Origin of the sequence: Halomonas sp. EF61 (assembly GCF_040147045.1) — a bacterium.
GTDB classification, from domain to species: domain Bacteria; phylum Pseudomonadota; class Gammaproteobacteria; order Pseudomonadales; family Halomonadaceae; genus Halomonas; species Halomonas litopenaei.
In genome coordinates, this window is record NZ_JAMSHM010000001.1 from 1,605,696 (window position 1) to 1,662,103 (window position 56,408).

General features: G+C 64.6%; 51 protein-coding genes and 2 tRNA genes (1 of these 53 only partly in view). 36 read left to right on the forward strand and 17 right to left on the reverse strand.

Going from position 1 to position 56,408, the window contains the following annotated elements; translation table 11 throughout:
• Together NFI08_RS07015 and NFI08_RS07020 are read left to right on the forward strand one after the other, a co-directional pair.
• Positions 1-131, forward strand: partial view of a type II toxin-antitoxin system RatA family toxin gene (locus NFI08_RS07015; RefSeq protein ID WP_045992292.1) — the 3' portion only. 304 nt of this gene lie to the left of the window's left edge; only the last 131 of its 435 coding nucleotides appear in the window; its start codon lies off the left edge, out of view; the stop codon is at positions 129-131.
• A gap of 88 nt (positions 132-219) precedes the next feature.
• Positions 220-519, forward strand: coding sequence for an RnfH family protein (locus NFI08_RS07020; protein WP_045992291.1), 300 nt, complete (start codon positions 220-222; stop codon positions 517-519).
• A 164-nt stretch (positions 520-683) separates the two neighbouring features.
• Here NFI08_RS07020 and NFI08_RS07025 read toward each other — a convergent pair whose 3' ends face one another.
• Complete coding sequence (locus NFI08_RS07025; RefSeq protein WP_045992301.1) at positions 684-1,139, reverse strand: outer membrane protein assembly factor BamE; 456 nt, start codon at positions 1,137-1,139, stop codon at positions 684-686.
• Between the two features lie 72 nt (positions 1,140-1,211).
• Here NFI08_RS07025 and fur point away from each other — a divergent pair, with 72 nt between their 5' ends.
• The gene (fur, locus tag NFI08_RS07030) at positions 1,212-1,658 is read left to right on the forward strand and encodes a ferric iron uptake transcriptional regulator (RefSeq protein ID WP_045992290.1); all 447 of its coding nucleotides are present in this window, start codon (positions 1,212-1,214) and stop codon (positions 1,656-1,658) included.
• Positions 1,659-1,886: 228 nt separating this feature from the next.
• On the opposite strand, the gene recN is transcribed toward fur, so the two are convergent.
• Positions 1,887-3,560, reverse strand: coding sequence for a DNA repair protein RecN (gene recN, locus NFI08_RS07035; RefSeq protein ID WP_349588291.1), 1,674 nt, complete (start codon positions 3,558-3,560; stop codon positions 1,887-1,889).
• 397 nt (positions 3,561-3,957) lie between these two features.
• On the opposite strand from recN, the gene grpE reads away from it, so the two are divergent.
• The 5 genes from grpE to NFI08_RS07060 all read left to right on the forward strand — a co-directional run bounded on the left by grpE (position 3,958) and on the right by NFI08_RS07060 (position 9,454).
• Positions 3,958-4,602: a nucleotide exchange factor GrpE gene (gene grpE, locus NFI08_RS07040; RefSeq protein ID WP_045992288.1), complete on the forward strand. Its 645-nt coding sequence runs from the start codon at positions 3,958-3,960 to the stop codon at positions 4,600-4,602.
• 159 nt (positions 4,603-4,761) lie between these two features.
• Positions 4,762-6,687, forward strand: coding sequence for a molecular chaperone DnaK (dnaK, locus tag NFI08_RS07045; RefSeq protein WP_108131804.1), 1,926 nt, complete (start codon positions 4,762-4,764; stop codon positions 6,685-6,687).
• A 90-nt stretch (positions 6,688-6,777) separates the two neighbouring features.
• The gene (gene dnaJ, locus NFI08_RS07050) at positions 6,778-7,914 is read left to right on the forward strand and encodes a molecular chaperone DnaJ (RefSeq protein WP_045992286.1); all 1,137 of its coding nucleotides are present in this window, start codon (positions 6,778-6,780) and stop codon (positions 7,912-7,914) included.
• 246 nt (positions 7,915-8,160) lie between these two features.
• Positions 8,161-9,075, forward strand: a complete 915-nt coding sequence (locus tag NFI08_RS07055) for a DMT family transporter (protein ID WP_157033039.1) — start codon at positions 8,161-8,163, stop codon at positions 9,073-9,075.
• Positions 9,076-9,181: 106 nt separating this feature from the next.
• A complete protein-coding gene (locus tag NFI08_RS07060) occupies positions 9,182-9,454 on the forward strand; it encodes a DUF2218 domain-containing protein (RefSeq protein WP_045992284.1) in 273 nt (90 codons plus the stop codon).
• A 22-nt stretch (positions 9,455-9,476) separates the two neighbouring features.
• On the opposite strand, the gene corA is transcribed toward NFI08_RS07060, so the two are convergent.
• The gene (gene corA, locus NFI08_RS07065; protein ID WP_349588298.1) at positions 9,477-10,442 is read right to left on the reverse strand and encodes a magnesium/cobalt transporter CorA; all 966 of its coding nucleotides are present in this window, start codon (positions 10,440-10,442) and stop codon (positions 9,477-9,479) included.
• Positions 10,443-10,624: 182 nt separating this feature from the next.
• On the opposite strand from corA, the gene NFI08_RS07070 reads away from it, so the two are divergent.
• From NFI08_RS07070 to NFI08_RS07080, 3 genes are all read left to right on the forward strand, one after another.
• Positions 10,625-11,155 (forward strand): MarR family winged helix-turn-helix transcriptional regulator, encoded by a 531-nt coding sequence (locus tag NFI08_RS07070; RefSeq protein ID WP_213227352.1) that lies wholly within the window; start codon positions 10,625-10,627, stop codon positions 11,153-11,155.
• Complete coding sequence (locus NFI08_RS07075) at positions 11,145-12,080, forward strand: DMT family transporter (RefSeq protein WP_349588301.1); 936 nt, start codon at positions 11,145-11,147, stop codon at positions 12,078-12,080. Before NFI08_RS07070 ends, NFI08_RS07075 begins: the two co-directional genes overlap by 11 nt.
• A gap of 140 nt (positions 12,081-12,220) precedes the next feature.
• Positions 12,221-13,042, forward strand: a complete 822-nt coding sequence (locus tag NFI08_RS07080; protein WP_108131796.1) for a class I SAM-dependent methyltransferase — start codon at positions 12,221-12,223, stop codon at positions 13,040-13,042.
• 16 nt (positions 13,043-13,058) lie between these two features.
• Here the strand turns inward: NFI08_RS07080 and NFI08_RS07085 are convergent, their stop codons facing one another.
• Entirely contained in the window at positions 13,059-14,126 is a 1,068-nt protein-coding gene (locus NFI08_RS07085; protein ID WP_349588305.1) for an esterase-like activity of phytase family protein, read from the reverse strand.
• Between the two features lie 152 nt (positions 14,127-14,278).
• On the opposite strand from NFI08_RS07085, the gene dapB reads away from it, so the two are divergent.
• The 4 genes from dapB to greA all read left to right on the forward strand — a co-directional run bounded on the left by dapB (position 14,279) and on the right by greA (position 20,374).
• Positions 14,279-15,097 (forward strand): 4-hydroxy-tetrahydrodipicolinate reductase, encoded by an 819-nt coding sequence (gene dapB, locus NFI08_RS07090; protein WP_287163525.1) that lies wholly within the window; start codon positions 14,279-14,281, stop codon positions 15,095-15,097.
• 376 nt (positions 15,098-15,473) lie between these two features.
• Entirely contained in the window at positions 15,474-16,619 is a 1,146-nt protein-coding gene (gene carA, locus NFI08_RS07095; protein ID WP_108450014.1) for a glutamine-hydrolyzing carbamoyl-phosphate synthase small subunit, read from the forward strand.
• 51 nt (positions 16,620-16,670) lie between these two features.
• Positions 16,671-19,901, forward strand: a complete 3,231-nt coding sequence (carB, locus tag NFI08_RS07100) for a carbamoyl-phosphate synthase large subunit (protein WP_108450013.1) — start codon at positions 16,671-16,673, stop codon at positions 19,899-19,901.
• Complete coding sequence (greA, locus tag NFI08_RS07105; RefSeq protein ID WP_108131792.1) at positions 19,898-20,374, forward strand: transcription elongation factor GreA; 477 nt, start codon at positions 19,898-19,900, stop codon at positions 20,372-20,374. Before carB ends, greA begins: the two co-directional genes overlap by 4 nt.
• A 113-nt stretch (positions 20,375-20,487) precedes the next feature.
• Here greA and yhbY read toward each other — a convergent pair whose 3' ends face one another.
• Complete coding sequence (gene yhbY / locus NFI08_RS07110; protein ID WP_045992299.1) at positions 20,488-20,814, reverse strand: ribosome assembly RNA-binding protein YhbY; 327 nt, start codon at positions 20,812-20,814, stop codon at positions 20,488-20,490.
• A 282-nt stretch (positions 20,815-21,096) separates the two neighbouring features.
• On the opposite strand from yhbY, the gene rlmE reads away from it, so the two are divergent.
• The 18 genes from rlmE to NFI08_RS07200 all read left to right on the forward strand — a co-directional run bounded on the left by rlmE (position 21,097) and on the right by NFI08_RS07200 (position 40,366).
• Positions 21,097-21,765 (forward strand): 23S rRNA (uridine(2552)-2'-O)-methyltransferase RlmE, encoded by a 669-nt coding sequence (gene rlmE, locus NFI08_RS07115; protein ID WP_045992275.1) that lies wholly within the window; start codon positions 21,097-21,099, stop codon positions 21,763-21,765.
• Between the two features lie 303 nt (positions 21,766-22,068).
• A complete protein-coding gene (gene ftsH / locus NFI08_RS07120) occupies positions 22,069-24,060 on the forward strand; it encodes an ATP-dependent zinc metalloprotease FtsH (protein ID WP_213227344.1) in 1,992 nt (663 codons plus the stop codon).
• Between the two features lie 112 nt (positions 24,061-24,172).
• Positions 24,173-25,036 carry a dihydropteroate synthase gene (gene folP, locus NFI08_RS07125; protein WP_181248652.1) on the forward strand — a complete coding sequence of 288 codons (864 nt, stop codon included), beginning with the start codon at positions 24,173-24,175 and terminating at the stop codon, positions 25,034-25,036.
• Positions 25,029-26,378 carry a phosphoglucosamine mutase gene (gene glmM, locus NFI08_RS07130; RefSeq protein WP_045992272.1) on the forward strand — a complete coding sequence of 450 codons (1,350 nt, stop codon included), beginning with the start codon at positions 25,029-25,031 and terminating at the stop codon, positions 26,376-26,378. The genes folP and glmM overlap by 8 nt, the downstream gene beginning before the upstream one ends.
• Positions 26,379-26,560: 182 nt before the next feature.
• Complete coding sequence (gene tpiA / locus NFI08_RS07135; RefSeq protein ID WP_108131789.1) at positions 26,561-27,307, forward strand: triose-phosphate isomerase; 747 nt, start codon at positions 26,561-26,563, stop codon at positions 27,305-27,307.
• A gap of 4 nt (positions 27,308-27,311) precedes the next feature.
• Positions 27,312-27,746, forward strand: a complete 435-nt coding sequence (gene secG / locus NFI08_RS07140) for a preprotein translocase subunit SecG (protein WP_045992270.1) — start codon at positions 27,312-27,314, stop codon at positions 27,744-27,746.
• Positions 27,747-27,763: 17 nt separating this feature from the next.
• Positions 27,764-27,850 (forward strand) — tRNA-Leu (locus tag NFI08_RS07145).
• A 136-nt stretch (positions 27,851-27,986) separates the two neighbouring features.
• Positions 27,987-28,063: transfer RNA gene (locus NFI08_RS07150), tRNA-Met, on the forward strand.
• A gap of 211 nt (positions 28,064-28,274) precedes the next feature.
• A complete protein-coding gene (gene rimP / locus NFI08_RS07155; protein WP_045992269.1) occupies positions 28,275-28,736 on the forward strand; it encodes a ribosome maturation factor RimP in 462 nt (153 codons plus the stop codon).
• Positions 28,737-28,809: 73 nt separating this feature from the next.
• A complete protein-coding gene (gene nusA / locus NFI08_RS07160) occupies positions 28,810-30,303 on the forward strand; it encodes a transcription termination factor NusA (RefSeq protein WP_108131788.1) in 1,494 nt (497 codons plus the stop codon).
• 27 nt (positions 30,304-30,330) lie between these two features.
• A complete protein-coding gene (gene infB, locus NFI08_RS07165; protein WP_045992267.1) occupies positions 30,331-32,868 on the forward strand; it encodes a translation initiation factor IF-2 in 2,538 nt (845 codons plus the stop codon).
• Positions 32,869-32,889: 21 nt separating this feature from the next.
• Positions 32,890-33,306 (forward strand): 30S ribosome-binding factor RbfA, encoded by a 417-nt coding sequence (rbfA, locus tag NFI08_RS07170; protein ID WP_108131787.1) that lies wholly within the window; start codon positions 32,890-32,892, stop codon positions 33,304-33,306.
• Positions 33,306-34,259, forward strand: a complete 954-nt coding sequence (gene truB, locus NFI08_RS07175) for a tRNA pseudouridine(55) synthase TruB (RefSeq protein ID WP_349588318.1) — start codon at positions 33,306-33,308, stop codon at positions 34,257-34,259. The genes rbfA and truB overlap by 1 nt, the downstream gene beginning before the upstream one ends.
• 90 nt (positions 34,260-34,349) lie before the next feature.
• Positions 34,350-34,619 (forward strand): 30S ribosomal protein S15, encoded by a 270-nt coding sequence (rpsO, locus tag NFI08_RS07180; RefSeq protein WP_045992264.1) that lies wholly within the window; start codon positions 34,350-34,352, stop codon positions 34,617-34,619.
• A 320-nt stretch (positions 34,620-34,939) separates the two neighbouring features.
• A complete protein-coding gene (pnp, locus tag NFI08_RS07185) occupies positions 34,940-37,072 on the forward strand; it encodes a polyribonucleotide nucleotidyltransferase (protein ID WP_108131785.1) in 2,133 nt (710 codons plus the stop codon).
• A 109-nt stretch (positions 37,073-37,181) separates the two neighbouring features.
• A complete protein-coding gene (locus NFI08_RS07190; protein ID WP_253028440.1) occupies positions 37,182-38,414 on the forward strand; it encodes an MFS transporter in 1,233 nt (410 codons plus the stop codon).
• Between the two features lie 115 nt (positions 38,415-38,529).
• Positions 38,530-38,832, forward strand: coding sequence for a hypothetical protein (locus NFI08_RS07195; RefSeq protein WP_205254740.1), 303 nt, complete (start codon positions 38,530-38,532; stop codon positions 38,830-38,832).
• Positions 38,825-40,366, forward strand: a complete 1,542-nt coding sequence (locus NFI08_RS07200) for a sodium:solute symporter family protein (RefSeq protein ID WP_349588324.1) — start codon at positions 38,825-38,827, stop codon at positions 40,364-40,366. Before NFI08_RS07195 ends, NFI08_RS07200 begins: the two co-directional genes overlap by 8 nt.
• Before the next feature lie 161 nt (positions 40,367-40,527).
• On the opposite strand, the gene NFI08_RS07205 is transcribed toward NFI08_RS07200, so the two are convergent.
• From NFI08_RS07205 to NFI08_RS07230, 6 genes are all read right to left on the reverse strand, one after another.
• Positions 40,528-41,703, reverse strand: a complete 1,176-nt coding sequence (locus NFI08_RS07205; protein WP_045992260.1) for an acetyl-CoA C-acetyltransferase — start codon at positions 41,701-41,703, stop codon at positions 40,528-40,530.
• Positions 41,704-41,943: 240 nt separating this feature from the next.
• The gene (locus NFI08_RS07210; RefSeq protein WP_349588327.1) at positions 41,944-42,651 is read right to left on the reverse strand and encodes an HAD family hydrolase; all 708 of its coding nucleotides are present in this window, start codon (positions 42,649-42,651) and stop codon (positions 41,944-41,946) included.
• Between the two features lie 25 nt (positions 42,652-42,676).
• Positions 42,677-43,654, reverse strand: coding sequence for a 2-hydroxyacid dehydrogenase (locus NFI08_RS07215; protein ID WP_349588330.1), 978 nt, complete (start codon positions 43,652-43,654; stop codon positions 42,677-42,679).
• A gap of 200 nt (positions 43,655-43,854) precedes the next feature.
• Positions 43,855-44,817: a sugar kinase gene (locus NFI08_RS07220; RefSeq protein ID WP_349588333.1), complete on the reverse strand. Its 963-nt coding sequence runs from the start codon at positions 44,815-44,817 to the stop codon at positions 43,855-43,857.
• Positions 44,814-45,899 carry a LacI family DNA-binding transcriptional regulator gene (locus tag NFI08_RS07225; protein WP_349588336.1) on the reverse strand — a complete coding sequence of 362 codons (1,086 nt, stop codon included), beginning with the start codon at positions 45,897-45,899 and terminating at the stop codon, positions 44,814-44,816. Before NFI08_RS07225 ends, NFI08_RS07220 begins: the two co-directional genes overlap by 4 nt.
• A 261-nt stretch (positions 45,900-46,160) precedes the next feature.
• Positions 46,161-46,853, reverse strand: a complete 693-nt coding sequence (locus tag NFI08_RS07230; protein ID WP_045992255.1) for an HAD-IA family hydrolase — start codon at positions 46,851-46,853, stop codon at positions 46,161-46,163.
• Positions 46,854-47,103: 250 nt separating this feature from the next.
• Here NFI08_RS07230 and NFI08_RS07235 point away from each other — a divergent pair, with 250 nt between their 5' ends.
• Positions 47,104-47,391 (forward strand): DUF4235 domain-containing protein, encoded by a 288-nt coding sequence (locus NFI08_RS07235; protein WP_162816540.1) that lies wholly within the window; start codon positions 47,104-47,106, stop codon positions 47,389-47,391.
• Positions 47,392-47,433: 42 nt separating this feature from the next.
• On the opposite strand, the gene NFI08_RS07240 is transcribed toward NFI08_RS07235, so the two are convergent.
• The 3 genes from NFI08_RS07240 to NFI08_RS07250 all read right to left on the reverse strand — a co-directional run bounded on the left by NFI08_RS07240 (position 47,434) and on the right by NFI08_RS07250 (position 50,152).
• On the reverse strand, positions 47,434-48,420 hold the full coding sequence (locus tag NFI08_RS07240; RefSeq protein WP_108450001.1) for a 3-hydroxyacyl-CoA dehydrogenase: 987 nt from the start codon (positions 48,418-48,420) through the stop codon (positions 47,434-47,436).
• Positions 48,417-49,508 carry a zinc-binding dehydrogenase gene (locus NFI08_RS07245; RefSeq protein ID WP_108450000.1) on the reverse strand — a complete coding sequence of 364 codons (1,092 nt, stop codon included), beginning with the start codon at positions 49,506-49,508 and terminating at the stop codon, positions 48,417-48,419. Before NFI08_RS07245 ends, NFI08_RS07240 begins: the two co-directional genes overlap by 4 nt.
• Before the next feature lie 122 nt (positions 49,509-49,630).
• A complete protein-coding gene (locus tag NFI08_RS07250) occupies positions 49,631-50,152 on the reverse strand; it encodes a 2,4'-dihydroxyacetophenone dioxygenase family protein (RefSeq protein ID WP_108449999.1) in 522 nt (173 codons plus the stop codon).
• A 276-nt stretch (positions 50,153-50,428) separates the two neighbouring features.
• Between NFI08_RS07250 and NFI08_RS07255 the strand changes: the two genes are divergently transcribed.
• Positions 50,429-51,448, forward strand: coding sequence for an AraC family transcriptional regulator (locus NFI08_RS07255; protein WP_108131769.1), 1,020 nt, complete (start codon positions 50,429-50,431; stop codon positions 51,446-51,448).
• 268 nt (positions 51,449-51,716) lie between these two features.
• Entirely contained in the window at positions 51,717-52,805 is a 1,089-nt protein-coding gene (locus NFI08_RS07260; RefSeq protein WP_108449998.1) for a hypothetical protein, read from the forward strand.
• Between the two features lie 106 nt (positions 52,806-52,911).
• On the opposite strand, the gene fba is transcribed toward NFI08_RS07260, so the two are convergent.
• From fba to NFI08_RS07275, 3 genes are all read right to left on the reverse strand, one after another.
• Positions 52,912-53,976 (reverse strand): class II fructose-bisphosphate aldolase, encoded by a 1,065-nt coding sequence (gene fba / locus NFI08_RS07265; protein ID WP_045992249.1) that lies wholly within the window; start codon positions 53,974-53,976, stop codon positions 52,912-52,914.
• Between the two features lie 145 nt (positions 53,977-54,121).
• Complete coding sequence (locus NFI08_RS07270) at positions 54,122-55,285, reverse strand: phosphoglycerate kinase (RefSeq protein ID WP_045992248.1); 1,164 nt, start codon at positions 55,283-55,285, stop codon at positions 54,122-54,124.
• A gap of 67 nt (positions 55,286-55,352) precedes the next feature.
• A complete protein-coding gene (locus tag NFI08_RS07275) occupies positions 55,353-56,381 on the reverse strand; it encodes a type I glyceraldehyde-3-phosphate dehydrogenase (protein WP_108449997.1) in 1,029 nt (342 codons plus the stop codon).
• Between the last annotated feature and the right edge of the window lie 27 nt (positions 56,382-56,408).

Genomic DNA, 56,408 nt, shown 5'->3' on the forward strand with positions numbered 1-56,408 from the left:
TCAGCCTGGAGATGGACTTCGAGTTCTCCAGCCGGCTGCTCGGCATGGCCTTTGGCAAGGTCTTCCAGCAGATCGCGGGCCAGCAGGTGGATGCCTTCACGCGGCGTGCCGATGAGCTCTATGGCCGCTGACAGCGCGAGACCCTCGGCTCCTCGTGTCGAGCCGGCACCTGTCGATCACTCGGCGGGGCCAGATATAAAGGAAGACGCAAGCGACGAGGTGCTTCGCGTGGAAGTGGCCTTTGCCTTGCCGCATAAGCAACGTCTTGTCGCGCTGCGCGTCGCCAAGGGCACGACCGCCAGCGAAGCGCTGGCGTTGGCCGACCTGCCGTCGCTGTTTCCCGAACTGCCTGTGGAAACCTTCAGCGAGGCCAGTCTCGGTATCTTCGGCAAGGCGTTGAAAGAACCCTCACGGCAGATACTGCGTGACGGTGATCGCGTAGAGGTCTATCGACCGTTGAAGATCGATCCCAAGGCGGCGAGGGCAGAGAGGGCGGCTCGTAGCCGCTCTTCCTCCTAGCGACCCTGGGCGGCCGGGGCAGGTGCGTCGCCGTCTGAGCGAAGGCGCTGCGCATGGAAGCGCCTAGGTGTAGAGCCCACCAGGCGTAGAACCAGCCAGGCGTAGAACCAACCAGGGTGGCCGTTGTGGCCACCCTGATGCGTGTTCTCGCTGGCGCCAACGGCTTACTCGCGCTCGGGATCCACGGTGCGGTTGTAGATCGGCTCGATATTGGCTTCGCCCTCGGGGTTATCGTCGCCGCCGCCGCTGGTGGGGCCTACGCCGTAGCTATGCTTGCCTGCCACGTCCGGGTTCATGCTGAAGTCGCCTTCCCGGTCGATATTGACCAGGTTGTTGCCGGCGAAGGTCAGGGTGACGCGTCTTTGCATCACGTCGCCGTAAGCTTCGTCGAGACGGTAGACGTAGTCCCACTGGTCGGCGCTGAACGGGGCCTCCAGCAGCGGCGAGCCCATGAGGTTGATGACCTCCTGTCGGGACATGCCGGGGCGCAGCTGTTCGACCATGCTGTTGGTCACCAGGTTGCCCTGTGCCAGGTCGCGCTTGTACACGCTGAAGTAGGTGCAGCCGCTGGTCAGCGCCAGGGCCAGTGAAAGGGTGACAATTCCGGTCAACTTTTGCATTTGCGCCTGTTCTTCACTATCGTGGGGTCGGTCGATCATACCCGACCCTACCTGATACTGCGAAGAGCAACCATGGCCGACAAGAACCATGAATTGCGCAAGGCTGGACTGAAAGTCACTCTGCCGCGCGTAAAGATCCTGCAGATCCTCGAATCTGCCACCGATCAGCACCACCTCAGCGCCGAGGACGTGTACAAGACGCTTCTCGAAGCCGGTGAAGATGTGGGCCTGGCGACGGTGTATCGCGTGCTGACTCAGTTCGAGTCGGCGGGCCTGGTGATCCGACACAATTTCGACGGTGGCCATGCGGTCTTCGAGCTCTCCCAGGAAGAGCATCACGACCATATGGTGTGCCTGGAAAGCGGTGAGATCATCGAGTTCTTCGACGAGACCATCGAGCGTCGGCAGCAGGAGATCGCCGAGGAGCACGGCTTCGAACTCGTCGATCACGCGCTGGTCCTCTACGTCAGACCCAAGGGTTCCAAGGCGACGCGTCAGGAAGGCATCGCCAAGAAGTAACGGATCCCTCTGCGCGTAGCGCTGAGCAAGAGCCTCTGCCCCCGGGCGGAGGCTTTCTCGTGTCTGGAAGATGTGATCAGCGCTGTTCGGCCAGTGGATACACAAAAGCGCCACGTCCCCGTCAATTGGGGGCGTGGCGCTTGCGTTGTGGGCTCACTGTAAAATGCTGCTTTTTCTTGCGTACTGCTCTTCAGTATCGCTTTTCTGTGCTGTCTGGGTTCGCCGGGCCTAGTGGTGCGCCCGCTGGCTTGCGTCGAGCATCTCGCGGGCATGGGCCAGGGTCTGGTCCGAGAGTTTGACGCCGCCGAGCATGCGTGCCAGCTCGCCGACCCGCCCGGCTTCGTCGAGGTGTGCCATGCGGGTGCGGGTGGAATCCTTGCGCGCCTTCTTCTCGATGTGCAGATGGTGGTGGGCCTGGGCGGCGACCTGGGGCAAGTGGGTCACCGTTAGTACCTGGCCACCCTGGCCCAGTCGCTTGAGCAGCTGGCCGACGATCTCGGCGGTGGCACCGGACACCCCGACGTCGACCTCATCGAACACCAGGCTGGGGATGGTGGAGTGCTGGGCGGCGATCACCTGAATGGCCAGGCTGATACGCGACAGCTCGCCACCGGAGGCTACCTTGGCCAGCGGGCGTGGCGGCTGGCCGGGGTTGGCGGCGATCAGAAAGCGCACCCGGTCCATGCCCTCTGGAGCGGCGGCATCGCGCCGACTGACGTCGACCTCGAAGCGGGCCTTGCCCATGGCCAGAAACGCCAGTTGCTGCTGGACTTCCTTGCCGAAACGCTTGGCGGCCTTTTGGCGAGCGGCGCTGACGGTCTCTGCCAGGGCACGCCATTCTGTCTTGAGGGTGTCGGCCTTCTCGGTCAGCGCCTCGAGGTCCTCGTCACCGCCCTCCAGTCCCTGAAGTTCTGCCGTCAGGCGCTGGTGCAGGGCGACAAGCTCGTCGGGCAGTACATGGTGCTTGCGAGCGATGCGGTGAGCCTCGCCCAGGCGCTGCTCTACCCAGGCCAGGCGCTCCGGGTCCAGTTCCACGTCGGCGACCACCTGATGCAGTTCGCGGCCGGCTTCCTCGAGCTGAATGCTGGCGTCACCGAGCAAGGCGATGGCGTTGGCCAGGGCTCCCTTGTCGCTGCCGGGCAGGGCGGCCAGGCGCTGGCTGGCCTGGTGGAGCAGGGGCAGGGCGCCGCCTTCCTCGCCATCGCAGCAGTCGAGCGCGAACTGGGTCTCCGCCAGGCGCGATTCGGCGTGGGCCAGCAGCTCCTGTTCACGTTCGAGCTGTTCGAGCTCGTCTTCGCCCAGGCCGAGTTGGTCGAGTTCTTCCACCTGATAGCGCAACAGCTGGCGACGGGCGCGGATTTCATCGCCGTCGTCGGCCAGCCGTTTCAGTTGTCGCCGGGTGGACTGCCACTCCCGATAGAGCTCGGCCAGTCGGCTCACCGATTCACGGTGGCCGGCCAGGTCGTCGAGCAGGCGCAGGTGGGTGTCCTCGGCCAGCAGGGCCTGGTGGGCGTGCTGGCCGTGGATCTCGATCAGGGTCTCGCCCAGCGACTTGAGGTCGGCGATGGTGGCCGGCTGGCCGTTGATCCAGGCCTTGGAGCGACCGCTTTTAGTGACCACGCGACGCAGCAGGCAGTCGTCATCGGGCAGTTCTCGGTTGGCAAGCCAGGCCCGGGCGTTGGGCAGGTTGGCAATGTCGAAGCGCGCGCTCAGGTCGGCTCTGGACTGGCCGTGGCGCACGCTGCCGGCGTCGGCGCGTTCGCCGAGACACAGGCCCAGGGCGCCAAGCAGGATCGACTTGCCGGCGCCGGTCTCGCCGGTGATGGCAGTCATGCCGCCCTCGAGCTCGAGTTCGAGGTGGTCGACGATGGCGAAGTCCTGGATCGAGAGTTCGGTCAGCATGCGTGCCTCCTGGTGGCGTCACCGAGCGGTGCGACGGTCAGTGCAAGGGTGGCGGTCGTACAGGGCGATGGGTGCGGCAATCGCTCGCGCAATCGCTAGAGCATCGATATGGCGCAATGGATGGGGGTTGGCATTACTGTTTATCCATCCATGTGGTGTCTGTTTATACAGTAGTCCAGGCGCGCCCTCAATGCATCCTTGCGCAGCAACTTCAGTGGTTGCGGGTCAGCGCTGCGGCAAATCCTGGGCCTGCCGGGGAAAGTCTGATCAGGATCTGCGTCTTTCCCCTTGAGATTGTTGTGGCCAACCCCATATACCTCTGCAACCTCTGGTCCCCGGACCAGCCACTGTACAGGCGGTGCTACCGCAATTGTTGGACTTCTTCAGGAGGCTGCACATGGCCAAAGATCCCCAGACCCCGTTGGATGACGAACTCGCTCGCCAGGAGCAGGAAGGCGAGCCGGAGCAGGCGGTCGATGCTGCCGAGGCCGTCGAGGGCGAACTCGAGGACATCGTCGATCAGGCTGAGGATGAGGCACAGGCCGAGGCCGTGGAAGGCGGTGACAACCCCGAGGCCGAGGTGCTGGCGGCCCGCGTCGAGGAGCTCGAGCAGAGCGTGACCGAGGCCAAGGACCAGGCCCTGCGTGCCGCCGCCGAGGCGCAGAACGTGCGCAGGCGGGCGGAAGCCGAGGCCGAGAAGGCGCGCAAGTTTGCGCTGGAGAAGTTCATCAAGGACCTGCTTCCGGTGGTCGACAGCCTGGAAAAGGCGCTTGAGGCCATGGGTGAGGACGCCTCCGAGGTGCATCGCGAGGGTGTCTCCATGACCCTGAAGATGCAGCTCGACGTACTGGCCAAGTTCGGCGTCGAGATCGTCGAGCCCCAGGGCGAGCCGTTCGACCCGCAGTACCACGAGGCCATGGCCATGGTGCCGAACCCCGAGGTCGACCCCAACACCGTCATCGACGTGATGCAGAAGGGCTACGTGCTCAACGGACGCCTGGTGCGCCCGGCGATGGTGGTAGTGAGCCAGGCGGCCGGCTGAAACATCCGGCCCACGGGGCCTGACCGATACGGGTTGTCGATAGGAGTTGAACATGGGGCCTTGAAATCGGCGGAGACGCCCCCCAGATAGTCGGCAACCCCGCGGCGAACGCCGCAAGCCAAACTTCAGTTACGCAAGACACGAATTCGAGGATTTCCTATGGGACGCATCATCGGCATTGACCTTGGTACCACCAACTCCTGTCTGGCCGTGCTCGACGGCGACAGCGCCAAGGTAATCGAGAACGCAGAAGGCGCACGTACCACCCCGTCCATCATCGCCTACACCGATGATGGCGAGACCCTGGTGGGTCAGGCGGCCAAGCGTCAGGCGGTGACCAACCCGGAAAACACCCTGTACGCGATCAAGCGCCTGATCGGCCGTCGCTTCAAGGATGACGTCGTCCAGAAGGACATCAAGATGGTGCCCTACACCATCACCGAAGCCGACAACGGCGACGCCTGGGTCGAGGTCAAGGGCAAGAAGCTGGCACCGCCCCAGGTCAGCGCGGAAGTGCTGAAGAAGATGAAGAAGACCGCCGAGGACTACCTGGGCGAAGAAGTGACCGAGGCGGTTATCACCGTGCCGGCCTACTTCAACGACAGCCAGCGTCAGGCCACCAAGGACGCGGGTCGCATCGCCGGGCTCGAGGTCAAGCGCATCATCAACGAGCCGACCGCGGCTGCCCTTGCCTATGGCATGGACAAGTCACGCGGCGACAAGACCATCGCGGTCTATGACCTGGGTGGCGGTACCTTCGATATCTCCATCATCGAAGTGGCCGACGTCGACGGCGAGACGCAGTTCGAGGTGCTGGCCACCAACGGCGACACCTTCCTGGGTGGTGAGGACTTCGACCTCAAGCTGATCAACTACCTGGTCGACCAGTTCAAGGCCGACAGCGGTATCGACCTGTCTGGCGACAACCTGGCCATGCAGCGCCTGAAGGAAGCCGCCGAGAAGGCCAAGATCGAGCTGTCCAGCGCCCAGCAGACCGACGTCAACCTGCCTTACATCACCGCCGACAACACCGGTCCCAAGCACCTCAACGTCAAGGTGACCCGGGCCAAGCTGGAGTCGCTGGTGGAAGAGCTGGTGAGCCGTTCGCTGGCGCCGTGCAAGACCGCACTGTCCGACGCCGGCCTGTCCGCCTCCGAGATCGACGACGTCATCCTGGTCGGTGGCCAGACCCGTATGCCAATGGTTCAGGCCAAGGTCGCCGAGTTCTTCGGCAAGGACGCCCGCAAGGACGTCAACCCGGACGAAGCCGTGGCCGTGGGTGCTGCGATCCAGGGCGGCGTGCTCGGCGGTGACGTCAAGGACGTGCTGCTGCTGGACGTGACCCCGCTGACACTGGGTATCGAGACCCTGGGTGGCGTGATGACGCCGCTGATCGAGAAGAACACCACCATCCCGACCAAGAAGACCCAGGTGTTCTCCACCGCGGACGACAACCAGACCGCCGTGACCATTCACGTGCTGCAGGGTGAGCGCAAGCAGTCCAGCGGCAACAAGTCGCTCGGTCGCTTCGACCTGTCGGACATTCCGCCGGCGCCGCGCGGTGTGCCGCAGATCGAGGTCGCCTTCGACCTGGACGCCAACGGTATCCTCAACGTGTCCGCCAAGGACAAGGCCACCGGCAAGGAACAGTCCATCGTCATCAAGGCTTCCAGCGGCCTGTCCGACGACGAGATCGAGCAGATGGTCCGCGACGCCGAGGCCCACGCCGACGAGGACAAGAAGTTCGAGGAACTGGTGGCGCTGCGCAACCAGGCCGATGGCATGATCCACGCCTCTCGCAAGACCCTCGAGGAAGCCGGCGACAAGGCCTCCGAGGAAGAGAAGCAGGCCATCGAGAGCGCCATCAAGGAGCTCGAGGAAGCGCTGCAGGGCGACGACAAGGACGCCATCCAGGCCAAGCTCGACGCCCTGACCGAGGCCTCCGGCAACCTGGCGCAGAAGATGTACGCCGAGCAGGCGGACGCTGGCCAGCAGGCGGGTGACGCCGACGCTGGCGCCAAGAAGGAAGATGACGTGGTCGACGCCGAGTACGAAGAAGTCAACGACGACCAGAAAAAGCAGTAACCACGACATCTGAACCTCGGATGACGCCAACGCGGGAGCAGGACTCCCGCGTTGGTGTTGCTGAGCGTCGCGACGGAGGCGGACAGACCCATGTCCAAGAGAGACTACTACGAGGTACTAGGTGTCGAGCGCGGTGCCGATCAGAAGGACATCAAGAAGGCCTATCGGCGCCTGGCACAGAAGTACCACCCGGACCGTAACCCGGACGATGACACCTCAGCGGAAAAATTCCGTGAAGTGTCCGAGGCCTACGAGGTCCTGACCGACAGCGAGAAGCGTGCGGCCTACGACCAGTTTGGCCATGCCGGCGTCGACGGCCAGGGCGGTGGTGGCTTTGGCGGCGCCGGGGCTGGCGGCTTCAGTGACATCTTCGGTGATGTCTTCGGTGACATCTTCGGCGGTGGCGGCGGACGTCGTAACCCCAATGCGCCCCAGCGGGGCAGCGACCTGCGCTACAACCTCGAGCTTGACCTCGAGAGCGCGGTGGCCGGCACCAGTGTCGACATCCGTGTGCCGCGTCACATCGAATGTGAGCGCTGCGACGGCGAAGGTGCCGAGCCGGGTTCCACCAAGGAAACCTGCCCGACCTGTCACGGACACGGTCAGGTTCGCATGCAGCAGGGCTTCTTTGCCGTGCAGCAGACCTGCCCGACCTGTCACGGCAGCGGCCAGCACATCAAGGTGCCGTGCCACGCCTGTCATGGCGAAGGTCGCGTGCGCGAGACCCGCACCCTGTCGGTGAAGATTCCGGCCGGCGTCGATTCCGGCGATCGCATTCGCCTCAATGGCGAGGGCGAAGCCGGTATCAACGGCGGTCCGCCCGGGGATCTGTACGTGCAGGTCGCGATCAAGCCGCACCATATCTTCGAGCGCGAAGGGCGTCACCTGCAGTGTGAGGTACCGATCAACTTCGTCGACGCAGCCCTTGGCGGTGAGCTCGAAGTGCCGACGCTGGATGGTCGGGTGAAGCTGAAGATTCCGGCGGAAACCCAGACCGGCAAGCTGTTCCGACTGCGCGGCAAGGGTGTCAAGCCGGTACGCGGCGGCCCCGCCGGCGATCTGTTGTGCCGGGTGGTGGTGGAAACCCCGGTCAAGCTCAGCGAGGAACAGAAGGATCTGCTGCGCAAGTTCCAGGACAGCCTGGGTGGCAGCAACGCCCAGCACTCGCCGAAGAAGTCGAGCTTCTTCGACGGGGTGAAGAAGTTCTTCGAAGATATGAAGCTGTAAGTCGCGTACCCTCGGGCCAGGCGTGATCCTGCGCCGACCAGGGCTTAGTGACGATGATCGACCCCCGACCCCCGACCCCCGACCCCCGACCCCCGACGCCGGGGGTCGGTTTTTGTGTCGGCTGCACAAGGGCCGTCAGCGGGGCGTCGCGCTCGGGCGGTTCTCGTGGGCGCTTCTGCTGGGCGGCTTGATTGGGTGGGGCAGGGCTTGTGGACGGCGCGGCTCTTCTGAACAGGGACGATGATCATGAGTGATAGGGATAGGCCCCTGGCGGGCATCGTGCTGCGCATCGCCTCCGGGGTGCTGTTCGCCGCCATGCTGGTGTGCGTGAAGTGGGTGAGCGACGAGGTGCCGCTGGGCCAGGTAGTATTCTATCGCTCCGCCTTTGCGCTGTTGCCGATCGTGCTGTTTCTGGCCTGGCGTCGAGAGTTTCCGGCGGGGCTGGCGACCCGTCGCCCCTTGGGCCATCTGTTGCGCTCGAGCCTCGGCGCCGCTTCGATGTTTGCCACCTTTGCGGCCCTGGCGCGTCTGCCCGTAGCCGAAGCCACCCTGCTGGCGCAGCTGGCACCGGTACTGATGGCGATCGGCGGCGTGGTGTTGCTGGGCGAGCGCCTTACCCCGTCGCGGGCGCTGGCACTTGTGCTCGCCTTGGGCGGGGTGGCGGTGCTGGTGGTGCCGGATATCGGTAACGCCGACAAGGCCGGCCAATTGTCGGGCTACGCGCTCGGTGTGCTGGGGGCGTCGTTGACCGCCGCAGCGCTGGTCACGGTGCGGCGCATCTCGCGAACAGAGGGGGCCGGTGCCATTGCCTTCTACTTCGTGCTGGCTTGCACCCTGGCGGGGCTTGCGACCCTGCCGCTGGGCTGGGTGGCGCTGCCGACCCAGACGCTTACGCTGCTGATCCTGGCCGGTCTGCTGGGAGGCGCGGCGCATATCTGCATGACGTTGGCGCTGCGCTTTGCCGAGGTGTCGAGGCTTGCCCCCTTCGAGTACATCGCCCTGGTGTGGCCGCTACTGGCCGATCTCTGGCTGTTTGGCCAGCCGTTGTCGAGCGGCTTTCTGCTGGCGCTACCTCTGCTGCTCGGCGGTGCCGCCCTGGCCGCCATGGAAGGTCGTCGCCTGGGGTGGCCGCGCCGGCGCTCGCCGCCCGGGAACGGCTAGGCATGCGTGGGTACGATGAACAGCAACACGCCGTTGCCTGATGCTGAGGATACTTAGGCGATATTATTCTGCGATACATTCGCATTCGCAAAAAACGGTGAAAAGTATGGTGGAATCCCGAGCCTTCGTCGAGACCGCATCAGGGCAACGCTTGATCAATCGCCTGTGCAAGCACTGGGCCCACAAGCTCGAGGTGGATGCCGAGAGCGGTCACGTGGTGTTCCCAGGCGGCGAGTGCTGGATGAAGGCGTCCGACTCGCAGCTCAGCGTCGACCTCCAGGCCGAGGACGCCGAGCGGCTGGAGCGGCTCAAGGACGTGGTGGCCAGCCACCTGGAGCGGATGGCGGGCAAGGAGCCGCTCAGCGTCGTCTGGCAGTGAGTTTGGCTGGACGCGATCGGCGCTACAGCCAGCCGGTGCGACTGAAGCGTCGGTAGAGCGCGCCGCAGCACAGGACCATCATTCCCAGCGCCAGCGGATAGCCCAGCCGCCAGTCCAGTTCCGGCATATGGGTGAAGTTCATCCCCCAGATGCCGGCGAGGATGGTCGCCACCGCGAAGATCGCCGCCCAGGAGGCCAGGCGCTTGTGCACCTCGCTCTCGTCGATGGCCACCATCGACAGGTTGACCTGGATGGCGGTAATGATGGTTTCGCGAATGGTGTCGATGGCCGCCTCGATACGATGCAGGTGGTCGTAGACGTCGCGGAAGTAGTCCTGGGTCTCGTAGCACAGCGCCGGGACGCGTCCGCCGAACAGATGGGAGCTGGCTTCGGCCAGTGGGGTCACCGCGTGCTTGACGCACATGGTGCGGCGCTTGAGCTGATACAGCCGCTCCAGGCTGGCGCGGGCGCTGCCGCGCACGAAGATCTGGTCCTCGATGCTTTCCAGTTCGGCCTCGAGTTCTTCGAGTACCGGAAAGTAGCGGTCCACTACGACATCCATCAGCGCATAGAGCACGAAGGCCGGCCCTTGCTTGAGCAGCTCGGGCTCGCGCTCGCAGCGGGCGCGTACATCGGCGAAACCACGCCCGGAGTGCTGACGTACCGACAACACATAGCCGGGACCGGCAAAGATGGCTAGCTGGCCATGCTGCACCTCGCCCTGGCTGACGCTGATCACCTGGGTGACGACGAACAGAGCGTCGCCGTATTCCTCCACCTTGGGACGCTGTTCGCCGACCAGGGCATCCTCCACGGCCAGTTCATGCAGCTCGAAGATGTCCTGAAAGGTAGAGAGCTCCTCGGCGTCCGGGTCGTGTAGTGCTACCCAGACGAAGCAGTTCGAGCGCGAGCGGTAATCACCGATCTCGCCTCTGTCGATGTTGCAAAGACGCCGTCCTTCTTCATACGCCACGCAGTTGACGATCATCGTTGTCCCCTTGCGGTTGTTATCGTGGTTCTGAGGAAAAGGTAGACGCTACGTCGCGGTTGCCGACTGCATGTTGCGCCCAGGCGACCATCGCTGTTCGGTGGTGGTGGCATGAGGGTCTTGGCATTTGGGGTCGGAACAACTATCTTCAAGTGAAGATACTTTGTTTGGAGGTAAGTGATATGCAGGTTCCGTCCCCCGGGCCGAGCGATGCCATCGATCGACTGATGGCGGAGTGGTGCAGGGTCCTCCCGGATCGCGACCCTGGCGACATGGGCATCTTTACCCGGCTGTATCGCGTGCTGAAGCATGTCGACCGTCGGGTCCAGGCGGTATTCCGGCAGCACGGCTTGAAGGAAGGCGAGTTTGACCTGCTGGCGACCCTCTACCGGCGCGATGTGCCCGAGGGTCTGACACCGAACGCCCTGTGCGAGGCGGTGGTGCTGAGTTCAGGGGCTATGACCCACCGCCTCGATCGGCTCGCCAGTCGTGGCCTGGTGGAGCGTGTTGCCAACCCTGAAGATCGTCGCAGTGTCCTGATTCGCCTCAGTGAGTCGGGAAAAGCCATGATGCCGGCGCTGCTGGACGCCTACCTGGCTGAACTCGCTTCGATGCGCGCCACCCTGGCAGATGATGAAGCGGCAGGCCTGGCGGCTGGTCTACGCCAGTTGCTGTTGGCGCTGGAAGGGGAGGTCAGCCGTGATGACGACTGAATGCCGGGTGTCCAGCGATAGCAGTGTGTGGTGGGCCCACGCCGGGATGCTGGTGTGGGCGACGCTGGTGGGGCTGTCCTTTCCGGCGGTGGGGATGTTGAGTGAAGGGCTTCCGCCACTGTCGCTGACCGCACTGCGCTTCGTGATTGCCGCTCTGGCGGTGTTGCCGCTGGTGTGGGGTGCGCCTGGTCTCCGGCCGAGTCTGGCCGGGCTCGGGCTCTATGGGTTGATGGGTCTCTGTCTGGCGAGCTTCTTCGGCACCATGTTCTGGGCGGCGCACCTGACCACGGCGCTGTCCATGGCTACGCTGTTCGTCAGCGTGCCGCTGCTGGCCTACGGCCTGGGCCGGCTGGTGGGGGTCGAGCATCGAGCCCTGGCGCTGCTTGCCCTGCTGGTGCTCGGCGCCGTCGGCGCCGTGGGGCTGGCCTGGGCCGAGGCCGGTGGCTCCTTTGCCTGCATGCAATTCGGCGTGGGCGAAGCCGCCTTCTTCGCTGGTTGCATCGCCTCGGCGATGTATCCGGTGTTGTCCAAATTGGGGTTGGCGAAGGGCTGGCTGTCTGAACACGCGGGGGTGCGTACCCTGTGGAGCCTGGTGATGGGGGCACTGCTGATCGGGTTTTCGGGTCTGGTCTTCGGGGATCCGGCCGCGCTGGGCCGAATGACGCTGTTCGATCTGGCGGTGGTGGCCTATCTCGGGCTCTTCTCCAGCGGAATGACCTTCTGGCTGCAGCAGCGGGCGACCGCCATCCTGACCCCGGCGGCGGTTACCGCCTACGGCTATCTGGTGCCCTTTGTGTCGATGCTGTTGCTGTTTGCCCAGGCGCCTGAACGCCTTGCACTCGAATGGCTGCCGGGCAGTCTGCTGGTCGTGCTGGCCATCGCGCTGCTGCTGCGGCGGGACGTCAAGCTGCGCAGCCAAGCGTGAGCAGGCGAGTTTTACTCAGACATCTTTGCATCATTGGGCAAAGAGGTGGGCGGTGTACGGATTTGGCTTAGTGCGGTGTGGTGGTGGTTATATGAAGCTGTAAAGGTGGGGCAAAGGCGCATCCATGCCAAGGAGCCCCCATGCCGTCAGCCAGCCCCCTTCTCGGCGCACAAGCCGTTTCCCCTTGTCAGCAGCCTGGCGACCGCGGCCTTGCCAACGACGTCTTCTCCGAGGCGCTGAGCGAGCGCTACGACCAGCTGGCCCGCGACGAGCGCTACGGCACCTTCACCGGTTCCGTTCTTCACTATCTCAATCTGGAAGAAGATCTGGTCGGCAAGCGTCTTCTTGATGTGGGCTGTGGCAACGGAGCGCTGGCGGCAGAACTCAAAAGCAAGGGTGCGCAAGAGGTGCTGGGTATCGACATCAGCCCCTCCCAGGTCGCGCTGGCCAGCCGGCGCCACCAGGCTCCGGGCCTCGGCTTTCGGGTCGAGGACGCCTATCGCAAGCTTGTTCTGCCGGAGGCGCCCTTCGATACCCTGGTCAGTGTCTTCGCCTTCCACTTCATCCAGCATCAGGCCATGCTCACCCGTGCCTGCCGTAACCTGTTCGAAGCGCTCAAGCCCGGCGGTCTGCTGGTGTGGCTCGATATCACCCACGACTATGTGCTTGACCCGGCGCGCATGGATCGCCTCGAGGCGTTGACCAGCTATCGCTACGACCCGGGTGTGGCGCCGGGTGAGCGGCCCCGGCCCTGGAGTCTGGTGCCTGGTCAGGTGCGCGCCGGAGATGAAGTCTTGCCGGTGGACCACGTGGCGATCCCCGGGCGTACCGTGGTCAAGACACTGCAGTCGGTCGGCTTCTCCCAGGTCAGGCGCGAGCCGCTGCGCTTCACCGATGCTGAGTCGGCCTGGCTGTGGGGCCCCGACGGCTTCAATCACCACCTGTTGGTGGCCCGCCGCTGATCAGCGGGCAGTGGCATTACCGGCCGTTGGCACGGGTAGATCCAGCGTCGAGAGAGAGCGCCTTATCGGTCAGTCGAAAGCAGCCGAGCAGGTTGCGCTGCAGGGCGCTGAAGTTGTCGTCGCTGACCATCAGAAATTCGCCACCGGGCAATTGCGCTAGCCCCTCCATATTGTCGACGCGCCAGCCTTCTCCGGCGGACAGGCTGGCCAGGCGTGTCACCCGTACCTGCGGCGGTGGCAGCAGCTCCACCAGGCTTAAGCTGATGGTCAGCGGACGTGGCGGGGAAAAGGCGCGTTCCAGCGCCAGCAGCCGCGGTGGTGAATTGGTGACGGTGTCCTCCAGCGCCAGCAGCTCGGTCAGGGCGCTGTCGGCCGGTGAGGCCAGTGGGTAGCGCCACCGGCGCGTGTCGGTAGCGTTCTCCGCCAGGCTGAACAGAAGGGTGTGCCCGACGCCGTTTTGCGCGCTCATGCCATCGGGCGGTGACTCCAGACCCGCCACCAGTCCGATGCCCGGCACTCGGGCCAGCGCTTCCAGGCTTTCGTTATCACCGGCGTTGTGGCTGGCCGTGGAGCGCAGTGGTTCGCCTTTCGGCATCCCGTCGAGAGCGAAACGCTGCACGCGATGATCCTGCTCGAAGCCGATCAGTAGTTCGGTGTTGCCGGTGACGCCATCATCGGCGCCCGCCAGCACCAGCGACTCGGCGTCTGCGGCCTTGCCTTCCAGCGGCGTACCGTCCTGCGCCTTCAATCGGTGGCTGGCGAGTGGGCGCAGGTCCACCAGCCGGCCATCTTCAAGTACTGGCCTTGCCTGGTGTACGCGTCCGCGATCGGATACCAGGTGCAGCAGGTTGTCGTCTTGGTCCCAGGCCATGGCCGAGAGACCACCCAGGGGAACGCTGGTGTTGTTTTCGGTGGGACGCCACTGGCTCGGCAGTGCCAGGGTGCCGCACATGCTCAGCCCCGGCTGGGCGGGGGCCTCGCCCTGCAAGCTGGTCGGCTTGACCTGGGCGGTGCAGCCGCCAAGCCACAGGGACGCTGCCAGCGTGCTGATAAGGGGCAATCGGAGCATTTTTCTGAACGGCATGGGGCGGTCCTGTCGGGCGGGAATGTCAGCGTGAAGGCCAGGGCGAGGCAAGAGGGAGCGACGTTGGTATACTGCGCCGAATCCCTTTACATTTTGGCGTATCTACGTTGATCCGCCTGTCTGTTCGAACTCTCGTTTCTCCAGGAGATTGCATGAGCCGTACCGCCCCCCGTATCGCCATCGTCGGCGTCGCCGGCCGCATGGGCCGCACCCTGGTCAACGCCGTGATGCAGGACGACGACGCCGTCCTCGCCGGCGGCATCGTCGAGCCGGGCAGTTCGCTGGCTGGCGCCGATCTGGGCGAGCTGGCCGGCGTCGGCCGCCAGGGCGTGGCGGCGGTGGACTCCCTCGAGGCCATCGTCGATGACTTCGACGTGCTGATCGATTTCACCGCGCCCAAGGTGACCCTGGCCAACCTGGCCTTCTGTGCCGAGCATGGCAAGGCCATCGTCATCGGCACCACCGGCCTGTCCGATGACGAGCAGGCCGAGCTCGACGATTATGCCGAGCGAGTGCCCACGGTGTTTGCGCCCAACATGAGCGTCGGCGTCAATCTGACCCTGAAGCTTCTGGAGACTGCAGCGAAGGCGCTGGGCGACGAGGGCTATGATATCGAGGTCATCGAGTCCCACCATCGTCACAAGGTCGATGCGCCGTCCGGTACCGCCCTGCGCATGGGCGAGGTGGTCGCCGGGGCGCTGGATCGCAACCTCAAGGAGCACGGGGTGTTCGAGCGGGTAGGCCAGTGCGGTCCTCGCGATCCCAAGGAAATCGGCTTCGCCACGGTGCGTGCCGGCGATATCGTCGGGGAGCACACCGTGATGTTCGCTACCGAAGGCGAGCGCATCGAGATCACCCACAAGGCGTCCAGCCGCATGACCTTCGCCCGGGGCGCGGTGCGCGCAGCACGCTGGGTCGCCGAGCGTGAGGCGGGACGCTACGGCATGTCCGACGTGCTGGGCCTGGACTGAGTTTTGTGAGCCTCTGGCGACGTCGCGGGTGGTGTTGCCCATGGCAAAGTGCTTGTTCCGGGGTAGTCAGCCCGGCCCAGATGCTGTAACATTCCAAAAATTTTGGCCGGGCCGGGCATGAAAGTGTCGCGTCGAGAGCGTTTAGTACGTCTCTCGCAGCATAGGTGCCGGCTCTGCATTCCGAGCGAATGACAACAAGCGGGATGAAACCGGTCAAACACCGGGTTTCGTCCCGCTTTTTTACGGCCCGGCTCCTTGTGTGCTTGACGCACGATGGGCCGGGTCGGTGCCGAATGGCCTGGCGACAGGTCGCCGACGCCGGCGAGCGTATGGCGGCGGTCGTAGATACCTTGACGAGCTTTGGGAGGACGTAGCGTTGAACAAACCCGCAATCTTGGCCCTGGAAGATGGCAGCGTATTCCACGGCACGGCCATTGGCGCTGATGGGCAGACCAGTGGTGAGGTGGTGTTCAATACGGCCATGACCGGCTATCAGGAAATTTTGACCGACCCCTCCTATTCCCGACAGATCGTCACCCTCACCTATCCCCATATCGGCAATACCGGCATCAATCCCGAGGACGTCGAGTCCGCCAGCATCGCCGCCGCGGGCCTCGTCATCCGCGATCTGCCGCTCGTCGCCAGCAACTTCCGATCTACCCAGAGCCTCTCGGACTATCTCGCCAGCCAGAACGTGGTGGGCATCGCCGACATCGATACCCGCCGGCTGACTCGAATCCTGCGCGACAAGGGTGCCCAGAACGGTGCCATCGTGGCCGGCGACGAGGCCCTGGGTGACGACGCCGAAGCGCGCGCCCTGGAAGCCGCCCGCGCCTTCCCCGGGCTCAAGGGCATGGACCTGGCCAAGGTGGTGTCCTGCAGCGAGCGCTACGTCTGGAACGAGGGCGAGTGGACGCTGGGCAAGGGCTACGCCGATACCGAAGGGGCCGAGCGGCCCTTCCATGTGGTGGCCTACGACTACGGCGTCAAGTTCAACATCCTGCGCATGCTGGCGAGTCGCGGCTGCAAGCTGACCGTGGTGCCGGCCCAGACCCCGGCGTCCGAGGTGCTGGCGCTCGACCCCGACGGCGTCTTTCTGTCCAACGGACCCGGCGACCCCGAGCCGTGTGACTACGCCATCGACGCCATCCGCGAGATCCTCGAGACCGAAGTGCCGGTGTTTGGCATCTGCCTGGGCCACCAGTTGCTGGCGCTGGCCAGCGGTGCCACTACGGTCAAGATGAATCACGGCCACCACGGCGCCAACCATCCGGTGCAGGATCTGGACAGCGGCCACGTGATGATCACCAGCCAGAACCACGGCTTTGCCGCCGACGAGACCACGCTGCCGGATAACCTGCGCGCCACCCACCGCTCGCTGTTCGACGGCACCCTGCAGGGGATCGAGCGTACCGACCTTCCGGCGTTCAGCTTCCAGGGCCACCCCGAAGCGAGCCCCGGCCCCCGCGATGTGGCGCCGCTGTTCGACCGCTTCATCGACATGATGCGCAGCCGTCGCTAAGGCGCCGACACAGACTCCGGTTCATCGTCCAATTTTCTTGCGGGAAGCACCATGCCCAAGCGTACAGACCTGAAAAGCATCCTTATCATCGGCGCTGGCCCCATCGTCATCGGCCAGGCCTGCGAGTTCGACTATTCCGGCGCCCAGGCCTGCAAGGCGCTGCGCGAAGAGGGTTTTCGCGTCATCCTGGTTAACTCCAACCCGGCCACCATCATGACCGATCCGGCCATGGCGGATGCCACCTACATCGAGCCGATCACCTGGCAGGCGGTGGAGAAGATCATCGAGGCCGAGCGTCCCGACGCCGTGCTGCCGACCATGGGCGGCCAGACCGCGCTGAACTGCGCGCTGGATCTCGATCGCCACGGCGTACTGGAAAAGTACGGCGTGGAGATGATCGGTGCCAACGCCGACACCATCGACAAGGCCGAGGACCGCGATCGCTTCGATAAGGCGATGAAGAATATCGGTCTCGAGTGCCCCAAGGCCAAGGTCGCCCACAGCATGGATGAGGCCTGGGAGATCCAGGGCGAGCTGGGCTTCCCGGTGATCATCCGGCCGTCCTTCACCATGGGTGGCTCCGGTGGCGGCGTGGCCTACAACAAGGAAGAGTTCAAGGAGATCTGTGGGCGCGGCTTCGAGCTTTCGCCGACCCACGAGCTGCTGATCGACGAGTCGTTGCTGGGCTGGAAGGAATACGAGATGGAGGTCGTTCGTGACAAGAACGACAACTGCATCATCGTCTGTGCCATCGAGAACTTCGACCCCATGGGCGTGCACACCGGTGACTCCATCACCGTGGCGCCGGCCCAGACGCTGACCGACAAGGAATACCAGATCATGCGCGACGCATCCCTTGCGGTGCTGCGCGAGATCGGCGTCGAGACCGGTGGCTCCAACGTCCAGTTCGGCGTGGACCCCGAGACCGGCCGCATGGTGGTCATCGAGATGAACCCGCGGGTGTCGCGTTCCTCTGCCCTGGCCTCCAAGGCCACCGGCTTCCCGATCGCCAAGATCGCCGCCAAGCTGGCGGTGGGCTACACCCTGGACGAGCTGCAGAACGACATCACCGGCGGTCGCACCCCGGCGTCCTTCGAGCCGTCCATCGACTACGTCGTCACCAAGATTCCGCGCTTCACCTTCGAGAAATTCCCCCAGGCCAACGACCGTCTGACCACCCAGATGAAGTCGGTGGGCGAGGTCATGGCCATCGGCCGCACCTTCCAGGAGTCGCTGCAGAAGGCGCTGCGTGGCATGGAGACCGGCAACGACGGTCTCGATCCCATCGTCACCGAGTTCAGCGACGAGAACATGGCGCTGATCAAGGGCGAGCTGCAGGCCGCCGGCGCCGAGCGTATCTTCTTCATCGCCGATGCCATGCGCTCCGGCATGTCGGTGGAGGAAGTGTTCGAGCTGACCAACATCGACCCCTGGTTCCTGGTGCAGCTCGAGGATCTGGTCAAGATCGAGCAGGATCTGTCCAGCCGTCCGCTGTCGTCGCTGGACGCGCGCGAACTCTATCGTCTCAAGCGCAAGGGCTTTGGCGATGCTCGCCTGGCCAAGGTGCTGGGCGTGTCCGAGGACGATGTGCGCAGGGCGCGCCATGACGCCGGTATCCGTCCGGTCTACAAGCGCGTCGACACCTGCGCCGCCGAGTTCGCCTCCGACACCGCCTACATGTACTCCACCTACGAGGAGGAGTGCGAGGCCGAGGTCAGCGATCGTAAGAAGATCATGGTGCTGGGCGGTGGCCCCAACCGTATCGGTCAGGGTATCGAGTTCGACTACTGCTGCGTCCACGCCGCCTTCGCCATGCGCGATGACGGCTACGAGACCATCATGGTCAACTGCAACCCGGAGACCGTGTCCACCGACTACGACACCTCCGATCGTCTGTACTTCGAGCCGGTGACCCTGGAGGACGTGCTCGAGATCGCCGACAAGGAGAAGCCGGTCGGGGTGATCGTGCAGTTCGGCGGTCAGACGCCGCTGAAGCTTGCGCGTGCGCTCGAGGCCGCCGGAGTGCCGATCATCGGTACCACCCCGGACGCCATCGATCGCGCCGAGGATCGCGAGCGCTTCCAGCAGATGATCGACAAGCTGGGCCTCAAGCAGCCGCCCAACGCCACCGCCAGAAGCTTTGACGAGGCCTTCAGCAAGGCCGAGGCGATCGGCTACCCGCTGGTGGTGCGCCCGAGCTACGTGCTCGGTGGGCGCGCCATGGAAATCGTCTATGACGCCAGCGAGCTGGAGAACTACATGACCCACGCGGTCAAGGTCTCCAACGACTCGCCGGTGCTGCTCGATCACTTCCTGAGCGCCGCCATCGAGATCGACATCGACGCGGTGTCCGACGGTGAGCAGGTGGTGATCGGCGGTATCATGCAGCACGTCGAACAGGCTGGTGTGCACTCAGGCGACTCTGCCTGTGCGCTGCCGCCGTACTCGCTGCCGGCCGAGGTTCAGGACGAGATGCGCGAGCAGGTCAAGCGCATGGCCGTGGAGCTTGGCGTGAAGGGCTTGATGAACGTCCAGCTGGCCTGGCAGGACGGCGAGATCTACGTCATCGAGGTCAACCCGCGCGCCTCGCGCACCGTGCCCTTCGTGTCCAAGTGCATCGGTACCTCGCTGGCCCAGGTGGCCGCCCGTTGCATGGCTGGCGTCAGCCTCAAGGAGCAGGGCTTCGAGCGCGAGATCGTGCCGCACTTCTACAGCGTCAAGGAGGCGGTGTTCCCGTTCAACAAGTTCCCTGGCGTCGACCCGATCCTGTCGCCGGAGATGAAGTCCACCGGCGAGGTGATGGGGTCCGGCGACACCTTCGCCGAGGCCTTCTACAAGGCCCAGCTCGGTGCAGGTGAGGCGATTCCGGCGCTGACCGGCGATCGCAAGGCGTTCCTGTCGGTTCGCGAACCGGACAAGGCGGGTGTTATCGAAGTGGCGCGTTCTCTGGTAACATTGGGCTTCACACTCTGTGCGACCCGAGGAACGGCGGCAGCCCTTGAACAGGCTGGTCTGCCCGTCGAGGTCGTCAACAAGGTTTACGAAGGCCGGCCACACATCGTCGATTCCATCAAGAACGACGAGATCGCCTATATCGTCAATACCACCGAGGGCCGCCAGGCCATCAATGACTCCTCGGTGATCCGCCGCACCGCACTCGCCCGCAAGGTTCCCTATGCCACGACGCTGGCAGGGGCCAGTGCCGTTTGTTTGGCGCTCGAGTACGGCAATGCCGTGACCGTGCGGCGGCTACAGGAACTGCATGCAGGAGCGAATACATGAACAAGGTCCCGATGACCGTCGCCGGTGAGCAACGCCTGCGTGAAGAGCTCGAACAGCTCAAGAGCGAGGCTCGCCCGACAGTGATCGCTGCCATCGCCGAAGCGCGTGAGCACGGCGACCTCAAGGAGAACGCCGAGTACCACGCCGCGCGCGAGCAGCAGGGCTTCATCGAGGGGCGTATCCAGGAGATCGAGGGCAAGCTGTCCAACGCCCAGGTCATCGACGTCACCAAACTGCCCAAGACCGGCAAGGTGATCTTCGGCGTGACCGTCGAGCTTCTGAATCTGGATACCGACGAAGAGGTGACCTACCGCATCGTCGGTGAGGACGAGGCCGACATCAAGCAGCGTCGCATCTCGGTCACCTCGCCCATCGCCCGTGCCTTGATCGGCAAGGAAGAGGGTGAGGTCGTGCTGGTCCGCACCCCCGGTGGTGAGGTCGAGTACGAGATCACCGGCGTCGAGCACATCTAGACCCGGATCCTTCGATCCAGACGACACCGCCCCGCCAGGAATCCTGGCGGGGCGGTGTCTTTTCTGGCGACAGGATCGTCGGCGCCCGGTGGTGGCGCAGCGACGCCGGTGCGTCAGTGGCGGCCGTGGTGGTTCTCGAAGCGGGTGATGTTGGACAGCTTCGGATTGGCCTTGGGGTTCTTGCGGTACAGCAGGGCCACCTTGCCGATCTTCTGGATCAGCTCGGAGCGGCTCTGGGCGACGAGTTCGTCGAGCACTGCGGTGCGGTCGTCGCGGTCGGGGATCGCGAGCTTCACCTTGACCAGTTCGTGGTCGTTCAGGGCTCGTTCGAGCTCGGCCAGCATGCCTTCGGAAATACCGTTCTCCGAGGCCGTCACCACCGGGTCAAGGTGGTGGCCGATGCTGCGCATTGCTTTCTTTTGTGCCTGTGACAAGCTCATGGTATCTTGCTTCATTCCGTTTTGGCCGTAGGGCGCGTGACAGCACATGGTACGGGGATTCCCCGTGCGGTGAAAGCGCTTGTGCATGACAATCTCCAGGCAGCCGTTCGCCGGCGGTGGCAAAGCCGCTCGATGCGTCGTGCAGCCCGCCCCTCGGTTCCTGCGGCGAGCCTCCCCGCCACGCGGTTCGGCTCCGGCGGCCATGCCGGGTGTCCGCAGCAAATGCACTTCGAGCAACGCCCTTCCGGCAATTGTTCAGGAAATCTTCTTTCAGGTGGCTCAGTGGCAGCATCCCGTCCCCCCTCCGGTAAAAAATCCTCATCCGGCAAGAGCAGCGCGAGCAAGACCAGCGCCAGCTGGTTGAAGGAACACTTCGATGATCGCTACGTTCAGCAGAGCTGGCAGGACGGCTACCGTTCCCGGGCCAGCTATAAGCTGGTGGAGCTGGACGACAAGGACAAGCTGTTCAAGCCGGGCATGACCGTCATCGATCTGGGTGCGGCGCCAGGCGGCTGGAGCCAGATCGCCGCAGAGCGTGTCGGTGACGCCGGTGTGGTCATCGCCTCGGACATCCTCGAGATGGACGCCCTGGCCGGGGTCGACTTCGTACAGGGTGACTTTACCGAGGAAAGCGTGCTGGAAGAGGTGCTGGCAAGGCTCGGTGATCGCCCGGTGGACCTTGTGATGTCGGACATGGCCCCCAATATGAGTGGTATGGCGGCTATCGATCAGCCCCAGGCAATGTACCTGGTGGAGCTGGCGCTCGACCTGGCTCGCCAGACGCTGCGTCCCGGGGGTACCTTCCTGGCCAAGGTGTTCCAGGGCGAAGGCTTCGACGAATATCTCAAGGAGCTGCGCGGCGCCTTTCAAAAGGTGGTGACGCGCAAGCCGGGGGCATCGCGGGCACGCTCCCGCGAGGTCTACCTGCTGGCCCAGGGATTCAAGGGCTGAGCATCGGCGCCGGTCGACGTCTGATAGACCGCGCCTACCGGAGCGATACCGGCAAAAGTGGCCTGGCTGTGCCAGTCTTGAGGCATGGTACAGGCAGGAAAGGACACATGATGGCGTGCGATGGCCTGCCAGGCAGTCATCGCATCGACATTTTTTCGGCATTTTCCGAGGGTGAGTCCCGGCGGAAGGGGCGCTTGCGCCGCTTCGTTGGATCCGATCAGGCTGGCTGAACCAGGCCGGGTCATGTAGTGTCGAACCCTTAGGCACCTAGGCCGACAGATTCTTGCAATTGAGGGTGGTCCCTTGAACGACATGGCGAAGAACCTGATTCTGTGGTTGGTCATCGCGGCGGTGCTGCTGACGGTGTTCAACAACTTCAGCGTCGAGAACGCACCCAACCAGATGAACTACTCCCAGTTCGTCGAACAGGTGCAAAATGAGCAGGTACGCAGTGTAACCATCGACGGTTACACGATCAGCGGTGAGCGCAACGATGGCTCCAGCTTCCAGACCATCCGCCCCTCGGCGGAGGACCCGAAGCTGATGGACGATTTGTTGTCCAACAATGTCACCGTGGTGGGCAAGAAGCCGGAACAGCAGAGTCTGTGGACGCGACTATTGATCGCGAGTTTCCCGATTCTGCTGATCCTGGCCATCTTCATGTTCTTCATGCGCCAGATGCAGGGCGGTGGTGCCGGCAAGGGCGGCCCCATGAGCTTCGGCAAGTCCAAGGCCAAACTGCTGTCCCAGGATCAGATCAAGACCACCTTTGCCGACGTGGCGGGGTGTGACGAGGCCAAGGAGGAAGTCGAGGAGCTGGTCGACTTCCTGCGTGATCCGACCAAGTTCCAGCGGCTGGGTGGCACCATCCCCCGCGGTGTCTTGATGGTCGGGCCTCCCGGTACCGGCAAGACCCTGCTGGCGAAGTCCATCGCCGGCGAGGCCAAGGTGCCGTTCTTCTCGATCTCAGGCTCTGACTTCGTCGAGATGTTCGTCGGTGTGGGTGCTTCCCGTGTGCGCGACATGTTCGAGCAGGCCAAGAAGCAGGCACCCTGCATCATCTTCATCGACGAGATCGACGCCGTGGGTCGTTCGCGCGGCGCCGGCATGGGCGGCGGTAACGACGAGCGCGAGCAGACGCTGAACCAGCTGCTGGTCGAGATGGATGGCTTCGAGGCCAATGAAGGCATCATCGTCATCGCCGCCACCAACCGTCCCGACGTGCTCGACCCTGCGCTGCTGCGCCCGGGCCGCTTCGACCGTCAGGTGGTGGTGCCGCTTCCCGATATCCGGGGTCGCGAGCATATCCTCAACGTGCACCTGCGCAAGGTGCCGCTGGCCGATGACGTCAAGCCGACCTTTATCGCCCGTGGTACCCCTGGCTTCTCTGGTGCCGACCTGGCCAACCTGGTCAACGAGGCCGCGCTGTTCGCCGCTCGTCGCAACAAGCGTCTGGTGGGCATGGAAGAGCTTGAGCTGGCCAAGGACAAGATCATGATGGGGGCCGAGCGCCGCTCCATGGTCATGACCGAGAAGGAAAAGCTCAACACCGCCTACCACGAGTCGGGCCACGCCATCATCGGTCTGGTGATGCCGGAGCATGACCCGGTCTACAAGGTGACCATCATTCCGCGTGGCCGCGCCCTGGGTGTGACCATGTTCCTGCCGGAGCAGGATCGTTACAGCCTGTCGCGCCAGCAGATCATCAGTCAGATCTGTTCGCTGTTCGGCGGTCGCATCGCCGAGGAGATGACGCTGGGGCCGAACGGTGTCACCACCGGCGCCTCCAACGACATCAAGCGTGCCACCGAACTTGCCCACAACATGGTGGCGAAGTGGGGCCTGTCCGAGGAGATGGGGCCGATCATGTACGACGAGGACGAGTCTCACCAGTTCCTCGGCGGCCCTGGTCAGAGTGGTGGCAAGCTGAAGTCGGGCGAAACCACCTCGCGTCTGGACAAGGAAGTGCGCAAGATCATCGACGGCTGCTACGAGCAGGCGCGTCAGATCCTCGAGGACAATCGCGACAAGCTCGACGCCATGGCCGAAGCGCTGATGCAGTACGAGACCATCGACGCGGATCAGCTCAAGGACATCATGGAGGGGCGTGATCCACGTCCGCCCAAGGACTGGGATGAGCCCGGTTCCGGCGGCGGCTCTCCGGTCACCGGTGATCCCGAGCCGTCGAAGGAGCCGGAGTCCAGCGCCGACACCAGCGACGGGGACGAGGAAGAGGATGACAAAGGCTCCGGCCGTCGCCCCTCCGACCCCCTTGGCGGCCCCGCCGGTAGCTGACGGCCCGCCCGCTCACAGAGGCGCCCCGCGGGGCGCCTCTGGCGTTGCATGACCCGCCTCTCGCATTAGTATTCTTTGGTGAATACCCAGATTTCCCAGGACATCCTCTTCGATGGACGCTCGTTACCCCGCTGTACTGCCCTGTGGTCGACACCGCCTCGATCTGACCTTTCCCCGCATCATGGGGATCCTCAACGTCACTCCCGACTCCTTTTCCGATGGTGGCCATCACGTGGTCATCGACGACGCCCTGCGCCATGCCGAACAGATGCTCGCCGAGGGTGCCGCCATCATCGACGTGGGCGGCGAGTCCACGCGACCTGGTGCGACGCCGGTCACCGCGCAGCAGGAACTCGACCGGGTGATCCCGGTGGTCGAGGCGCTGGTACGGGAGCTGGATGCCCTGGTGTCGGTGGATACCTCGACGCCGGAGGTCATGCGCGAAAGCGCCCAGGCCGGGGCAGGCATGATCAATGATGTACGCAACCTGCGCCGTGAGGGCGCCGTCGCGGCGGCGACCGGTACCGGGCTGCCGGTGGTGCTGATGCACATGCTCGGCGAGCCGGGCGATATGCAGGATGCGCCCCGCTATGACAGGCCGGTGGAGGAAGAGGTCGCAGACTTTCTCGAAAGGCGCATCGCCGAGTGCGAGGCCGCCGGTCTCAAGCGAGAACGGCTGTTGCTTGATCCAGGTTTTGGTTTCGCCAAGACCGTGGAGCATAATCTTCGCCTGTTGCATCGCCTGGAGCGCCTGGAAGCCCTGGGGCTCCCGCTGCTGGTCGGGATGTCGCGAAAGAGCATGATCGGCAAGGTGCTCGACCGTGCGGTCGAGGAGCGCCTGTCGGGCGGTCTGGCCTTGTCGGCACTGGCGGTGGAGCGAGGCGCACGGATACTACGCGTTCACGATGTGGGGCCCCATGTGGACGCGGTGAACATGACCTGGGCCGTTCTCGAGGAAGGAGAACACCATGGCTAGACGCTATTTTGGCACGGACGGCATTCGCGGTACCGTCGGTCAGGCGCCGATCACGCCGGACTTCATGCTCAAGCTGGGCTGGGCTACCGGCCGCGTGCTCGAGCCTCGCCGTCAGCGGGCGCGGGTACTGATCGGCAAGGACACCCGTATCTCCGGCTACATGTTCGAGTCGGCCCTCGAGGCGGGACTGTCGGCGGCGGGCGTTGACGTGATGCTGCTCGGTCCGATGCCGACACCGGGTATCGCCTACCTGACGCGGACCTTTCGCGCCGATGCGGGGATCGTCATCTCCGCTTCCCACAACGCCTACCAGGACAACGGCATCAAGTTCTTCTCGGCCGAGGGCGCCAAGCTGGGCGATGAGATCGAGGAGCGCATCGAGCGCGCACTGGATGAGACCCTGACCACGGTGTCACCGAGGGAGCTGGGCAAGGCCAGCCGGGTCGACGACGCCGCCGGGCGCTATATCGAGTTCTGCAAGTCGACGATCCCCGACCGGGTCAACCTGCACGGCCTGCGTATCGTGCTGGACTGCGCCCATGGCGCGACTTATCACATCGCGCCGGCGGTGTTCAAGGAGCTCGGGGCCAAGGTCAGCCTGGTCGGGGCCGAGCCCGACGGCCTCAATATCAACCAGGAGGTGGGCTCGACCCATCCGGCGGCGCTGCGCGCGGCGGTGATCCAGCAAGGCGCCGATCTGGGTATCGCCTTCGATGGTGACGGCGATCGCGTGCTGATGGTGGACGCCGACGGTCACGAGATCGACGGTGACGACATGCTCTACCTGATCGCCAAGGACCGTCACGAGCGTGGCGAGCTGGGTGGTGGTGTGGTCGGTACCCTGATGAGCAACTTCGGGCTGGCCGCAGCGCTGGAGTCCATGGGCGTGCCCTTCGAACGTGCCAAGGTCGGCGATCGCTACGTGATGGAGCGCCTGGCCGCCAACGACTGGCAGCTGGGTGGCGAGTCCTCGGGGCATATCGTCTGTCGCCACGTGCAGACCACCGGCGACGGTATCGTCTCGGCGCTGCAGGTGCTGTCCTACATGGTGCGTGAGGAAAAGCCGCTGTCACGCCTGCTGCACGGCTTCGAGAAGGCGCCTCAGTCGCTGGTCAACGTGCGCCTGTCGGCGGGCGTCGACGCCAAGGCGGTGATGGCCGACCCGAGTCTCGAACAGGCCACCCGTGCGGTCGAGGCCGAGCTTGGCGATGAGGGCCGCGTGCTGCTGCGCCCCTCGGGGACCGAGCCGCTGATTCGCGTCATGGTCGAGGGACGCCCTCATCTGGATGTCGAAGGGCTGGCCAGGCGTCTGGCCGATGACGTGCGTGAGCTGGTCGGCTGAACCCTGATCTCACCGCCCGGTTTCGCGGTGCCATGACGCGAGGCCTGGTGGACCCAGATGCCGGCGAGAGCGTCTTGTCGGCTTGCTCCAGCGCGGGACCGAAGGCTTCGATCCCGCGGCAAATCTTGTCTTGACAGGGCCGCTCCTATACCATTTCGGCCCACCTTGAAAGAGGATGTTCCATGCGTGCACCGCTGATCGCCGGCAACTGGAAGATGAATGGCTCGCTGAGCCTGATCGATACCTTCGCCGAGGCGCTGTCCGGCGCCGAATTGCCGCAGGCGGTGACGCTGGCCCTGGCGGTTCCCTTTCCCTATGTCGGGGTGGCCAGGGAGCGGTTGCCGCAGAGCGTCAGGCTGGCCGGCCAGACCCTGAGCGACCAGCCGAGCGGAGCCTTCACCGGCGAGGTGAGCGGCGCCATGCTTGCAGACGTCGGCGCCGACATGGTGCTGGTCGGACACTCCGAGCGGCGTACCCTGTTCGGAGAAGACGACGCGGCGGTGCTGGCACGGGTGCAGGCCGCGCTGGGTCAGGGGCTGACGCCGGTGCTGTGCCTGGGGGAAACCCTGGAAGAGCGCGACGCCGAGCGTACCGAGGCGGTGGTGCTCGGTCAGCTCGAGGCGGTGATGGAAGCCCTCGACAGTGACGAGCGCGCGCGCCTGGTATTGGCCTACGAGCCGGTCTGGGCGATCGGCACCGGTCGTACCGCAACGCCTGAGCAGGCGCAGCAGGTGCATGCGGCGATTCGTGCACGACTCGAACGTTACGATGGCGCCCTGGCGGCGTCCATGCAGGTTCTCTACGGCGGCAGCATGAAGCCCGACAACGCGGCGGAATTGCTGGCCCAACCGGACATCGACGGCGGCCTGATCGGCGGAGCATCGCTGAAGGTCGACGATTTTCTAGCCATTTGTCAGTCAGCAGGTTGAATCCATGCAAGTTGCCATTCTCATGATCCATGTGGCGATCGCCATCGCCCTGGTCGTTCTTATCCTGCTGCAGCAGGGCAAGGGCGCCGATGCCGGCGCCTCCTTCGGTGGCGGTGCCTCCCAGACCGTCTTCGGTTCCCGTGGCAGCGGCAGTTTCCTGTCCAAGGCGACCGGGGCGCTGGCGGCGTGTTTCTTCGCCACTTCCCTGACCCTGGCCTACTTCGCCTCCGAAGCGGGCAATTCCGCGCCAGAGGCGGGTATTCCCGACGCCGAGGTGATCGAGCAGCAGAACAGCGCGCCGACCCTGGATGACGAAAGCACCCAGAACAGTGCGCCTGCGCTTGAGGAAGAAAGTCAGGAAAATTCTGCGCCTACGCTTGACGAAGGTTCAAGCGACGTGGATAATGCAGCGCCAGTGCTGGAGGACAGCCAAGGCTGATCTCCGGAACTCCCCTAGCCGAAGTGGTGGAATTGGTAGACACGCTATCTTGAGGGGGTAGTGACCTTACGGTCGTGCGGGTTCAAGTCCCGCCTTCGGCACCATCCTCGTCTTCTGCAATGACGGCGTGGATGACAAGCTCTCCCGGTGATGACCGGTGATCTTCTCTCAGGGTTGGCGGTTCGGTGAAATGCCTTGACGCCCTGGTCAAGGCGCAGTATACTCACCGGCCTAGATTGATGCGGGGTGGAGCAGTCTGGTAGCTCGTCGGGCTCATAACCCGAAGGTCATCGGTTCAAATCCGGTCCCCGCTACCATCTTCTTGGCAGGCATGCAGGTATTCTCAAGGGGCATGCGAACTTCTGCCAGATGGTGACAGGTTTCTTGGAAAAAGCCCCTTCCTGTGAAGGGGCTTTTTGTTAGCAGCTTGCCGGGGCTCGCCCGGCGGCGCGAACGCCAATCAGCCACCTGACTTTCCTGTTCACTCCCGGCCAGGTGCTGATGCAACGGCTGTAGGAGCTTTCATTCGTGGCGACCAAAGATGCTGCGCTCAATGCGTTGATCGAACCGGTGGTAACGGCCATGGGGTTCGAGCTCTGGGGTATCGACTATCTGTCCCAGGGAAAACATTCCCGTCTGGTGATTTACATCGATCACGCCGATGGCGTCAGTGTCGACAACTGTGCCGATATCAGTCGACAGGTCAGCGCCATCATGGATGTCGAGGATCCCATCGCCGGGGAGTACCGTCTCGAGGTATCTTCGCCCGGGATGGATCGTCCGCTGTTCCGTCTCGATCAGTTCTCCCGTTACGCTGGCCATCACGTGGCTCTGAAGCTGCGCGCTCCCTTCGAGGGTCGGCGCAAGTTCCAGGGCGTGCTCGCCGGAACCGAGGGTGACGAGGTGCTGGTGCAGATCGACGGTGAGGAATACTGCTTTCCGATCGACGGCATCGATCAGGCGCGGGTGGTTCCTCAGTTTGACGAGTGACGCTCACTGATGCGCGACGACTGATGCGCGACAAGAGAGAACAAGGATCGGTTTTTTGGCGAGGCTTTAAGGCATGAGTAAAGAAATTCTGGCGGTCGTTGACGCGATCTCCAACGAGAAGGGTGTCCCCCGCGAGGTCATCTTCGAAGCCGTCGAGGCGGCGCTGGCCAGTGCCTCGCGCAAGCGCTTCGAGGATGAGGAAGCCAGCGTTCGCGTACACATCGACCGGATGACCGGCGAGTACGAGACCTTCCGCCGCTGGGTGGTGGTCGAGGACGATGACTTCGACGGACCCGACGCCGAGATCAAGCTGACCTTCGCCGAAAAGCGGGATCCGCCGCTGGGCCTGGGTGACGTGGTCGAGGAGCGCATCGAGAATGCGGCCTTCGGTCGTATCGCCGCCCAGACCGCCAAGCAGGTCATCGTGCAGAAGGTGCGCGAGGCCGAGCGTGCCGAGGTCGTGCGCATCTATGCCGAGCGTGAAGGTGAACTGGTCGCGGGTATCGTCAAGAAGACGACACGTGACGGCCTGATCATTGACCTGGGCGACAACGCCGAGGCCTTCCTGCCGCGCAGTGAGATGATCCCCGGTGAGCGCTACCGCATGAACGAGCGGGTGCGCGCACTGCTGGTCAAGGTCGACGCCGAGGCGCGTGGCGCCCAGTTGATCCTGTCGCGCACCAACCCGCAGATGATCATTGAGCTGTTCAAGATCGAGGTTCCCGAGATCGCCGAGCAGCTTATCGAGATCAAGGGTGCGGCGCGTGATCCGGGCTCCCGGGCCAAGATCGCGGTCAAGACCAACGACCGTCGCATCGACCCGGTGGGCGCCTGCGTCGGCATGCGCGGTTCGCGCGTGCAGGCGGTGTCCTCGGAGCTGCAGAACGAACGCGTCGACATCGTGCTGTGGGACGACAATCCCGCACAGCTGGTGATCAACGCCATGGCCCCGGCCGACGTCGCCTCCATCCTGGTGGATGAGGATGCCCACGCCATGGACGTGGCCGTCGCCGAGGACAACCTGGCCCAGGCCATCGGCCGTAGTGGCCAGAACGTGCGTCTCGCGTCCGAGCTGACCGGCTGGCGTATCAACGTCATGACCGAAGCCGACGCCGAGGCCAAGCGCGACCAGGAAATCGACAGTCTGGTCGAGCACTTCGTTCAGCACCTGGACATCGATGATGATGTCGCTCGGCTGCTGGTCGAGGAAGGTTTCACCTCGCTTGAAGAGGTGGCCTACGTACCGGTCGAGGAAATGCTGGAAATCGAAGAGTTCGACGAAGACCTCATCGAGGAGCTTCGAGCTCGCGCCAAGGACGAGCTCTTGAACCTGGCCATTGCCTCCGAGGAGGAACTGGACGGAGCCCAGCCGGCGGATGATCTGCTGGAGATGGACGGAATGGAGCGCCATCTGGCCTTCATCCTGGCCAGCCGTGGCATCAAGACCATGGAAGATCTGGCTGAACAGTCTGTCGATGATCTGGTGGACATCGAAGAGGTGGACGAAGAGCGCGCCGCGGCATTGATCATGACCGCCCGTGCGCCTTGGTTCGAGAGCGAACAGTAACAGGGTCACGGGCTGAGGAGGGTCGTAATGTCAGAGATGACCGTTAAGGATTTTGCAGCGAAGGTGGGGCGTGAAGTGCCCCGTCTGCTGGAACAGATGAAAGAAGCCGGACTCGAGCACAAGTCGGAAGCCGACGCCGTGTCCGAGGAAGACAAGCGCAAGCTGTTGGACTTTCTGACCAAGAGCCATGGCGGTGGCAGCGGTGTGGGCGCGGCTGCGCGCAATCGCATCACCCTGACCCGCAAGACGCGCAGCAAGATCAAGACCAGCGAGCGCGGCAAGACCATCGAGGTCCAGGTCCGCAAGAAGCGCACCTACGTCAAGCGTGACGAGGCCCAGGAAGAAGCCCCGGCGCCGGTCGAGGACCACGGTCCGCGTCAGCTGGTCGGCGACATGGCCGATTCCCGTGCACGTCGCGAGGCCCAGGAGGCCGAAGAAGCCAAGCAGCGCGCCGAGCAGAAGGCGAGCCAGGACGCCGAGCAGGCCGCCAAGGCCAAGCGCGAGGCCGAAGAGGCCGCCGTCGTGCCCGACATTCCGGTGCCCGAGCTCGACACCTCTGCCCCGGCTGGCGACGAGCCGCCGGCGCCGCCCAAGGAAGGTCGTGGCGACGTGCGTCGTGCCGCCGTCAAGAAGGCCGCCGCCAAGACCGGCAAGAAAGGCCGTGGCGAGCGTGACGACGACGATCGCAGCGACCGCGAAGAGCGTCGTCGTGGCGGTGGCAAGAAGGCCAAGCGCGCCGAGCGCCGTGGCAGCCGTCGTGGCGGCAGCCAGGGCAACGGCAAGCATGGCTTCCAGAAGCCGACCCAGCCGATCGTGCGTGAAGTCTCGATCCCCGAGTCCATCTCGGTGGCCGAACTGGCCGACAAGATGTCGATCAAGGCCAACGAGGTCATCAAGGCCATGTTCACCATGGGCGCTGCGGTGACCATCAACCAGACCATCGACCAGGACACTGCGGCTATCGTGGTGGAAGAAATGGGCCACACGCCCAAGCTGGTCAAGGACGATGCCCTCGAGACCGAAGTGCTCGAAGCCATCTCCTACGAGGGCGAGGAAATCACCCGCTCTCCGGTGGTCACGGTCATGGGTCACGTCGACCACGGCAAGACCTCGCTGCTCGACTATATTCGTCGTGCCAAGGTGGCCACCGGTGAAGCCGGCGGTATCACCCAGCACATCGGTGCCTACCACGTCGAGGACGACAGCGACGGTGTGACCTTCCTCGACACCCCTGGTCACGCGGCGTTTACCGCCATGCGTGCCCGTGGTGCCAAGGCCACCGACGTGGTCATCCTGGTGGTGGCGGCCGACGACGGTGTCATGCCCCAGACCATCGAGGCGGTGGAGCACTCCAAGGCTGCCGAAGTGCCGATGGTGGTCGCGGTCAACAAGATCGACAAGCCGGAAGCCGATCCCGACCGGGTCAAGAATGAGCTGTCCCAGCACGGCGTGATCTCCGAGGAGTGGGGTGGCGACACCCAGTTCGTCCACGTCTCCGCCAAGTCTGGCGAAGGCATCGAGGAGCTGCTGGAAGCCGTTCACCTGGTCTCCGAGGTGCTCGAGCTCAAGGCGGTACCGAGCGCACCCGGCAAAGGTGTGGTGGTCGAGTCTCGCCTCGACAAGGGCCGTGGCCCGGTAGCCACCGTGCTGGTCCAGAACGGTACCCTGAAGAAGGGCGACATCGTACTGGCCGGTCTGCACTACGGCCGTGTGCGTGCCCTGACCAACGAACTCGGCAAGCAGGTCGACGCCGTGGGTCCCGCCATGCCGGTGGAGATCCAGGGTCTCGATGGCACCCCGGAAGCCGGTGACGACTTCATGGTCGTGGCCGACGAGAAGAAGGCGCGTGAAGTCGCCAACTTCCGCCAGGGCAAGTACCGCGAGATTCGCCTGGCACGCCAGCAGAAGGCCAAGCTGGAGAACATGTTCTCCCAGATGGGCCAGAGCGAGGCCGCCAAGGTCAACATCGTGCTCAAGGCCGACGTCCAGGGTTCCCTGGAAGCGATCAAGGGCGCCCTCGAGGAGCTGTCCACCGACGAGGTGCAGGTGTCCGTGGTGTCCTCCGGCGTTGGCGGTATCACCGGTACCGATGCCAACCTGGCGCTGGCCAGTGAGGCCATCGTGGTCGGCTTCAACGTGCGTGCCGATGCGGCCGCCCGCGAGATCATCGAGCGTGAAGGTCTGGAGCTGCGCTACTACAGCGTCATCTACCACCTGATCGACGAGGTCAAGCAAGCCATGAGCGGCATGCTCGAGCCCGAGTGGAAGGAAGAGATCGTCGGTATCGCCGAGGTCCGTGACGTCTTCCGCGCGCCCAAGATCGGCGCCGTGGCCGGCTGCATGGTGGTCGAGGGTACGGTCTTCCGTAACAAGAAGATCCGCGTGCTGCGCGACAACGTGGTCATCTACGAAGGCGAGCTCGAGTCGCTGCGCCGCTTCAAGGACGACGTCCAGGAAGTGCGCAACGGCATGGAGTGTGGCATCGGGGTGAAGAACTACAACGATGTCCAGGTCAACGACAAGATCGAGGTCTTTGACCAGGTCAAGGTCGAGCGCACGCTGTAAGCGTTCGAGGAGTCGTCATCCATGCGCGAATTCAAGCGTACCGACCGAGTGGCCGACCAGCTCCAGAAGGAGCTGGCGGTCCTGATCCAGCGCGAGGTCAAGGACCCGCGCCTGGGGATGGTCACCGTGAGCGGGGTCGAGGTCAGTCGTGACCTCGGCTACGCCGATGTCCACATCACCCTGCTGGGTGAGCAGGACCCGGAACGGATCAAGGAAAACCTCAAGGTGCTCAAGCGCGCCGGCGGTTTCCTGCGTAGCCAGGTGGCGCGTCGCATCAAGCTGCGTCACGTGCCGGAACTGCGCTTTCATTATGACGAAAGCGTGGTGCGTGGTCAGCACCTGTCATCGCTGATCGAAGAGGCGGTGGCCAGCGATCGCTCTCGCCAACCCGAGGGGGATGACGAGAACGACAGCGGCGAGGACGGGGCCAAGGACTGATGGCCCGTCGTCGTCGAGGACTGCCGATCGATGGTGTACTGCTGCTGGACAAGCCCAAGGGCATGTCCAGCAACTTTGCACTGCAGCGTGCGAGGCGCCTGTACCAGGCCCAGAAGGCCGGTCATACCGGTACCCTGGATCCCATGGCGACAGGACTTCTGCCGGTGCTGTTCGGCGAGGCTACCAAGTTTTCCAACCAGCTGCTCGAGGCCGACAAGGTGTACCGCACCCGGGTCGAGCTCGGGCAGAGCACCGATACCGGTGACGCCGAAGGCGAGGTCATCGCCGAGGCGCCGGTGCCGGCGCTGGAGCACAGCGGCGTCGCGTCGGTAGTGGCGAATTTCATCGGCGAGCAGGATCAACTGCCGCCGATGTATTCCGCGCTCAAGCACCAGGGGCGCAAGCTCTACGAACTGGCGCGAGAGGGCAAAAGCGTAGATCGTGCAACCCGGCGGATAAGGGTGTATGATGCTCGGCTACTTTCCGCCAGCCTCGAGGGCGAGTCCCCAGGATTCGACCTGGAGGTCCGGGTCAGCAAAGGCACCTATGTGCGTACGCTGGCCGAGGACATGGCCAAGGCGCTGGGTTGCGAAGGGCATATCTCGCAGCTCAGACGGCTGAAGACCGGCCCCTTCGATGCCGACGGCATGGTCGATTTCGACACGCTCGAGGCCCAGGACGACGGCCAGCGCCAAGCGCGCCTGGCACCGATCGACAGTCTGCTTCAACACCTCCCGGCTCATCGCCTCAGTGAGGCAGGTGTCCAGGCCCTGCGCTTTGGACGCCCGGCACGCGGTGAGCTCGAGGGCGGCGATTCGGCCATGGCCGAGGAGTCGTTGTATCGCCTCTATCAGGGTGAGTCCTTTATCGGTCTCGGTCTGGTCGAGCCTACCGGGGATATCGTGCCCCGGCGCCTTCTGAGCACGTTCGTCGCGGGCTCAGGGCAAGACTGACCCCCTCAAGGGGTTGCGGCAGCTGGAGACTGCAAATATGCGTGGTCTCCGACATTCATCATTCAGGCATATTGCTTACTGGAGAGACAGATGGCACTTACCGCCGAACAGAAGGCCGAAATCGTCAACGAATACGGCCGTGGTGACAGCGACACCGGTTCCCCCGAGGTTCAGGTGGCCCTGCTCAGCGCCAACATCAACGGCCTGCAGGATCACTTCAAGACCAACAAGCAGGATCACCACTCCCGTCGTGGCCTGATCCGCATGGTCAACCAGCGCCGCAAGCTGCTTGACTACCTCAAGCGCAAGGACTTCGAGCGCTATCAGTCCCTGATCCAGCGTCTGGGTCTGCGTCGCTAAGACGCAAGGTGCTTGCAAAGACCTGGGCGTCAGGACTTCGAGGCTCTTCATCGTCCCTGATCCGGCGTCTGGGTCTGCGTCGCTAAGACGTATTTGCAGCAAGCGCGACAAGGCTTCCTTCGGGAAGCGGCGTCAGACAACGGGCAGCCCCACGGGGCTGCCCGTTGTCGTTGGTGGTACAGCGTTGTGCGCGGTCGCGGCAGGCAGCGGCGGCCACTTGAAACTCCCTTGACCTTTGTGGTGGCCCTCACGGGCTTGACCCCCTAAAATAGTCGCCGAGTCAAAAACGACCCAAACATCGAAAAGTAAAGGAAGTCGCCGTGAATCCGGTCAAGAAGACGTTTCAGTACGGTCGCAGCACCGTCACCCTGGAAACCGGGCGCATCGCCCGCCAGGCCACCGGTGCCGTGATGGTCACCATGGACGACACCGTGGTGCTGTGCACCGTGGTGGCCAGAAAGGAAGCCAACCCGAGCCAGCCTTTCTTCCCGTTGTCTGTCCACTACCAGGAAAAGACCTACGCGGTCGGCAAGATTCCCGGCGGCTTCTTCAAGCGTGAAGGGCGTCCCACCGAGAAGGAAACCCTCACCTCGCGACTGATCGACCGTCCGATCCGTCCGCTGTTCCCCAAGGGCTTCATGAACGAAGTCCAGGTCATCTGTACCGTGCTGTCCACCGATCGTAACCACGATCCGGACATCGCCGCGATGATCGGCACCTCGGCGGCGCTGGCGATTTCCGGCGTACCCTTCAATGGTCCCATCGGCGCCGCTCGCGTGGGCTTCAATGAAGAGCGTGGCTACTTCCTCAACCCGACCGTCGAGGAGCTCGGCGGCTCCGAGCTGAACATGGTCGTGGCCGGTACCGAGAAGGCCGTGCTGATGGTCGAGTCCGAGGCCGAAGAGCTGCTCGAGGACGAGATGCTGGGCGCCGTGCTGTTCGGCCACCAGGAGATGCAGACCGTCATCCAGGCGATCAACGAGCTGACCGCCGAGGCCGGCAAGGCCAAGTGGGAGTGGCAGCCCGCCGCCGAGAATACCGCGCTCAAGGAAGCCCTGGCCCAGGGCTTCGAAGCCAAGGTCGGCGAAGCCTACCGCATCACCGACAAGATGCAGCGCCAGGATGCCCTGTCCGCACTCAAGGCCGAGGCCGTCGAGAAGCTGGCCGGTGACGAAGACGGCAAGTTCGAGGCCTCCGAGGTCGAAGGCGCCTTCGCCGGTCTAGAGAAGCGGGTGGTACGTGCCCGCGTGATCAAGGGCGAGCCGCGTATCGACGGCCGTGACCACAAGACCGTGCGTCCGCTGGCCATCGAGGCCGGTACTCTGCCCAAGACCCACGGCAGCGCCATCTTCACCCGTGGCGAGACCCAGGCGGTGGTGGTCGCGACCCTGGGCACCCTGCGTGACTCCCAGCTGATCGAGTCGCTGGAAGGCGAGCGCAAGGACCGCTTCCTGCTGCACTACAACTTCCCTCCGTACTCGGTGGGCGAGGCCGGTTTCATGGGCGGTCCCAAGCGTCGCGAGATCGGCCACGGTCGTCTGGCCCGTCGTGGTGTCCAGGCCATGCTGCCGGCGGAAGAGGACTTTCCCTACACCATTCGCGTGGTCTCCGAGATCACCGAGTCCAACGGCTCCAGCTCCATGGCCTCTGTCTGCGGCACCTCGCTGGCACTGATGGACGCCGGCGTGCCGATCAAGGCACCGGTGGCGGGTATCGCCATGGGCCTGGTCAAGGACGCTGATGGCTACGCCGTGCTGACCGACATCCTCGGCGACGAGGATCACCTCGGCGACATGGATTTCAAGGTGGCCGGCAGCGCCGAGGGTGTCACCGCCCTGCAGATGGACATCAAGATCGAGGGTATCGACGAGCAGATCATGGAAACGGCCCTGAACCAGGCCCATGAGGCGCGCATCAGCATCCTCGAGCAGATGAACACCGTGATCGCCGAGAGCCGTGCCGAGGTCTCCGACAACGCGCCCTCCATGGCCACCATCAAGATCGACCCGGACAAGATCCGCGACGTCATCGGCAAGGGTGGCGCCACCATCCGCAAGATCTGCGACGACACCGGCGCCTCCATCGACCTGGACGACGACGGCACCGTGCGCATCTACGCCGAGGACAAGAAGGCCGCCAAGAAGGCCATCGATACCGTGCTGGCGATCACCGCCGAGGCGGAAATCGGCAAGCTGTACCGTGGCAAGGTGGTGCGTATCGCCGACTTCGGCGCCTTCGTCAACATCATGCCGGGTACCGACGGCCTGGTGCACATCTCCCAGATCGTGCCCGAGCGCGTCAATGACGTGCGTGACTACCTCAATGAGGGTGACGAGATCGTGGTCAAGGTGCTCGACATCGACAACCGCAATCGCGTCAAGCTGACGATCAAGGAAATGACCGAAGAAGAGAAGGCTGCCTTCGAAGCCGAGGAAGCCGAAACCGAGATCTGATCGCACTCGGTGTCTGACGCCCCCGTCGCTGACGCCACGGGGGCGTTTTTGTGTGTGTCCCGCTGATCTCGGCCTGTCGGCGCGATCACCGGGCGGTAATGAGATGGACATGACGCAACTCGATTCCTCTTCGGCCGCGCCCGCCAAGGCCACCACCCGTCGCCGCGACTGGTGGGCCGTGGTCAGTGTGATGGCCGGCATCTTTCTGCTGGTGACCGCCGAGCAGCTCCCCATCGGGCTGTTGTCCCAGCTCGCTTCCTCGCTGGACGTCAGCGAGGGCAAGGCGGGTTTGATGATCACCGTGCCCGGCGTCGTGGCGGCGTTCGCCGCGCCGCTGTTGCCGGTGGCGGTGGGGCGCCTCGATCGCCGCTACCTGCTGACCGGGCTGATGGCCTTGATGGCCCTGGCCAGTGTCCTCGGTGCGTTGATGGACAGCTTTGGCTGGCTGCTGGCCACCCGGGTGCTGATCGGCTGCTGCATCGGCGGCTTCTGGGCCATCGCCGGCGGACTCGCCGGCAGGCTGGTGGCGCTCGAGCAGGTGCCGCGGGCGATGTCGCTGATCTTCAGCGGTGTCGCCGCGGCCACGGTGCTGGGGGTGCCGGCGGGGACCTGGCTGGGTGATGTCAGCGACTGGCGCACCGCCTTCGCCGCTCTTGGCGGGCTGAGTGTGGTGGTGTGCATCGGGCTGTGGCGCCTGTTGCCGAGCCTGCCCGCCCGCAAGCCGGTACGACTGGCGAGCCTTGGTGGCCAGCTCAGGGTGCCCGGCGTGTGCATCGGCGCCCTGGCGACCGCGCTTATCGTGGTCGGCCACTTTGGCGCCTATACCTTTGTCAGCCCGATCCTGCAGCGTCTTGGCGGGGTAGCGCTGGGCGATGTCTCTCGCCTGTTGCTGCTGTTCGGCGCGGCGGGGCTCGCCGGCAACTTCATTGCCGGTAGCCTCGCCGGTCGCCGGCCCTACCTCACGGTGCTGCTGATACCCTTGGTGCTGGCGGCCACGACTCTGGCCTTTCCCTGGCTGGGTATCCGCCCGTTCAGCGCCACGGTGTTGCTGATGCTGTGGGGGCTGGTGTTCGGCGGTATCTCGGTCAGCCTGCAGACCTGGATCCTGCGCTCGGCCACCAATCCCGAGGCGGCCACCGCCATGATGGCCTTCGTGTTCAACCTGTCGATCGGCCTCGGCGCCCTGTCCGGCGGCCAGGTGGTGGATGCGCTCGGACTATCGGCGGTGCTGCTGGCGGCGGGAGGGCTGTTCGTGGCGGCGGCGCTGCTGATCGCGGTGACCCCTGCGCGGGTGGTCAGCCGGCAGGAAACCAGGCCGCCCGGGACGACGTCGCGGACTTGATCCCGGGCATGGCGCAGGGCGTCAGCCCTTATGGCGAGTCGTGGCAGAGGGTAACCTCGGCTCGCTTTCGTTCTTGTTGTTTGATGATGGACTTACCGTGAGTCGAGGAGCCTCGATGTCTTCTTCCCTTGTTGTGCCAGCGAGCCTGCGTGGCTGGCTGGTGCTGGTGGCGGCCGTCGCCGTCTTTGCTGCGGGTATCTGGCCCGTGATCGCGCTGGTCAATCAAGCGCGGCTGGTGCTGGGCCTGCCGGCGCTGGTGGCCTGGAGCTACCTGATCCTGGTTGGCTGTACGCTGACGATGCTGCTGGGCAACCGTCTGCTCCATCGAGGTCAGGACGAAGCCGGTGAGCACGCTGGCAATGGCGATACGCGCACAAGGATCGGAAAGGTGGGAGAGGGCGAGGTCGACGATGAGTGAGTGGTTGCCGCTGAGTCTGACCCTGGGCTACGTCCTGCTGGCCCTGGTCATCGGCCTGGGCGGTCGCGCCGGGCGCTCGTCGAACGCGCTGGAGGAGTGGGGCGTGGCCGGGCGCAGCATGGGCCCGGTCACACTGTATCTGTTGATCGCCGCCGGCAGCGTCAGTGCCTACACCTTCATGGGGGCGCCGGGCTGGGCCTACGCCAAGGGCGTGCCGGTGTTCTACGTGGTGGTCTACCTGGGCTATCTGGCACTGGTGGCCTGGTACTTCGGCCCCCGGGTGTGGGCCTTCGGTGCCCACTTCGGCCATGTTACCCAGGCCAGTGCCATCGCCGATCGTTACCAGAGCCCGGGGCTCGGTGCGCTGGCGGCGCTGGTGATGGCGATCGGCTCCTTGGCCTACGCGGTGCTGCAGACCATCGGCTCGGCCTACATCCTCAACGTGATGAGTGGTGGGCGCATCCCGATCTGGCTGGGTGTGGTGATCGTGCTCGGCGCCATTGCGGTCTATCTCACCCTGCGCGGACAGCGTGCCATCGGTCGTACCAACGTCTTCCAGGGCATATTGATGTTCGCGGTGGCCTGGTCCGTCGGTCTGTGGGCCACCCACAGCGCCACCGGTCAGTGGGGATTTGACGAGGTGTACCGTCAGGCCCTCGCCGAGCGCCCGGCGTTTCTGACCCTTCCCGGCGCCGGTGGCGACATGAGCTTTGCCTTCTGGACCACCTCGATCATCGTCTCGATGCTGTCGTTCATGCCGCCGGTGTGGACCCAGTGGATGAGCGCCACCTCGGCGCGCACCCTGCGCCTCTCTGCCACCTGGCTGCCCAGCTACTATCTGGTGATCCTGCCGCTGGTCACGGTGGGCTTTATCGGCGTCTTCGCCCTGCCGGGGCTCGAGCGTGCCGATACCGTGGTGCTCGAGTACGCCATGGCCAACTTGCCAGTGCTGCTGGTAGGCCTGCTCGGCGCCGGTACCCTGGCCGCCTCGATGTCCTCGTCCGAGCCCTTTATCCACTCGGTGGCGCTGAGCCTCAGCCGCGACGTGATCGGACCCTGGGCCGGCTTCAGCGATGAGCGTGCCGGGCGCTGGGCCAAGCGCTTGATCGTGCCCTTGATGGCGCTGGTGATTGCGCCGCTGGCGATCGCCGAGCCGGGGAGCCTGGTGATGATCCTGCTGATCGGTCTCGGCTTCGCCTCCCAGGTGCTGCCAGCCTTCATCGGCATGTTCTTCTGGCCCCGGGCCAACGCTCGCGGCGTGACCGCCGGCATCCTGGCGGGCTTTGTGGTGACGGTGGCCTGCATCACCCTGTGGCCGCATCCGCTGGGCATCCATGCCGGCTTCTGGGGGCTGTTGGTCAACCTGCCGGTGTTCGTCGTGACGAGCCTTGCAAGCGCCCCCACCGATGAATCAGTGGTCGAGCGCTTCTTCCGTCTGGCGGCGCCGGCCTGGTCCCAGAAGCGGTGGGGAGCCCACCGGGAAGAGCGTCAGGGTCGAGGGACAAGAGGTAGGGCGGTAGACAACGGGGTATGAGCCCTGGCGCCCGAGGCGACAGCGAGCGCGTCCTGGGGGGCGCTCAAAGTGGCATGAAAAAGGCCCCTGCTGGGCAGGGGCCTATCTGGGCAGTGCTTACTTCGCAAGTGCTTGATTGGCGAGGGCCTGTCGGTCAGCGCCCTCTTGCGTCGAGACGCCGATCAGCGCTCGATGGCGAGCGCCACGCCCTGACCGCCACCGATACACAGGGTAGCAAGGCCCTTCTTGGCGTCGCGGGCGATCATCTCGTGGACCAGGGTCACCAGCACGCGGCAGCCGGAGGCGCCGATCGGGTGGCCAAGGGCGATGGCACCGCCGTTGACGTTGATCTTGTCGGTATCCCAGCCGAGTTCCTTGTTGACCGAGATGGCCTGGGCGGCGAAGGCCTCGTTGGCCTCGACCAGATCCAGCTCATCGATGCTCCAGCCAGCCTTCTCGAGGCAGCGGCGGGTGGCCGGGGCCGGGCCGATGCCCATGATCGCCGGGTCGACGCCGGCGTTGGAGTAGGCCTTGATGCGTGCCAGCGGCTCCAGGCCGAGCTCCTTGGCCTTTTCGGCGGAGCACAGCATGACCACGGCGGCGCCATCGTTGAGCGAGGAGGCGTTGCCGGCGGTCACGCTGCCGTCTTTCTTGAACGCCGGACGCATGGTGCCGAGTTTTTCTGCGGACACTTCGCGCGGGTTCTCGTCGGTGTCGAAGACCACCGGGTCGCCCTTGCGCTGGGGAATCTCGATCGGCACGATCTGGCCCTTGAAGCGGCCTTCCTTGATCGCGGCGGCGGCCTTCTGCTGGGAGGCGGCGGCGAAGGCGTCCATCTCCTCGCGGGTGACACCGTACTTCTCGCCGAGGTTCTCGGCGGTGATGCCCATATGGTAGTTGTTGAAGGCGTCCCACAGGCCGTCATGGACCATGGTATCGATGGCCTTCCAGTCACCCATGCGCTGGCCGTTGCGTGAATTGGGCAGCACGTGCGGGGAAGCCGACATGTTTTCCTGACCGCCGGCGATGATCACCTCGGCGTCGCCGAGCATGATCGCCTGGGCGCCCAGATGCAGGGCCTTGAGGCCGGAGCCGCAGACCTTGTTGATGGTCATGGCGGGCACGGCGTCGGGCAGGCCTGCCTTGATGGACGCCTGACGGGCGGGGTTCTGGCCGACACCTGCGGTCAGCACCTGCCCCAGCAGGACCTCGTCGACCTGTTCCGGCTTGACGCCGGTCTGTGCCAGCACGTCCTTGATCACGGCGGCGCCAAGGTCGCTGGCGGGAATGCCGGCGAGGGAGCCACCGAAGGCGCCAACGGCGGTACGGCGTGCAGCAACGATCACCACTTCTTGCATGGAGTGTCTCCTGACTTTAAGGGGCTGTCCCGTCAGCATAGGGAGCCTTGTGCAACGCGGCAATCCCTGTGTGCCCGGTTTCGACGGGGGACTTTAGTATAGCGATCAAGATCAATTCGCGAGCCGTTGTGGTCAATCGCGCATAGAGCACCGACGATCGCTAAAGTAGCAAAGAGTGGCGAAAATACCTCCGGTTGGTCTGGGGGGCCTGGACGAGTGTCTCGCAGCGCCCTGGCCCGGTCACTCGGTGGCGGCGACGCCCCGCTGGTGACCTCGCCGCTCCAGGCTCAAGCGCTCGATGGCCGTCACCAGCTCGCTGGCGTGGGTGATGGCGATGGCGCCCTCCGGGGTGTGCTCCTCGTCGGGAAAGTGGTTGATGTGGATGACCTGCATGCCGGCCTTGAGTCCGGCTTCCACCCCCACCGCAGCGTCGTCGATCACCACGCAGTTCTCCGGTTCGGCGCCCATGCCTTCGGCGGCGGCGAGGTACAACCCGGGGTCCGGCTTCCATACCTGCAACTCGTAGGCGCTGTAGAGGTTGTCGCCGAAGTGCGGCGCCAGTCCACTGGTTGCCATGGCCAGGCGGATCTTGGCCAGCGGTCCGTTGGAGGCCACCGCCTTGGGGTAGCCGGAAAGCGCTGCAAGGGCTTCCGGGATGCCCGGGACCGGGGTCAGCTCGGCCTTCATGCGCGCGGCCATGTTGCCCCGCAGGCGAGCCTCCATGACGTCGCGCCGGGCGTCATCGAGGGCGCCGAAGCGTTGCTCGAGTTCGAGCACGATGTCGAGAAAGCGCACGCCGCGAAACTCCTCCATGTACTGCTCGGGCGTGAACGGCAGGCCGAAGTCGGGGAAGGTCTCGGCCATGGCCCGGGCGAGCAGCGGCTCGCTGTCGACCAGGGTGCCGTCGGAGTCGAACAGCAGGCAGAGGGGGGCGGTGGTGTCGGACATGGATACCTCGCGGGAAGAGGGGGATTCAGCGCGTCAGCACTTCGTCATTGACCGGGCTCAGCGGGCGTTCACCCTGGAGCGCCAGGCGGATATTGTCCACCGCGCGCTGGGCCATGGCGGTACGCGTCTCGTGGGTGGCCGAGCCGATATGGGGCAGGGCGACCACATTGGCCAAGTGCGGCAGCGGTGAGTCTGCGGGCAGCGGCTCCTGCTCGTAGACGTCGAGGCCGGCGGCGTGCAGGGTGCCGTCTTGCAGCGCCGCGATCATGGCGGCTTCGTCTACCACCTTGCCACGGGCCAGGTTGACGAAGATGGCACCGGGCTTCATGCGCAGGAACTCGGCGGCGCCAAAGAGCTTTTCGGTCTCGCGGGAGAGCGGCACGGTGACGCAGACGAAATCGGCCTGCTCGAGCAGCTCTTCCAGCTCGCGGCGCTGGGCGCCAAGTTCTCGCTCGAGCTCGGGCTTGGGTGAGGCCTTGGTATAGAGGATCTTCATGCCGAAGCCCAGGGCGCCGCGGCGGGCGATGGCGGCGCCGATACGGCCCATGCCGACCATGCCCAGAGTCTTGCCGTGGACGTCGCTGCCATAGAGCGGCTTGCCGATGCTTTCCTTCCAGTTGCCCTGCTTGACCAGCTCGGCCAGTTCGACGGCTCGCCGTGCGGTGCTCATGATCAGCAGAAAGCCCGTATCGGCGGTGGTCTCGGTCAAGACGTCAGGGGTGTTGCACAACAGGATGCCGCGGCGGGTCAGCTCGTCGACGGGATAGTTGTCGTAGCCCACCGAGATGCTGGCGATAGCCTCGAGGTTCGGCGCCCTGTCGAGCAGCGAGGAGGTGATCTTGAGGCTTGAACCAACCAGGCCATGAGCCCGTGACAGGGCGTCGACAAAGGCAGGGTCCTCGGTATGCGAGACGCCCGGCAGGTAGTCCACGTGGAACTCCTCGCGCAGGGCGTCGAGCTGCTCTTGGTTGATCTCGCGAAATACCAGGATGCGTTTGGTCATGGGGTGCTCTTGTTGGTGTAGCTGTCGTTGTATCTGTCGTTGTCGCTATTGTTGCAACGAGAATGGACCTTTGTCGCACAACAGGGGGGAGTCTGTCTTGTCGACCTGCCCAGGGAGGTGGGAGTGCCAACGCAGGAGGCTGGCCAGGATCGGAGCCCACCGCAGGCTTTCCTTCGGTGGGCCATCGTTGCGTCTACGGGTCAGGCGTCCTCGAGCTGGCTCAGGCGGCTGCGGTCGGGTAGCCCTTCCATGTCGCCCGGTACCTGGACCTGCTCGGCGCCGATCAGGTTGGCGCGCTTGAGCGCCTGGCGTGGATCGAGACCATCGAGCATGGCGCTGACGAAGCCCACGGCGAAGCCATCCCCGGCGCCGACGGTATCGACCACCGTCTCCACCGGGACACCGGCCACGGTGAAGGCTTCGTCTTGCCCTGTCAGGGTGCCGCGGTAGTAGCTGCCCTCCGGGCCTAGCTTGATCACCACGGCGTCTGCACCCTGATCCAGGTAGAAGCCGGCGATATCGTGGGCGCTGGTCTGGCCGGTCAGCAACTGGCCCTCGGACAGACCGGGCAGTACCCAGTTGGCCTGGGCGGCCAGGCCGTTGAGGGTGTCGCGCATCTCGCTTTCGCTGGCCCACAGGGTCGGACGCAGGTTGGGATCGAAGGACACGCTGGTGCCATGCTGGCGGGCCTTTTCGAGCAGAAACTGCGAGAGTTCACGGCAGCTGGCGGACAACGCCGGCGGAATGCCGGTAGCGTGCAGATGGCGCAGGGTGCTGAAGTCGACGTCCTGGGCGTCGGCCGGCGACAGCTTGCTGGCGGCGCTGTTGTGGCGACGGTACTCGACTCTGGGGTCCGCGCCACCCACCGCGCGCTCCTTGAACACCAGACCGGTGGCGTGCTCGGCGTCGGTGATCAGGTGGCGACAGTCGAGGCCTTCGCGCTCCAGGCTCGCTCGCAGGTAGCGGCCAAAACAGTCGTCGCCGACCCGGCTGAGCCAGCCCACCTTGAAGCCCAGCCGTGACAGGCCGATGGCCACGTTGGTGTCGGCGCCGGCGCAGCTGCGCGAAAAGCGCTCGACCTCGGCCAGGTCGCCAGGTGCGTCGGCGGCGAACAGGGTCATGGCCTCGCCGAAGGTAAGGATGTCGGGGGTTGGGTGGTTCATGAGGTTCTCTCTGAGGTGGAAGACGAGGAAGACACTGAGGAAGGCTCCACAGTGACGGAAGCGTTGGCAGGAGGCTGAGTAGAGCCCCTTGGTATCAGCGTCGGGGCGAAGGTCGCACGCTGCGGCGCCTGCCGAGGCCCGACGGCACGGGCGCGCAGGCAGTCGACGGCGGCCTGACCGATGGCACCGGTGGGCTGGGCCAGGGTGGTGATGCCCGGTTCGGTCAGGTCACACCACTCTAGCTCGTCGATACCCATCAGCCCGATCTCTCCCAGGAGGTAGCCGAGGGCCTTCATGCGTCGGGTCAGTGCCAGGGTTACCTGGCCATTGGCGCAGAGGATCGCCGGGCGGGAATCGCCTGCGCTATCGACAAATCGAGCCAATGCCTGGTCCAGGCGTTGGCGATCGCCAAGCTCGATGACCAAGGTGTCGCCGGATAGCGAGCCGTCACGGCAGCGCTGGTTGAAGCGCTCCAGACGAGCCTGACGAGAGCTGGCCTGGGCCGGCGGTTCGGTAATGAACAACAGGCGCCCGTAGCCCTGTTCGCGCAAGTGCGCAATGGCCATGTCGATGGCGGCGTCGTTGTCGAGCCCTACCTCGTTGGCATGGACGTCGGCGAGGCTGCGATCGAGCAGTACCAGCGGCGTGCCGCTGTCGGCCAGCTGGGCGAGGGCGTCGCTGTGGCGGCCGGTCGCGTTTACCACCAGGCCCTCGATACGGTAGGACGACAGCAGCGCCAGCTGCTGGCGCTCCTGCTCGAGGTCGTTATCGCTGTTGCACACCATCAACGACAGTCCCGCCTGACGACAGGCCTGTTCGACGCCATGCATGATCGCCACCGAAAAAGGATTGCGGATATCGGCCACCAGCATGCCGACCAGGCCGGAGGGGCCTCCCTTGAGGCCCCGGGCCATGGGGTTGGGCTGGTAGCCCAGCGCTGTGGCGGCAGCGACGATACGCTCGCGCATGGCCCCGGACAGCCGTTCTCGCTCACCGCTGTAGTAGCGCGAGACGCTGGTCTTGGAGACGCCAGCCTGGCGGGCGACTTCGAGGATGGTGGCGGGTCGAGGGCGGTCGTTCATGGATGGGCTCTTGGATGGATTGGCAACGCCCGTTGACTAGTGTCGCCAGCATGCCCTGACGAGTTCAGCAGAGCAGGCAGGGCGATGCGAGAGCGACAGAACGGTGAAATACGTCATGGGAACGTTCCCATTGGCTAGCAAGCTTAGGTGCTTCGAGCCCGAGCCGGCAACCGGGCGTGCCTTAGACAAAGGTCTTGAGGTGATGCACATCAATGAAAAGGCCCGACTGTTGTCGGGCATTCGGGGAAACGGTGGCGGCCGCTAACCGCTGGAGAGCATGGCGTGTCTGTCGCGATCCTTCTGCAGCCGTGAGATGACCGTCGGCAGCTGGAACATGCTGGTGATCATGTGGGCGCCTTCGGGTGTTTCTTCGGCATCGGCGAAGCGATTGAGGTGGACCACGGTCATGCCTGCGGCCAGGGCCGCGTTGACTCCGACGATGGCGTCATCGATGGCGATGCAGTCCTCAGCGGCGAAGCCCATGATGCTGGCGGCATGCAGGTACAGGCAGGGGTCCGGCTTCCAGCAGTTGGCGGTGTAGCCGCTGAACAGGCGATTGCCGAACACCTCGGTCAGGCCCACGGTGGCAAGTGAGGTGCGCACCTTGTTCTCGGGGCCGTTGGAAACCACGCCCATGGGGTAGTGTGACAGCGCGGCGAGGGCCTCGGTGGCACCGGCGATGGGGGTCAGGTCGGTGGCCAGGCGGCGGTTGAGGTTGGCGCGCATGCTCGCTTCCAGCACCTCGAGGTGGTCCGGATCGACCTGACCATGTTGTGCCTCGAGGGTGGCGACGATATTGCGAAAGCGCGCGCCGCGAAAGTCGCCCATATAGTCCTCGGCCCGGAACGGCAGTCCGGCGGCGGAGAGGCTGACGGCCATCTCGGCGGCCAGCAGGGGTTCACTGTCCACCAGGGTACCGTCACAGTCGAACAGCAGGCAGAGGGGGCGAGCCATGGAGGCGACCTCGCGATTCGTTGCGTTATCGAACAGTGTTGCAGATTTCTGCGGAGTCTGCCTGTGTTCGAAGTCGAAAACCACAATTTTTGAACACTGTTTTTTCACGCTGCGCAGTCCGCACTATTGCGGTGCGGAAATGGGGGATTTGAGGCGGCGAGGACCTCTTCGCTATGCTGAAACACAGCGGTGTTCGAAACACCACATTCTCGGGGCGGGATGGCCCCGGCCATGGTTCAAGGAGGTACTCATGAAAGAAGAGACACTGTGGTCCATCGTGGGGTCCGCGGCCGCGGTGGGGGCCAGCGTGATGTCACGCAAGGCCGCCAAGCGTGCCTATCAAAAGGTATCGGACAAGGAACCGCCGGAAAATCCGGATCGCGACGACGTCGAGTGGCGCGAGGCGATCCTGTGGGGAGCCGCCACCGGCGTGATGGTCGGCGTGGCCCGCGTAGTGGGCCGTAGCGCCGGGCGCAAGGCGCTGGACAAGACCCGCAAGGGCGGGCGCTCTACCAGGCTGCTGCCCGGCAAGCGTTGATCACACTACAGCAAGGGGCGTCGCCCACCGCCCCTTCCTGGGTCAACCCGCCATGCCCTTGAGCACCTGGGCCGCGATGTGACCTGCTTCGCTGTGGTCGGGGACCGCCATGAAGGTGCTCTGGGAGTAGGCGGGGGCGGGATAGCGGTAGAAGCCTTCGCCACTGGGCAGACCGAGCTTTCCGCTGGCAAGAAAATGCTGATGGAGGAAGTCGGCGTTGGCCCGCATTTCGTCGTTGTCGTTGACCTCTCCCCAGTGGTGGCTGACGTCGAAGCACGTCTTCATGCCGATGATGTCCATCATGCCGCAGGGCCCCGCTGCAGAGCTCCACATCTTCATGAAGGTGCGGTCGATCATCTCGGCGCTGCCGACGCCCTCACGCAGCAGGGTCAGGGAAGCTGTCAGCAGTGGCACCAGCCAGCTGTTGATCAGATAGCCGTTGCGCGGCTTTTCGACCGGGATGGGGATCATGCCGATGTCGATGGCGAAGCGCGTAACCGACTCCAGGGTAGTGAGTGATGTGCGTGGGTGAGCCATCACCTCGGCCACATTCATGATCCACAGCAGGTTGGCGAAGTGCAGCGCGCAGTAGCGCTCCGGGCGTCCGCTGTCATCGGCGAAGTCGGCGGGCAGCAGGGTCGAGGAATTGGTTGCCATCAGGGTCTCGGGGCCGAGCAGCGGTGACAAGGTCCGGTACAGCTGGCGCTTGATCTCGGGATCTTCGGGTACGGCTTCGATCACCAGTTCGGCGTCGGCCACCGCTTCGGCCAGGTCGCTGGTGTAGGCGAGCCGCGCGCGGGTGGCGGCGATGGCTTCGGGCTTGGCGCCCACGTCGGCCTGATAGATGCCGGCGTAGTGGTCATGGCTTGCGCGGCAGCGCTCCAGCGCCGTGTCGTCGATGTCATAGACGATGACACTCTTGCCCTTGAAGGCGCTGTGCCAGGCGATCTGGCCACCCAGGACGCCGCCACCCAGCACGCACAGCCTGTGTGGTCCATTTTCGAGAGAAGAGGAAAGGCTCGGGGTCATGTTCTGTCTCCGTGTTGGATCAGAATCTTGGCGTGATCTCCGGGATGGCGAAGCGTCTCGAAGGCCGCAGGGACCCCGTCGAGGGTGACGCGGTCGGTGATCAAGGGGGCGGCGTCGAGGCGGCCGTCGGCGAGGTCGGTGAGGGTGGCAGCGAACTCCTCGGGGCGGTAGCCGAACGAGAAGCTGAGGTCCAGCTCCTTGCCAATACCGACGATCGGCTCGATCTGGTCGGTCTGCATGCAGACGCCGACCACCACCAGCCGACTTCTTGGTGGCAGGTCGAGCATGGTTCGGGCGATCAGACCGGGCACGCCGACACACTCGAAGGCCACGCAAGGCCTGGGCTGAGCGCCGATCGACAGCATTGCCGTGGGGCCGTACATGTCGAAGCCCTGTGGCGCTTCTGCGGCCTCGAGCCAGCAATCAAAGGGGGCACGTTCGGCCGGATCGACAACGATATCGGCACCCAGGCACTCGGCCAGTTGGCGCCGATGGGGGGAGAAGTCGGTGGCCACCACCGGGCCAAAGCCGGCCGCCTTCAGCGCCATCACCACCGACAGGCCGACCGGACCGCAGCCGATCACGATCGGCACTTCGCCTCCGGCGAGCCGGGCTCTGGCGACGGCGTGGCGGCCGATGGCCAGTGGCTCGGTCAGTGCCGCCAGTTCGCTGGGCAAATCGCCGGGCACCTCCAGCAGACTGTGTTCCTGAAGGCGCATCAGCTCGCCGAAGCCGCCGGGGTAGGCGTTGGCATAGCCGATGTGATGAAAGCCTTGGGCGTTGACCGCGTAGGGCACCGAGCAGACGCGGGTTCCGGCCTTGTATCGCTTGTCGCTGCCGGTGCCGTGGTCGAGGATCTCGGCACAGAATTCGTGGCCGAAGACCACGCCCTGGTCCGGTTCGAAGGCTACTGGAACGCGGCCCTTGCGAAGCCCCGCCAGCGCATCGTGACAGTGATCTGCCATGTGCAGATCGCTGCCGCAGATACCGCAGGCCAGGGTCTTGACCAGCACTTCTCCCGCTTCCGGCGTCGGGTCGGGCAGTGACTCGAGGCCGAGTCGCTCGTTGCGCAGGACGATCGCGCGCATGGGGAATCTCCTTGGCGTCGATGACGGGCCCCGCGGCACCTGCCTGGCGGGACACATACCGAGCGCAATTGTTGTAGGGAGTCTTGTCGATTGACGCCGCGTGGAGGCGTGATCTTGGCGGGCTAGCGCGGCGCGTCGGTGTAGTGCGGTTGGGGAGGCGTGACATAGCGCGCCGGGTCGAGGCCGCGCTCGGTGATCAGCGCATCGATGAGCCCCATGATGCTGCTGGCGTCCATCAGCCCCAGATAGTTGCCTTGCTGATCGAAGTTGACGTTGGCGCCCTCGACGACCATGAAGGTGTCGGTGATCCCGTCATTGTCGGCGGGAGTGGCGAAGGTATGGATGGAGCCGCCGGGCTCGTACAGGTAGCAGCCGGCGGTCTGGGGTTGATCGGGATACTCGAGATAGTGCCAGCGTCCCGACAGGGTGAAGAAGTGCACCGTACCGGTGTGGTAGTGCTTGGGCAGCACCACACCGGGTTTGAACTTCACCCGCAGCACCCAGACGCCGTTGTGCGGGTCGAGAAACAGCGGCTGGACGTCGACGCCGGGGATGCCTGGCAGCGCGTCTTCATAGATGGGGAGTTCCTGGGTATCCAGGGTCAACAGGGCATCATGGGTCGAAATCTGGAAAGGAAATGGCATCTTGTTGTCGCTCTTGTCGTGGATGGATCAAAGAAACGTCTTCGAAGCATCATCCTCGTCTGCAAGACATCCTCCGATTTGACATTTGATGACAAGGATTTGACCTTGCACGACACTCAGGGCTAGACCTTAGATGGAGAGGGCCAGGCCAAGCGCGCTGGAGGCAAGAGCCCCAGGATCAACCGCCTCGAAAACGATGAACCGCTTCGAAAATTGAAGAGAGAATCAGCATCCGAGCAACGTAGGTGGTAAGGAAGTCAGGCTGAGGGAGAGAGCATGGCCGACTATTCGCGAGCGTCGTCACTGCACGGTTTCGCCAACTTCGCGCGCCAGCAGGGCATCGACCCCGAGGCCCAGCTTGCCAGGGTGGGACTATCGCTCTCGTTGCTGGAGTCGCCGGAAAGCATCATCGAGTTCTCGAGTCTGGCGATGCTGCTCGAAAACTGTGCCGAAGCATCCGGAGATTCGCTGTTCGGCCTGAAGTTCGGCCAGTACCAGGGAGTCGATATCTTCGGACCCTTGCTCTACCTGATTCAGAATGCCGCCACGGTCGGCCTGGCGCTGGAGGCGCTGGCAGATCACTTTTCCGCCCACTCGAGCAGTGCGGTCATCGACATCGAACGTGGCCCCCGCCAAGCCTTTCTCAGCTACACCATGGTGGGGGGCGGGGCGGCTCCCGGTCGCCAGATCAGCGAGTTGCCGGTAGGCGTCGGCCAGCGCCTGCTGTCGTTGCTGCTGGGGCCGCAGTGGCGTCCCAGGGCCATCTATCTGGCGACGTCCCCCAGCGTGCCTGCGCTCCTGTATCAACGTTTGCTGGGGGTGGTGCCGACCTTCAACAGCCCTTCCGATGGCTGGCTGCTGGAATGTTCCGACCTCGAGCGTCCTCTGGTGACCGCCGACGGACGTCTGCATCGCTTGATGGAGCAGTATCTGACCTATCGGCCGGAACAACTCCCTCAAGATCTGGTCGATGAAGTGTCGTGGCAAATCCGTCAGCAGCTGGGGCAGGGGGGCGCTGGACTCGATGACATCGCCAGGCGACTGGCGCTGAACCCGAGAACGCTGCAGCGACGTCTGGCCACCAGGGGGCGATGTTTCCAGGATCTGGTCGATGAGGTCCGCAGGCAGTTGGCGATTCATTATCTTCGGGAAACGTCGCTGCCGTTGACCGATATCGCGAATCTGCTGGGCTACTCCGAGTTGAGCGCGCTGACGCGAGGTTGTCGCCGCTGGTTTGGGGTTGCGCCGAGTCGCTGGCGCCAGCACCAGCGGCGGAGATCGAACGGCGCAGGTTAGGCGCTGGTCTTCGAGTCGGCAGCCCGGGTGGTGGGCGCGAGGCGATTGCGCTGAAGTGCGCTTAGGTTATCGCTTCAGCACAGCTGCAGCCGGGTGTGGTCCGAAGGATGTGTTTCACTCTCCATGGGGACGGCCCGTGTACCCCTGATGTGGCCATGCCAAGGGGCGCCCAGGTCTTGGTGGACACTAGACTTGTTGCTGCTGACATCACTGTCATCAAGGTTGCCATCAAGAGAGCTATCACCATGAGCGAAGGAGAGGCGCGACGATGACGCCGCTATGGAAGGCATATCGGTTTACGCGCCGCGAGCAGCATGCCGCGGAAGCGGCCAGATCACGGGAGTCGCTGATCCAGATCCTGGATCGCGCCCGGGACGAGGACGTGTCGCTCAATCCGCGTCCTTCCTCCACGATTCTGGCGCTGGGGCTTCTCTGCCTGTTGCTGGGCACGCTCGGCTTTATCATCACCCTGGCGGGAGGGCTCTCCTGGCCGTGGCTGATTCCGCTGGCGCTGGTCGGGGCAGCCTTGCTGGGTTTCGACTGGCACGCCACCGAGCGGGTGGCCGCCTTCCTGCGACTGTTGGTGCGGCGTGCGGCGGAGCTCGACTTTCGACTGGCCGAGCCCGATGTCGATCTTGATGCGATGCTGACGACGCTCCGGCGAAAGATCACCGACTTTCAGCGTACCTATGCGGACAATGGCGAGCTTGAGTACTGCCGCAGGGCTGCTGATGAGCGCGTCGGTGGCGAATACTGGGTCTATCGCTTCGCCTATGACGAGGGCATGGACAAGGACCGTCGGACCTATCATCGCAACGGCCTGATCTGCGATCTCTTCGAGGTGGCGGCGGTGGATCTTTGCAACCCGCGAGAGGGCAAGTGGCGACTGTTGCACCACGGTTCCACCGGCGAACGCTGGGGAGAGGGCGCCTTTTCTCGCTACTTCGTCGCCTGCACGGCGGAACATGACGCCCTGGCGGCGTTTCTTACCGATGATGTCGTTGACTGTCTCGTGCGTCTTGCCCGCAGTTATCCGGAACTGAACGTTCAGGTCACCCGGGATCATCTGCTGTGTCTGACCTGGTCCGGCGAAGACCCCTACGCGCGGTTATTCGAGCCGGTCTCGGTGGCGACTCCCGCACTGCGCGCTCCCTTTACCTCGAGCCAGGCGCCGGGAGAAGACCCCGATGAGGTTTATCGGGCGCTTGAAAGGCGACTGCGTGCTCCGCGCCATCTCACCGCGCTGGAGCCGCTGCTCAATGCCATCGAGGACATTCGCGCCGAGCTACCGGTGTCCTCGGCCCGCACGGAGGCCAATATTCCGTTGCGGCGACGGCTGGAAGAGTCTACCTGCTGACACCTGACGAGCGGTTTGGTGTTGTACCAGCGGCGCACAACGAAACGCCCCAAGCCTTGCCGGCATGGGGCGTTTTGCGTTACCGCTGCGGGAACCTGATCGACGCTTACTTCACCTTTGGATCAAGTTCACCTCGGGCGTAGCGCTCGAACATGCCTTCCAGGCTGATCGGCTTGATCCTGCTGGCGTTGCCGGCGGTGCCGAAGGCTTCGTAGCGGGCGATGCAGATGTCCTTCATGGCGCTGACGGTAAGCTTGAGGAACTTGCGCGGGTCGAACTCTGCCGGGTTCTCGGCCAGGAAGCGACGTACCGCACCGGTCGAGGCCAGACGCAGGTCGGTGTCGATGTTGACCTTGCGCACGCCGTGCTTGATGCCCTCGACGATTTCTTCCACCGGGACGCCGTAGGTCTCGGGGATGGCGCCACCGTTGGCGTTGATCACCTCGAGCCACTCCTGGGGCACGCTGGAGGAGCCGTGCATGACCAGATGGGTATCCGGGATGCGCTCGTGGATTTCCTTGATACGCTGGATCGACAGGGTGTCGCCGGTGGGCGGACGGGTGAACTTGTAGGCGCCGTGGCTGGTGCCGATGGCGATGGCCAGGGCGTCGACGCCGGTGGCCTTGACGAAGTCGGCGGCCTCTTCCGGGTCGGTCAGCAGCTGGTCGTGGCTCAGCTTGCCCTCGGCGCCGATGCCGTCTTCCTCTCCGGCCATGCCGGTTTCCAGGCTGCCCAGGCAGCCGAGCTCACCTTCTACCGAGACGCCACAGGCGTGGGCCATCTCGACGGTGCGGCGGGTGACGTCGACGTTGTAGTCGTAGTCTGCCGGAGTCTTGCCGTCCTCGCCCAGGGAGCCGTCCATCATCACCGAGGAGAAGCCGAGCTGGATCGAGCGCTGGCACACAGCGGGGCTGGTGCCGTGGTCCTGGTGCATGACCACCGGAATATGCGGAAACTCTTCCACGGCGGCCAGGATCAGGTGGCGCAGGAAGGGGGCGCCGGCGTATTTACGGGCGCCGGCGGAGGCCTGCAGAATCACCGGGGAATCGGTGGCGTCCGCGGCTTCCATGATGGCGCGAACCTGCTCGAGGTTATTGACGTTGAAGGCCGGCACGCCGTAGCCATGTTCGGCGGCGTGGTCCAGCAATTGGCGCATACTGACGAGTGCCATGGAGGTACCTGATTCTTGAAGAGGTCGAGAGCGCGATGCTGTCGCGCCCATGTCGCTTGGGTTGTCAAAGGGCCGGCGATGGCCGGCCCCGGGGCTTAGGCTTGGTAGAAAGCACCGGCGAGCGCCGCTGCTTTTTCGGCAAACCTCAGCGAGCGGCCGCCTCGAGGGCGCTGACCGCCGGCAGTTCCTTGCCCTCGACGTACTCGAGGAAGGCGCCGCCTCCGGTGGAGATGTAGGACACCTGCTCGGCGATGCCGTACTTGTCGATGGCTGCCAGGGTGTCACCGCCGCCGGCGATGGAGAAGCCGTCGCTTTCGGCGATGGCCTTGGACAGGGCCTCGGTGCCGCCACCGAACTGGTCGATCTCGAACACCCCGACAGGGCCGTTCCACAGGATGGTGCCGGCGCTCTTGAGCATGTCGCCCAGGCGGGCGGCGGTATCCGGGCCGATGTCGAGGATCATTTCGTTGTCGGCGACCTGGTCCACCGGCTTGGTGACGGCTTCGGCGGAGTCGGAGAACTCGGTGGCCACGACCACATCGGTGGGCAGCGGAATCTCGACCCTGGCCATCAGCGCCTTGGCCTTGTCCACCAGGTCGGCCTCGTAAAGAGACTTGCCGACGTTGTGACCCGCCGCGGCGATGAAGGTGTTGGCGATACCGCCGCCGACGATCAGCTGGTCGCACTTCTCGGACAGGGCGTTGAGCACCTCGAGCTTGGTCGAGACCTTGGAGCCGCCGACGATGGCGGTCATCGGGCGCCTGGGAGTCGCCAGCGCCTTTTCCAGGGCATCGAGTTCGGCGGCCAGCAAGGGGCCCGCGCAGGCGGTCGGTGCGAAGCGGGCCACCCCGTGGGTCGAGGCCTGGGCACGGTGGGCGGTACCGAAGGCGTCCATCACAAAGACGTCACACAGCTCGGCGTAGCGCTTGGCCAGGGCTTCGTCGTCCTTCTTCTCGCCCTGGTTGAAGCGCACGTTCTCGAGCAGTACCACGTCGCCGTCTTCCAGGCTCGGTTCCTGCTCGAGATAGTCGGTCACCAGGCGCACGGGGCAGTCCAGCAGGTCACCGAGGTAGGCCGCCACCGGTGCCAGGGTGAACTCGTCGGCCGGCTCGCCTTCGGTGGGGCGGCCTAGGTGGCTCATCAGCAGCACCTTGGCACCTGCGTCGCGAGCTGCCTTGATGGTCGGCAAGCTGGCGCGCAGACGGGCATCGCTGGTCACCTGGCCGTGTTTGACAGGTACGTTGAGGTCTTCGCGAATCAGTACCCGCTGACCCTTGAGGTCGAGATCGGTCATCTTGCGCACGTTCATGTCGGCAGATCCTCGTCTGGAAAGTCTGAGGGAGACAGCGAATGGCAACGGCTGGTCAGTGGCGGTGTCATCGCTCGGGAACCCGGGGAAGGCTGGCGAGGCGCCCGGCCACGTCCAGCATGCGGTTGGCGAAGCCCCATTCGTTGTCGAACCAGCAAAGCAGCTTGAGCAGGCGGCCACCGGCCACCCGCGTCTGAGTGGCGTCTACGATACCGGAGCGGGGATCGTGGTTGAAGTCGATGGACGCCATGGGCTCCTCGGTATACCCCAGCAGGTCAGGAAGCCGTGACTCGCTGGCCTCGCGCAGCAGTCGATTGACCTCGCTGGCCGAGGTATCGCGCTTGACGCAGATGGACATGTCCATGGCCGAGACGTTGATCGTCGGCACCCGTACATGGAGGCACTCGAAGCGCTCCGCCAGGTGCGGCATCAGGCGATTGATGCCTCGGGCCAGGCCGGTGTCCACCGGCACGATGGATTGCATCGCCGAGCGGGTCAGGCGCAGATCGGTCTGGTGGTAGGCATCGATCACCGGCTGGTCGTTCATGGCCGAGTGAATGGTCGTGGTCACACCGTGCTCGATGCCCAGCGCCTCGTCGAGCACGGTCAGGATCGGCACCAGGCAGTTGGTGGTGCAGGACGCTGCCGAGACCACCCGGGCGTCGGGCGTCAGGTCGTCGTCATTGATGCCGCTGACGATGGTGGCGTCGACGTCGCTTTCTGCCGGCTGGGAGAACAACAGCCGGCCGGCTCCTGCCGCGAGATGGCGCTCGGCGGTGGCGCGATCCTTGAAGCTGCCGGAGCACTCCAGCACCAGGTCGATGCCGAGTGACCGCCAGGGCAGGCGGTCAGGGTCCTCTTCGGACAGCACCCGGATCGCATGCCCGTTGATGATCAGATGGCCGTCGCGGCTTTCCACCCGGCCGGGGAAGCGTCCGTGGGTGGTGTCGTAGCGAGTCAGGTAGGTAATGGTATCGAGTCCCGAGAGCTCATTGATCGCCACCACCTCGAAGCTGGGGTCGTTGCGTTCGATGAGGGCTCGCAGGACGCACTGGCCGATGCGGCCGTAGCCATTGATGGCAATACGCTGGGCCATGGGGCTCGATACTCTCCACGGAGGGAT

Excerpts from the sequence above, each read along its gene's own strand:
- NFI08_RS07260 (WP_108449998.1), top strand. The coding sequence starts at position 51,717 with ATGACGCCGCTATGGAAGGCATATCGGTTTACGCGCCGCGAGCAGCAT.
- infB (WP_045992267.1), top strand. The coding sequence starts at position 30,331 with ATGTCAGAGATGACCGTTAAGGATTTTGCAGCGAAGGTGGGGCGTGAA.
- NFI08_RS07225 (WP_349588336.1), bottom strand. The coding sequence starts at position 45,899 with ATGAACGACCGCCCTCGACCCGCCACCATCCTCGAAGTCGCCCGCCAG.
- truB (WP_349588318.1), top strand. The coding sequence starts at position 33,306 with ATGGCCCGTCGTCGTCGAGGACTGCCGATCGATGGTGTACTGCTGCTG.
- NFI08_RS07220 (WP_349588333.1), bottom strand. The coding sequence starts at position 44,817 with ATGAACCACCCAACCCCCGACATCCTTACCTTCGGCGAGGCCATGACC.
- NFI08_RS07025 (WP_045992301.1), bottom strand. The coding sequence starts at position 1,139 with ATGCAAAAGTTGACCGGAATTGTCACCCTTTCACTGGCCCTGGCGCTG.
- NFI08_RS07070 (WP_213227352.1), top strand. The coding sequence starts at position 10,625 with ATGCAGGTTCCGTCCCCCGGGCCGAGCGATGCCATCGATCGACTGATG.
- NFI08_RS07275 (WP_108449997.1), bottom strand. The coding sequence starts at position 56,381 with ATGGCCCAGCGTATTGCCATCAATGGCTACGGCCGCATCGGCCAGTGC.
- NFI08_RS07085 (WP_349588305.1), bottom strand. The coding sequence starts at position 14,126 with ATGCCGTTCAGAAAAATGCTCCGATTGCCCCTTATCAGCACGCTGGCA.
- NFI08_RS07060 (WP_045992284.1), top strand. The coding sequence starts at position 9,182 with ATGGTGGAATCCCGAGCCTTCGTCGAGACCGCATCAGGGCAACGCTTG.
- rbfA (WP_108131787.1), top strand. The coding sequence starts at position 32,890 with ATGCGCGAATTCAAGCGTACCGACCGAGTGGCCGACCAGCTCCAGAAG.
- NFI08_RS07215 (WP_349588330.1), bottom strand. The coding sequence starts at position 43,654 with ATGACCAAACGCATCCTGGTATTTCGCGAGATCAACCAAGAGCAGCTC.
- grpE (WP_045992288.1), top strand. The coding sequence starts at position 3,958 with ATGGCCAAAGATCCCCAGACCCCGTTGGATGACGAACTCGCTCGCCAG.
- corA (WP_349588298.1), bottom strand. The coding sequence starts at position 10,442 with ATGATCGTCAACTGCGTGGCGTATGAAGAAGGACGGCGTCTTTGCAAC.
- dnaK (WP_108131804.1), top strand. The coding sequence starts at position 4,762 with ATGGGACGCATCATCGGCATTGACCTTGGTACCACCAACTCCTGTCTG.
- NFI08_RS07230 (WP_045992255.1), bottom strand. The coding sequence starts at position 46,853 with ATGGCTCGCCCCCTCTGCCTGCTGTTCGACTGTGACGGTACCCTGGTG.
- dnaJ (WP_045992286.1), top strand. The coding sequence starts at position 6,778 with ATGTCCAAGAGAGACTACTACGAGGTACTAGGTGTCGAGCGCGGTGCC.
- secG (WP_045992270.1), top strand. The coding sequence starts at position 27,312 with ATGCAAGTTGCCATTCTCATGATCCATGTGGCGATCGCCATCGCCCTG.
- yhbY (WP_045992299.1), bottom strand. The coding sequence starts at position 20,814 with ATGAGCTTGTCACAGGCACAAAAGAAAGCAATGCGCAGCATCGGCCAC.
- NFI08_RS07255 (WP_108131769.1), top strand. The coding sequence starts at position 50,429 with ATGGCCGACTATTCGCGAGCGTCGTCACTGCACGGTTTCGCCAACTTC.
- fba (WP_045992249.1), bottom strand. The coding sequence starts at position 53,976 with ATGGCACTCGTCAGTATGCGCCAATTGCTGGACCACGCCGCCGAACAT.
- NFI08_RS07190 (WP_253028440.1), top strand. The coding sequence starts at position 37,182 with ATGACGCAACTCGATTCCTCTTCGGCCGCGCCCGCCAAGGCCACCACC.
- NFI08_RS07200 (WP_349588324.1), top strand. The coding sequence starts at position 38,825 with ATGAGTGAGTGGTTGCCGCTGAGTCTGACCCTGGGCTACGTCCTGCTG.
- glmM (WP_045992272.1), top strand. The coding sequence starts at position 25,029 with ATGGCTAGACGCTATTTTGGCACGGACGGCATTCGCGGTACCGTCGGT.
- greA (WP_108131792.1), top strand. The coding sequence starts at position 19,898 with ATGAACAAGGTCCCGATGACCGTCGCCGGTGAGCAACGCCTGCGTGAA.
- NFI08_RS07245 (WP_108450000.1), bottom strand. The coding sequence starts at position 49,508 with ATGCGCGCGATCGTCCTGCGCAACGAGCGACTCGGCCTCGAGTCACTG.
- NFI08_RS07195 (WP_205254740.1), top strand. The coding sequence starts at position 38,530 with ATGTCTTCTTCCCTTGTTGTGCCAGCGAGCCTGCGTGGCTGGCTGGTG.
- NFI08_RS07210 (WP_349588327.1), bottom strand. The coding sequence starts at position 42,651 with ATGTCCGACACCACCGCCCCCCTCTGCCTGCTGTTCGACTCCGACGGC.
- fur (WP_045992290.1), top strand. The coding sequence starts at position 1,212 with ATGGCCGACAAGAACCATGAATTGCGCAAGGCTGGACTGAAAGTCACT.
- NFI08_RS07080 (WP_108131796.1), top strand. The coding sequence starts at position 12,221 with ATGCCGTCAGCCAGCCCCCTTCTCGGCGCACAAGCCGTTTCCCCTTGT.
- NFI08_RS07270 (WP_045992248.1), bottom strand. The coding sequence starts at position 55,285 with ATGAACGTGCGCAAGATGACCGATCTCGACCTCAAGGGTCAGCGGGTA.
- NFI08_RS07055 (WP_157033039.1), top strand. The coding sequence starts at position 8,161 with ATGAGTGATAGGGATAGGCCCCTGGCGGGCATCGTGCTGCGCATCGCC.
- rpsO (WP_045992264.1), top strand. The coding sequence starts at position 34,350 with ATGGCACTTACCGCCGAACAGAAGGCCGAAATCGTCAACGAATACGGC.
- folP (WP_181248652.1), top strand. The coding sequence starts at position 24,173 with ATGGACGCTCGTTACCCCGCTGTACTGCCCTGTGGTCGACACCGCCTC.
- nusA (WP_108131788.1), top strand. The coding sequence starts at position 28,810 with ATGAGTAAAGAAATTCTGGCGGTCGTTGACGCGATCTCCAACGAGAAG.
- NFI08_RS07205 (WP_045992260.1), bottom strand. The coding sequence starts at position 41,703 with ATGCAAGAAGTGGTGATCGTTGCTGCACGCCGTACCGCCGTTGGCGCC.
- NFI08_RS07075 (WP_349588301.1), top strand. The coding sequence starts at position 11,145 with ATGACGACTGAATGCCGGGTGTCCAGCGATAGCAGTGTGTGGTGGGCC.
- NFI08_RS07235 (WP_162816540.1), top strand. The coding sequence starts at position 47,104 with ATGAAAGAAGAGACACTGTGGTCCATCGTGGGGTCCGCGGCCGCGGTG.
- NFI08_RS07250 (WP_108449999.1), bottom strand. The coding sequence starts at position 50,152 with ATGCCATTTCCTTTCCAGATTTCGACCCATGATGCCCTGTTGACCCTG.
- NFI08_RS07240 (WP_108450001.1), bottom strand. The coding sequence starts at position 48,420 with ATGACCCCGAGCCTTTCCTCTTCTCTCGAAAATGGACCACACAGGCTG.
- dapB (WP_287163525.1), top strand. The coding sequence starts at position 14,279 with ATGAGCCGTACCGCCCCCCGTATCGCCATCGTCGGCGTCGCCGGCCGC.
- recN (WP_349588291.1), bottom strand. The coding sequence starts at position 3,560 with ATGCTGACCGAACTCTCGATCCAGGACTTCGCCATCGTCGACCACCTC.
- carB (WP_108450013.1), top strand. The coding sequence starts at position 16,671 with ATGCCCAAGCGTACAGACCTGAAAAGCATCCTTATCATCGGCGCTGGC.
- tpiA (WP_108131789.1), top strand. The coding sequence starts at position 26,561 with ATGCGTGCACCGCTGATCGCCGGCAACTGGAAGATGAATGGCTCGCTG.